Raw genomic sequence first — 57,671 nt, 5'->3', positions numbered from 1 at the left:
TCCTTCGCGCTCCCCTCTGCCCCGCCAGCCTCCCGCAAATTGCAGCGCCTTGCCTTCACCGATGCGAGAGAATGTTGACCAGCCGGCCGAACGGATCGCGGACATAGAAGCGGCGCACGCCTCAGGGCTCGTCGGCCGGTCCGTATTCGATGGCGAAGCCCGCCGCTTTCATGGCATCGAGCGCCGCATCGACATCATCGACCTCGATCGAAAGATCCGGCACCGGCGTTTCGGAGCCGCCTTGCGCCATGAAACTGACCTGGACATCCATCTTTGCTTGCGAGCCGTAGGTGGCGATCCAGCCAAGGTCCATAAGCACATCGAGGCCGAGGACATCCTGATAGAAACGCTTGGCCGCAGTGGCATCCGATGTCTCGATATTGGCAACGATGCGCCGGACTTTCATCGTCGGTCGCGTTTCAAGCCGTGCGCCGCAGCGCCGTCACCTCGATCTCGATCTTCATTTCCGATCTGTTGAGCTGGCAGACGATCATCGTCGCCGCCGGCCTGATGTCGCCGAACGTCTCGCCGAGGATCGGGAAGACCACGTCCACGAAGGCCTGGTCAGTGATGTAGTAATGCGCCCGCACCACGTCGGCCATCTCGAAGCCGCCGTCCTGAAGCGCCTTGCCGATCGTCGCCAGGCAATTGCGCGTCTGCGCCTCCACCGTCTCCGGCATCGCCATCGTCGCATAGTCGTAGCCGGTCGTACCGGACACGAAACACCAGTCGCCCTGCACCACTGCACGCGAATAGCCGGCGATCTTTTCGAAGGGCGAACCGGTGGAGATGAGTGTGCGCATGGGGCCTCGCAGGATTTGGTGGCCATTTTGCAGGGAAGACGCCTGTCCGACCATGGGCCAACATGGTTGGATTGGCGGTGCAAACCTTCGATGCCAGCGGGGGTGTGAAGGATCGCGGCGGACAATTCTTTTCCGCAGCACGACGACGGTGCGGCTGCCGTCGCGCAAAATACTTAGTTCGCCGACCCCAGCGCCTTGTCCAACGCCGCCTTCACATCGACCGGCCATGTCGCCACATCAGGCCACGCCTGCGGCTGGCCCTTGTCGCCGCGGCGCGCAAAATAGAGCCTGTGCTGGGCCGGGTCGACCGCCATGAAGCCGTCATTGCCGCCGCAATCATGCGGCACGCAGCCGCTGGCGTAGAAGGTGCCCGAAGCGGTCTTTTCCGTGCCGCCGCCGACCAGCAGGCTGGTTGCCATGTCGGGCATGTCCTTGCCGAGAAGCTTTTTCGCTTCCTTGTAGACGGCCTCGTTGTGGAAGGCGTCGATGATGTTCTGGTACTTTTCCGGATCGATGTCTTTCCAGTCCGTGCCGGGTTCCGGCATGTAGGTCAGATTGCCCGAAATCGTCAGCCCATCGGTCGGCGACCATTGCAAAGCCGGCTTCTCATCCCCCGGCAGCAGATAGGGCACGAAATAGATGGCGTTGTCGGACACCGCCGAGGGCGGTGCGCCGCACTGGTCCTGCTCGACTGTCGTGCTCTGGATGGTGCCGCCTTCCGGTTTCCAGACGATCACCGTCGCCGGCCCGCATTGATTGCCGCCGTCGCCCACATCGAACAGCGCCACCTTGACGCCGCCGACCTCGACTATTTTGTCGAAGAAGACGTCATAATTGCTGGCCAGCTGCTGGCCGTCATAGGCAAGCACCTTCTCGCCATACTGTTCCTTCTGGGTGATGGTCAGCGTGCCGCCTTCGAAAGGGACGGGCGCCTGCTTGTCGTCATCGGCAGCGTCGGCGGCGTTCGTCCCCTGATCGGCGGACGGCTGGTCCGTCGCCGGGGCCGGCTGGGTGGCGGGTGCCTGTGTCTGCGCAAACGCGCTCACGGTCTGCCCCAGCAACAAGGCCAGCCCGCAAACGCCGGCAAGAAGCAAACGTGTCAAGACTGTCCCTCCACTCAATCGCAACGAACCCGGCGCAACGAAGGCCTGAAAGCGGCCGGGCCTCCGCCTGGAGTGTGTACCGCTCAGGCCCAGGGGCGCTGTTCGGCGTTGCGCTTCTCGAACGACGCGATGGCGCCAGCCTTCTCCATGGTCAGGCCGATGTCGTCGAGACCGTTGAGCAGGCAGTGCCGCTTGAAGTCGTCGAGGTCGAAGGTGACGACACCGCCGTCGGGACCGCGGATTTCCTTGGCTTCGAGGTCGACCGACACTGTGGCATTGGAACCGCGCGAGGCGTCATCCATCAGCTTCTCGAGATCCTCGGGGCTGACGGTGATCGGCAAAATGCCGTTCTTGAAGCAGTTGTTGTAGAAAATGTCGGCGAACGAGGTCGAGATGACGCAGCGAATGCCGAAGTCGAGCAGCGCCCATGGTGCGTGCTCGCGGCTGGAACCGCAGCCGAAATTGTCGCCGGCAACCAGGATCTGCGCCTTGCGGTAGGCCGGCTTGTTGAGCACGAAATCCGGATTTTCCGAGCCGTCATCCTTGTAGCGCATTTCGGCGAACAGGCCGGTGCCGAGCCCGGTGCGCTTGATCGTCTTGAGGTAATCCTTCGGGATGATCATGTCGGTGTCGACATTGACGATCGGCATCGGAGCGGCGACGCCGGTGAGCTTGGTGAACTTTTCCATGGCTTTTGCCCGTGTTTTCGTTGCGGGGGGATTGCTGAGGCACGGTTTACACAAAGCCGGCAGCAAATAAAAGGCAACTGTTCGTGCACGGTGGCACAAGCCAGCCCGATGGTGCAGTCTGGCGGCCATGGCAGAAAACGCACACGTCCTCTATGCGCGTGAACCCGCGCTCGACATCGCCGAATTCCGGCGTGTGCTGGTCGAATCCGGCCTCGGCGAGACACGGCCGGTCGATGATGAAGCACGCCTGCGGGCGATGCTGTCGGGCGCCAATCTGGTGCTGACCGCGCGTCTTGACGTCGAAGGCAAGCCGCTGGTCGGCGTAATCAGAGGCATCACCGACTTCTCCTGGGTCTGCTACATCTCCGAACTCGCCGTTTCCCGATCGGCACAGGGGCTCGGCATCGGCAAGGGCCTGATGGACGAGGCGCGCCGGCAGCTTGGACCGTCGGTCGCCATCAGCCTGATCTCCATGCCCGACGCCGTCGGCTTCTACGAACGTATCGGCATGAAGCGCATGGCGGATGCATTCTGGTTCGACCGCAAGGGCTGAGATCTCTCTGGTTGGGGAACGAGAGAAGCGCGCCTTGCCTTCTCCCCCTGTGGGAGAAGGTGGATCGGCGCGCAGCGCCGAGACGGATGAGGGGTGTTCCAGCGGAGTGAGGCGTTGGCGTTCCCTGGAACACCCCTCATCCGTCGCCTTCGGCGACACCTTCTCCCACAGGGGGAGAAGGAAACGCCAACGCTCAAATCACATTCAATTCCCGGAACGCCCGCCCCTCAGCCACACGACCATAGCCAAACGCCGAACAATCCACCGTGCGATAGCCGCCATGCACGATCAGTTCGGCCAGCGCTTTGCCGACCGCCGGCGCCTGCTGCAGGCCATGGCCGGAGAATCCGTTGGCGAACAGGAAATTGCCGACTTCGGGATGCGGGCCGATCACCGCGTTCTGGTCGAGCGTGTTGTAGTCGTAGTGGCCGGCCCAGGCGCGGGTCGGCTTGATTGCCTCGAAGGCGGGAATGCGGGTCGCCAGCACCGGCCAGATCACCTCTTCGAACAGCGGCCAGTTTACCTCGAAGTCACCGGGATCGGGTGCGCAGTCGCCTTCCTCCGGTTCGGCGCCGCCGGTGAGGTAGACCGAGCCTTCCGGACGGACATAGATGCCGGAGGGATCGACCAGCAGCGGCATGTCGGCATATTTCTCGCGCGCCTCGAAGACGAAGACATTGCGCTTGCGCGGCTCGACCGGCAGCTCAAGCCCGGCCATGGCAGCCACCTTGCCGGCGTTCGGGCCGGCGGCGTTGACGACGATGCCAGCCTCCAGCGTCTCGCCATTGCCGAGGCTCACGCCGGTGACGCGATTGCCGTCGCGCGCGATGGCGGTGACATCGGCGGTGATGAAATCGACTTTCTTCTGCCGCAGCGCCTTGCGGAACAGCGTCAGCATCGCATGCGCGTCGAACCAGCCTTCGCCGGTGCGGCCATAGGCGCCGGCTGAAATGCCCTCGGTCGACAGCCACGGGAACCGGCGCGTAAGCTGGTCGGCATCCTCGAGCACGATGTCGGCGCCCTCGGCCATCTGCGCCTCGTGATTGCTCTTGAGGATCGGCAAGCCGTCCTCGCCGGCAAGGATGAGGTAGCCGCCTTCGCGAAAGCCGATATCGGCGTCGGCGCCGAACTCTTCCTTCAGCCGCCGGAACAGCTTCAGCGTGAACTGCGACAGGCGGATGTTTTCCGGGATCGAGAATTGCTGGCGGATCGAGGCCATGGACAGCGTCGTTGCCGCATGCGCGAATTGCGGATCACGCTCGACCAGCGCGATCGTGCCGGAAAACCCTTGCTCGCGCAGATAGTAGGCGACCGAGGAGCCGACGATGGCTCCGCCGATGATGACGATGTCGTAGCGCATGTTCTCTCCGATCCGGCCGATGGTGTCCTTCACGCCACCGGCAGAATGATCTCGAAGCGCGTGCCGCGTTCGCTGTCAACCAGCGCGATCATACCATCATGCGCTTTCAGGAGGGCCAGCACGATGCCGAGCCCCATGCCGGTGCCGCCCTGCTCGCGCCGCGTGGTGAAGAACGGTTCGAAGATGCGCGCCCGGTTGCTCGGCGAAATGCCGGCGCCGTCGTCGCTGACCAGGATGCTCGCCTTGCCGCCGGCGCTCGTAGCCGAGACAGAAACCGCCGTCGCGCCGTGCCTGGCCGAATTGTCGATGAGATTGGCCAGCACGATAGCCGCGTTCTCGGCCGATATGCGCAAGCCGATTTCGCCGCCGGCTCCGACGCGAACCGCCAGCCTGTTGTCGACGGGCAGCAGCGCCAGCGCCGCACCGAGCGATGTGCTTTCGCCGCTCGGCGCCAGGTTTTCGGCGCGCGCCAGGTCGAGCAGGCGGCGAACCAGCAGATTGAGCCGTCCCGCATCGGTGACGATATTGTCTGAAAAGCGCCGCCGCTCCGTATCGTCCATCGCGTCACCGGAATCGCGCAGCAGTTCGGCCGCGCCCTGGATCGCCGTCAACGGCGATTTGAGCTCATGCGAGACATGGGTGGCGAACGTCTGGATGCTGTCGGAACGCGCCTGCAGTTTTTCGGCCATGTCGAGGAAGGCGGCGGAAAGCTCCGCCATCTCTCGCGTGCCGTGATGGTCGAGCGGCCTGATCGCCGCGCGGTCGCCGGCGGCGATGCGCTCGGTTCGGTCGATCAGCGCATAGATCGGCCGGCTGACGGTGCGCAGGAAAACCAGGCCGATGAGCAGCGTGCCGCCGAGAATGGCGATCGCCGCCAACGTCACCTTGCCGCGTTCGCCATAGAGATGTTTGATGATGTTGTTGGGCGTCCGCGACACATAGACGACGCCGGCGACCTTGCCGCCGACAGCGACCGGCAGGGCGACGAAGACACGCACCTTGGTGCCGCGGCTGACCGAATAGAGCGGTGGCGTCGGCTGGTCGGGAATGCGCAGCCTGAGCGCGCTGGCATAGTGACCGGCAAGTGCTGTGCGCACCTCTTCGGCCGCACTGAGCGACTGGCCGACCTCGCCGCGCCCGGCAATGACGACGCCCCGGGGATCGAGCAGCCGGAAGCCGGCCAGCGTGGTTTTCTGCGTGGCGTCGAGAATACCGGACAGGCGCACGCCGATCGCCGCGAAGGCCGGATCCGGGGTGGCCGGCATCGCCGCCGGCCGGGTCGGCAGCACATAGTCGGAGGCGAGATCGAGTTGCGGCTCGATCGGCTTGTACAGCGGGCCCGGATTGACGCTTCGGCTTGAATCCCCGCCTGGCCCCGGCATCGGCGCGCCGAGCTTGTCCGCCGCAATGCCGGCGTCGCGCACATCCTGCGCATAGATGGCGGCGATGGCCGCGCCTTGCGCGATCAGCTCCGCTTCGGTCTGGCGGATCAACTGGTTCTCGTAGAGGCGGAAGAAGAACAAGCCGACCAATGGCAGGGCCATCACCATGATCAGGATGGCGACGACGACCGTGGCAAGCCGTGGCCGCCACTTGCGGCCGATCCATTTGCCGGAAGTCGTCAGCCGCATCGGCCAAGCCGGAAGCCGACGCCATGCACGGTCTCGATGGCATCCAGGCAACCCACTGCTGCCAGCTTGGCGCGGATGTTGCGGATATGGCTGTCGACGGTGCGGCCGGCGACATGGATGTTTGCGGCATAGGCGCTGGCCATCACCGCGTCGCGGTCGAGCACATGCGCGGGCCGCGCCAGGAACCCCTTCAGGATCGAGAATTCGATCCCCGTCAGGGCAAGCGCCTTGCCGTCGAAGCTGGCGGCATGGCTGGCCGGCGCCAGAGCCAATTTGCCATGCGAAAACTGCCTGTTGTCGACCGGTTCGGCCGCCGCCGGGCGGGCGCGCCGCAGGATGACGTTGACGCGGGCGACCAGTTCGCGCGGGCTGAATGGTTTCGTCACATAGTCGTCGCCGCCCATTTCGAGCCCGAGGATGCGGTCGATCTCCTCGTCGCGCGCGGACAGGAACAGCACCGGCACATCGGATGTGTGCCGCAGCCGCCGGCAGACCTCCAGCCCGTCCATTTCCGGCATGCCTATATCGAGCACGACGAGGTCCGGCGCCCGGCGTCCGATCGCCTGCAGGGCGGCGGCACCGTCGGCCACCCCTGTCGTTTTCATGCCGGCCTTTTCCAGCGCAAAGCAGATCACCTCGCGGATGTGCGGGTCATCGTCGGCGACGAGGATGTGATGCGGCATGGATCAGCGGCCCGGCATGGAAGGTTCGATAGCGGAGGGAATCACGAACGGCCCCTTGGTGTCGAGATATCGAAGCAGCCGCCAGTCGCGAAAGCTCCAGGCCCGCCAGTTCTGCTGGATAGTTCGATACCAGATTTCATCGCTGCCGCGCACGCCAGCCAGTTCGCGGACAGTGCCGGCGGCCGCCGTCTTGCCCTGCTGCTCGAGGAAGCGATCGAGTGCGGGAAACGCGCCTGGACCGAGCGAGTGAAGATACCAGGCGTCTAGGGGAATGCCCTGGCCGGTCATTTCGAGGGAATGGTCGACATTGTAGTTGGCGATCGTCGCTGCAAAATTGATGAAACAGCCGGCATAAAGCGTCAGAGATAACGTCAGAAGATTGGCGGAGAGCAGCCATTCGTTGGATTTTCTAAGCGCGATGCGGGCAATGATCAGGGCAAGGCCTGCTGCCACCAGCCCCATCCAGACAAAGGCGGCGACGCGCCAGTAGGTCAATGCATAGATGCCGACATAGAGGTCGAGCCGCAGGATCGACGAAATGACCAGCATGATGTTCTGCGCCACCCAGGCATAGACCAGCCGGCGGATGAACGGATCGGCCGATGTCTCGCTGCCTGGCCGCAGCGCTGCCAGCACGAAGCCGGCGGCAAGCAGCGCGGTGACGATCAGGGGATAGGCGCCGCGATGCGCGTAGGCCGCGTAGCTCAGCCCGTCGGGAAGGGCGGCCCCGCCCCACAGATAGGTGGCGTCGAGCGCCGTCTGCAGCGCAAACAGGATGTTGAAGACGATCAGGGCGCGCAGGATGGCGGCCTTGCCGAACAGGATGTCTTCGATGGTGGTGGCGGTTTTGTCGGCTTGAGCGCTGACGGCCGGCGCCGCGCGCGGGATGCGGCGAACGAGGCGCGGCAGGCGCGGCCGCAGAAAAGCCCAGACAGCGGCGAGCACGAACAGCCAGAAGGCAATCCGCGCCAGCTGGATAAGATCGAGCAGCCTCACGAGGTCGATCAGCGACAGCCAGTAGTCGATCACCGGATTGGCGGCGCCGAACAGCGCCAGGAAGACCGCGCCCAGCGTCAGCGGCATCACCCAGACAGCGATCGCCGCCAGCCGGATGCGCCGCCGGCCGAACCGCCGCGCCGTCCTGCGCCAGCGGATGAAATCATTGGCGAAGCGGAACGGCGCCGCCAGCCCGAACAGCACGATCTGCCCGGCAATGCGGGCGATGCTGTGCCGCAGCCGCCCGCTCAGCGAAAGGGCAAAGACGGTCAGCGCCGCCAGCGCGATCGAAACCGACAGGGTGCTGACGTTTTCAGCCAGCGGCAGCAGCGCGACAAGCAAGGCGATGGGCTTGAGCCACACCCGACCGTCGCTGAAAGCCGCCGGATGCACGGCGACAACCGCGGCGGCAATCAGCAGGGCGAACAGGAAAACCGTGATCCCGGCGGGCTGGCCGTAGAACAGGAAATCCGCAAGTGCCGCCAGCAGGATGGCGACACCGAAGCGGCTGCAATAGCTCGGCGCGGCGGAGAGCAACGCTGTCATGATCGGGCTTTCCTGATGGCGTCCCGCCGGGTTGCCGGCGGGCTGTTGCGGACAAAGGGAATGAGGATCGCCGTGGGATTCGCGCGCGGCGGATCGGCCAACCACCAGTCTTCGCGGCGCAGCCGGTAAGGCAGGGACCATCGGGGTTTTGCTCGGTTTTGCATGCCGTCTGTTTGTCAGGCCGGTGGGGAAAGGGTGAGGCGGATCGGAGGAGGTTTTCCGCAGGCCTGTGCAGTTTTCGTGCAGGCAATTGTTGAGGTCGAATTCGCCATCTTTCTAACGTCGGCGCTGCCCCTCACCTGCCTGCCGGCATCCTCTCCCCGTAAACGGGGCGAGGGACGCTCTTGTCGCCGGTTTCGCCAATCTCCAGCGTCGCAAGAAAGGCGCCGGCGTTGCCGCCAGCTCCTCTCGCCCCGTTTACGGGGAGAGATGTCCGGCAGGACAGTGAGGGGCAGCACCAGCTTTCGCGATTGGCTCGCCTCAGGCACAGCCCTGCGCGCTTGCCTCACCCACCCACAAGCGGCATAGATCACCCATGGAAACCTATCGCCCGCGCCGCTCCGTGCTCTACATCCCGGCTTCCAACGACAAGGCGCTGGCTAAGATCGCGCAGCTTGCCTGCGATGCAGTCATCATCGACCTCGAGGATGCCGTCGCCCCGGCCGACAAGATCGGCGCTCGCGAAAAACTGGCCGGCATTTTCGCCAACCGCCCCAACGAACGCTGCGAGATGATCGTGCGCATCAATGCTCTGGCAACCGAATGGGGCGCCGACGACCTGCTGGCTGCCGCAGGCTGCGAGCCCGACGGCATTCTGTTGCCCAAGGTCGACACGCCGCGCGACCTGCTCGAGGCCGGCGATGTGCTCGACGACAATTTTGTCCCCGATAGCGTGAAACTGTGGGCGATGATCGAGACGCCCAAGGCGCTGCTCAACATCGGCGCCATCGCCGAGCTTGGCCGTGACCCGGCCTCGCGGCTCAGTTGTTTCGTTGCCGGAACGAATGATCTGGTCAAGGAGACCGGCATTCTGGCAACGCCTGACCGACGCTACCTCGTGCCATGGCTGATGCAGATGGTGCTGGCCGCGCGCGCCGGCGGCATCGACATGCTCGACGGCGTCTCCAACGATTTTCGCAGCCTCGACGCTTTCACCCATGAATGCGCGGAAGCCGCGGCCATGGGCTTCGACGGCAAGAGCCTCATCCACCCGGCCCAGATCGAAGCCGCCAACCGCACCTTCGCGCCGTCCACGGAAGCCGTGGCCGAGGCGCGCTCGGTGAAGGAAGCCTTCGCGCTCGCCGAGAATGCCGGCAAGGGCGTGATCGCGCTGAACGGCAGGATGGTCGAGCGCCTGCATCTGGCGCAGGCCGAAAAACTGCTGGCGAAGGCAGCCGCCATCGGGTCATAAATGCTCGATGGATGGGCTATGGCTACTCACGACAGGAATTGAACAATGAAACTCTACCGCTTTCTGTCCGCTCCGGACGATGCCAGCTTCTGCCACAAGGTGACGGCGGCGCTGAACAAGGGCTGGCACCTGTTCGGCTCGCCGACCTATGCCTACGACAAGAAGGCCAAAACGATGCGTTGCGGCCAGGCCGTGGTCAAGGATATCGACGGCCAGGAATACGGACCCGATACGAAGCTCAGCGACTGGTAGGGACAGCGCCTTGCATGCGGATTAGGCAGCCTCGGCAATATCAAGGCGCACTGTAAGTCCGGCCTGTGTGGCAAGGTTGATCAACGTGTCCAGGCTGAATTCGCGATCCTGCCCCGCAAGAGGTCGCTAAGGCGCGGCTGCGTGATTCCGAGCCGCTCGGCTGCTTCGGCCTGGGTAATTTTCCAGCTCCGCACCCGCTGTTCAATCGCGATCAGCAAATTGGAGCGCATGGCCATATTGGCAGCCTCGGCCGGAGTATCTTCCAGCGCATCCCAGACATTTTCAAAGCTCTGACGTTCCATTGTCACGACTCCCTTCGTCATCCTAGGGCGCAGCAGTCGCAAAGCGACTGCGGAGACCCTAGGATCCATGCCGTGACCTTCGCCGAGGGGCATAGCAGATCAGGATTAGAGCCTGTTTTCGCCGAAACCGGATGGTAAGCTTTCAGTCCTGCACCGATGGAGCACTGTACCAAGATCACGGCATGGATCCTAGGGTCTGCGCTGCGTCGCTTCGCTCCTTGCTCCGCCCTAGGATGACGAAGGTGTGGGGCTATTCCGCCGCCTCTTCGATCTTCTCCATATCATCGTCCGACAGGCCGAAATGGTGGCCGATCTCGTGGATCAGCACGTGGGTGACGATGTCGCCAAGCGTTTCCTCGTTCTCGGACCAGTAGTCGAGGATGGCGCGGCGGTAGAGCGTGATGCGGTTCGGGCCCTCGCCGGTCTGCGGATTCCAGCGTTCGGCGATGCCGCGTCCCTCGAACAGGCCGAGCAGGTCGAAGGGCGTCTCCAGCGACAGGTCGTCCATGATCTCGTCGGTCGGAAACTCGGCGATCTGGATGACGATCTCGCCGGTCAGCTTGCGAAAATCCTCCGGCAGATGCGCGTAAGCCTCCAGCGCCAGGAACTCCATTTCGTCCATCGAGGGCGAGAGTTCGTCGTGCCAGGTGCGGGTCTTGTAGATGCGGGCCATGCTTTGTCCTTTGATCCCGGCATATAGGCTTTCGCACCGGAATCGGCAAATGAACGGGCCGATGCGCCTGCGCCATCCCTGCCGAGAGGAATAAATTCCCCATGACTCTGCTTGACTCCTGGGTCACCCTCTGGAATCTATAGGGAACATAACAGGAACAATTGTGAGTGGAAGCTGACCGTCATGGCGATGACCGCCGTGGCGCGGGAGACTGTTTTTGCCCTGCGCCGCCAGATCGCGAAAATCGAGGGAACGCTGCCCGAGCGCTTGGCTGCGCCGGCCGCCGCGCCCTTTAATGCCGACGCCAACACCGATCTCACAATCGTCCGGCGTGGCATTGCCGCGGCGTTGCCGGATGCGTTTCTGCCTATCGGTGTCGAGCGCCTCGACGCCGCCCTAAGCGGCGGCCTGCCGAAGGCCGCCCTGAGTGAAATCCATGGCAGCGAAACCCGCGATGCCGGGGCCGTCGCCGGCTTCGCTTTGTCGCTCACCAGCCTGATCCTCAAGCAAACGCCGGGGCTGCCGGTGCTGTGGATCGGCACATCGGAGATTTTTCGCGAGGCCGGCTTTCCCTATGCAAGGGGGCTTCACGCCTCGTTCGGCATCGAGCCGGAGCAATTGCTGTTTTCCGAGGCGCCAAGGCTTGTCGATGCGCTGTGGGTCGCCGAGGAGGCGGCCCGGATGACAGCGCTCGCCGCGGTCATCCTGGAAATCCGCGGCAATCCGCAGCGGCTGGACCTGACCGCGACACGCCGGCTGCATGCAAGGGCGCAAGCGGCCGGCCGGCCGGTGTTCCTGCTGCGGCAGGCGGCCGAACCCGAACCGACGGCCGCCCCTGTCCGCCTCATCGTCGCCTCGGCGCCGGCGGTGCCGCGCGACACCATCGCCGGGCCGCTGGCCGGCTCGATCGGCCGCCCGGCCTTCGCCCTCACCATCGGCAAGAGCCGCACAGCCCTGCCTGGACAATTCACACTGGAGTGGAACCCCGATGAACGCGCATTCGACGAAAGATGGGGCGACGAAAAAGGGAGCGAGGGAAGAGACCGGACAAAGAATCCTGTCCCTGTGGTTTCCCTATCTGGCGGCGGAAAGGATCCTGCGCCAGCGTCTGGGGCGGTCCTGGCGTTCCCGGCCGTCGGATCACCTCTCTCACCCGCCGCTCGTGATCAGCCATCGCGACCGCAACGCGCAGCGCATCTCGGCCCTCGACGAGCGGGCTGAGGCGCTGCACCTGAAGCGCGACATGGGCATCGCCGATGCGCGCGCCATGCATCCGTCGATCGACATCGTCGAGGCGGATCCGGAAGCCGACCGCCGACTGCTCGAAGGCCTTGCCGACTGGTGCGACCGCTACACCCCGCTGGTGGCGCTGGACGGGACAGACGGCCTGTTTCTCGACGTCACCGGCTGCACCCATCTGTTCGGCGGCGAGCGCGCCATGCTGGACGACATCCTGTCGCGCTTCTTCCATCAGGGTTTCGATGTCCGCGCCGGGCTTGCCGCGACACCGGGTGCGGCCTGGGCGGCGGCACGCTTTTGCGGCGACCGCATCATTGTGTCAGGCGAGGAGGAAGCGCTGCTGGCACCCCTGCCCCTGGCCGCGCTGCGCATCGAGCCGGCGACCCGCACCAGCCTGGAAAGTGTAGGCCTGCGCACGGCGGGCGCCGTCATGGCGGCACCGCGCGCGCCGCTCGCCCGCCGCTTTGGCGCCTTGCTGCTCCTGCGCCTCGACCAGGCGCTTGGCCGTCTCGACGAAGCGGTGTCGCCGCGCCTTCCCGTCGCGCCGCTTTCGGTCGAACGCCACCTCGCCGAACCCGTCACCCTGACCGAGGACATCGAACGGCTGGTGGGCATGCTGGCGGCGACCTTGAAAACCGACCTCGAACGCCGCGGCGAGGGTGCCAGGACGCTGGCGCTGCTGCTCTTTCGCGTCGACGGCGCCGTCAGCCGCATCGCCATCGGCACCTCGCGGCCGATGCGCGAACCCATGCTGATCCAGAAACTGTTCCATGAGAGGCTGGCCGCGCTCGAGCAGGATATCGATGCCGGCTATGGTTTCGATCTGGTGCGGCTCTCGGTGTTGGCGGCAGCCACCTTCGACATGCAGCAGGCTGATCTGACTGGTGAAACGATCGACGATGGCGCCGATATCGCGCTGTTCGCCGACCGCATCCGCGCCCGGCTCGGCGAGGGCGCGGTTCTCCGGCCGGTCGCGGTCGAGAGCCATCTGCCGGAGCGTGCTGTCGCCACGATCCCCTTCACCGAAGCGCCGCGCCGGACCACGCCGCCGAAAAAGCCCGGCAGGCTGCAGGCGCCACAAACCATTTTTCCGCCGGAACGGCCAATCCGGCTGTTCCGCTCGCCCGAACCCATCGATGTGCCGGCCACTGAAATGCCGGAAGGACCACCGCTGAACTTCCGCTGGCGGCGCGCGCTCTACCGGGTCACGCGCGCCGAAGGGCCGGAACGCATCGCCGCCGAATGGTGGCGGGAAGCGCCAAGCGACGAGGCGGCATCGACGCGCGACTATTTCCGTATCGAGGACGCCGATGGCCGCCGCTATTGGCTCTACCGGCAAGGTCTTTACGGCAACACGCAGGTACCGCCGCGCTGGTTCATGCATGGTGTCTTCGCATGAACGCGCTGACCGTCATTCCCTATGCCGAGTTCGGCATCCAGTCGAATTTCTCCTTCCTGCGCGGCGCCTCCAAGCCGGAGGAGCTGGTGGTCGCGGCCAAGCTCCTGGGCTTCTCGGCGATCGGGCTTGCCGACCGCAACACAGTGGCCGGCGTGGTGCGCGCCTGGCAGCAGGCCAAGGTCGAAAAACTCTCCTATCACCCCGGCTGCCGGCTGGTTTTCGGGGACGGCACGCCGGACATTCTCGCCTATCCCCAGGATCGCAAGGGCTGGGGACACCTCTGCCGCATGCTCACCCAGGCCAATCTGCGCGACGAGAGCGAAAAGGGCGCCACCCTTCTCCAGCGCGGCGACCTCCTCGAATGGGGGGATCTGATGTCGCTGGCGATCCTGCCCGATCTGTCGGCGGGCGCGCAAGATAGTCTTCCCCTGCTTCGAGACCTCAAAGGCCGCTTCGGCAGGAACCTGCGGCTTGGCGTTTCGCCCGACTACGCCGGCAATGACCGTTTCCGCATCGAGCAGGCCGCGGCGCTTGCTGAGAGCGTCGGTATTCCGCTGATGGCGACCAACGACGTTCTCTACCACACGGCCGAACGGCGCCCGCTGCAGGACGTGCTGACCGCGATCCGCCTCAACACGCCCGTCGCCGAGGTCGGGCTGCAACTCACCGCCAATGCCGAGCGCCATCTGAAGCCGCCAATGGAGATGGCGCGCCTGTTCCGCAGGCATCCGCAGGCGCTGGCCGAGACGCTGCGGTTTGCGGAAAGCCTGGGTTTTTCCCTTGAGGAGCTGAAGCACAACTATCCAGAGGAGACGACCGAAGCAGGCGTCGACCCGCAGACGGAACTGGAGAGATTGACTTGGGAGGGCGCCAGGAAACGTTACCCCGAGGGCATCCCTGACAAAGTGGAAGGACTCATCCGGCACGAACTCGAAATTGTCGGTCAGAAGAAATACGCCCGTTATTTTCTCACCGTTCGCGACATCGTTCGGTTCGCGCGTTCGGAAGAGGTCGGCATTCTGTGTCAGGGTCGCGGCTCCGCCGCAAACTCCGTCATCTGCTATTGTCTGGAGATTACGGAGGTAGATCCTGGCCTTCTGGACGTTCTTTTCGAGCGCTTTGTTTCAACGGAGCGCGACGAACCTCCAGACATCGATGTCGACTTCGAACATGAGAGGCGTGATGAGGTCATCGCCTATATCTACAATAAATACAGCGCCAAACGCACAGCCTTGGCCGCAGCCGTCATCAGCTATCGCGGCCGTTCGGCGCTACGCGAAGTGGCTAAGGCAATGGGCCTGTCGGAAGATGTCAGAAGCGCTTTGGCGAGCACGATCTGGGGTTGGTCGACCTCCGAACTTGGCGAGAAGGAGGCTCACGCTGGCGGCATCAACCGCACCGACCCGCTGGCAAAACTGGTGATCGAACGCTCCAACGATATCATGGGCTTTCCCCGTCATCTGTCGCAACATGTCGGCGGCTTCGTCATCACCAAAGACCGGCTCGATGAGATCGTGCCCATCGTCAAGACGGCGATGGACGAACGCAAGATGGTCGAATGGGATAAGGATGACCTGGATAATGTCGGCATCCTCAAAGTCGATGTGCTGGCGCTTGGCATGCTGTCTTGCCTGAGGCGTGCTTTCGATCTGCTGGAAACCCACTACGGAGTAAGGGACAAGTATGACCGGCGGCTGACCCTTGCGACAATTCCGCAAAAGGATAGCCGCGTTTACGACATGATCTGCCGTGCCGACACATTGGGCGTCTTTCAGATTGAATCGCGTGCCCAGATGTCGATGCTGCCGCGTCTCAGGCCCCGCACATTCTATGATCTGGTCATCGAAGTGGCGATCGTGCGACCCGGTCCTATCCAGGGCGATATGGTGCACCCCTACCTTCGTCGACGGCAGGGAAAGGAGAAGGTCGAGTATCCGAGCAAGGAACTTCAAGCCATTCTGGAGCGAACCCTCGGTGTGCCGTTGTTTCAAGAGCAGGCAATGAAGATCGCGATCGATGCCGGGGGCTTCTCGCCCGGTGAGGCGGATAAGCTAAGACGCGCTATGGCCACCTTTAAGCGCAGTGGCATGATCAAAAACTATGAAACGCTGATGGTCGAAGGGATGGTCAAGAAAGGCTATCAACGAGACTTCGCCGAGCGCTGCTTCAAGCAGATTGAGGGCTTTGGCGAATATGGCTTTCCCGAAAGCCATGCCGCTTCCTTCGCCCTGCTCGTCTATGCCTCCTGCTGGTTCAAGACCTTCTATCCCGACGTGTTCTGCGCCGCGATCCTGAATTCGCAGCCGATGGGATTTTACCAGCCGGCCCAGCTGGTGCGCGACGCAAGCGACCATGGCGTCGACATCCGCGACATCGACGTCAATTTCTCGGTCTGGGACTGCACGCTGGAGAAAGCGCCTTTCGATCCGGCCCGTATCCTCCCGCGCCATGCCGACATGCGCGGCGTCATCGAGACGAAGCATGCCGTCCGGCTCGGCTTCCGCCAGATCAAGGGCCTGTCGAAGGAGCGCATGGAGGTTTTCGTCGAGCGGCGCGGCTCAGGCTATGTATCCGTCAGGGATGTCTGGCTGCGCTCCGGCCTCGATGTCGGGGAGATCGAAAAACTGGCGCAGGCCGATGCCTTCCGCTCGCTCGGCCTCGATCGTCGCGAAGCCTTGTGGGCGGTGCGCGCGCTCGACGGCAAGAGCGCCGCCGAAAGGCTGCCGCTGTTCGACCAGCCGGCGCTTCGCCTGCGCGAGCTGGAGCCCGAGACGAGGCTGCCGAAAATGCCGCTCGGCGAGCATGTCATCCATGATTACCGCGCGCTCGGCCTGTCGCTGAAGGCGCATCCGGTCGCCTTCCTGCGCGAGCGGCTCGACCGCGCCGGCGTCACCCCCAATGCGAACCTGCCTTCAGTGCGCGACGGCAGGCGCGTCTCCGTCGCCGGCCTCGTGCTGGTGCGGCAGCGCCCCGGCAAGGGCAACGCGATCTTCTTGACGCTGGAAGACGACAAGGCGGTGGCCAACGTCATCTTCTGGCAAAGAACCTTCGACCGTTACCGGCCGATCGTCATGGGCGCCCGGTTCGTCAAGGTCACCGGAAAATTGCAGTCTGAATCGGGCGTGGTCCACATCGTCGCCGAGAGGATCGAGGATCTGACGCCTTGGCTGACCGTGCTTCTGGAGAAGGTCAGCGAGGCCGCACCAGCGGTTCCTCCGAGAGACCTCGCCAAGGAGCGTTCGGATCGCTCCAGCCCCGCCAAACAAAGCGCACCGATCCGTCAGGATCTCGCAACGCTGTCGGAAGAAGCGGAAAGCGTCATGCCCAAGGGGCGGAATTTTCAGTAGGTGGCAAAAACTTCGGTGTCGGCGGGACAGCACCCCCCTCTGTCCGGACATCTCCCCCGCAAGGAGGGAGATTGGCAGCTTTGGCGCTTTCGCACATTCCAGCAACCGTGGAGATTAGCGAAAGCCGAGACAACATCCGATCTCCCTCCTTGCGGGGGAGATGTCCGGCAGGACAGAGGGGGGCGCTGTCCCGCCCACCTCGCCAGTCTGTGGTGCAAGAACTCAGCCCGGCCCACCCAAGCGCGGCGGCGGCGGGGCCAGCACATCCTCCACCGACAGCGTCCGCGCCTCGGAAGGCAGCATGATCGGGATGCCGTCACGCACTGGGTAGGCAATCTTGGCGACCCTGGAAATCAGCTCGCCGCGCTCCGGATCCCAGGCCAGCGGCCCCTTGGTCAGTGGGCAGGCCAGCAGCTCCAGCAGCTTGGGGTCAACCTTCCTCTCCTCACGTCCGTCCGCCGCCATCGCAACCTCTCATTGTAGGCTCGAGCCAAAGTCCTCATTCTCGCGCGCCAGCGCCATTTCGGTGATGGCGATCAGCGTCTCGGCCCGGGTCTTGAGATCCGCCGCCTCGAGCAGCGCCTGTTTCTCGGCCGGCCCGTAGGGCGCCATCATCGACAGCGCATTGACCAGCATGGCATTTTCGGCCCGGCTGACGCTTTCCCAGTCGGCCTCCAGATCGTTGGCCTGCAGATAGGCGCGAAATGCCTTGAGCAGCGATGGCCGGTCGATCTCGTTGTCCGCCTGATCCTCGTCGAGATCGGCAAGGAAAGGCGCGGGCTTGCACTGGCGAAACGGCGTCTTGACCGTCAATTCGTGAGCGATGCGGAACCGGCACACGCCCTGCAGCGAAATCAGGTAGCGGCCGTCGCCACTTTCGGAGAAGGCGATGATGCGCCCGGCGCAACCGACATTGCAGAGCTCCGGCTCGCCATCGCCGCGCAAGGCGCCATCGAGACTGGGCTGGATGACGCCGATGAGCCGCGAGCCGGCAATCGCCTCGTCCACCATCTGCAGATAGCGCGGCTCGAAGATGTTGAGCGGCATGCGGCCTCCCGGCAGCAAAAGCGCACCCTCGAGCGGAAAGATCGGGATCGTCGACGGCAAATCCTTGGCGAGCCGGTAATGCGCGTTTCCCGCTTGCACCATATTCCTCCGATCGCTTCACCAGAAGCGCGTCATACCAGCTAATCTGGCGCAGTCGTCGCCGACGCCAAGCCCGTGCGGCAAAACAACCGGCAGCCGGCTCAGGAAAACAGCAATGCCGACAATTTGCGGCGCGCCGCCAGCGTCGCCTCGTCGGTCATGCCCCAGGCCTCGAACAGCTGCAGCAATTGCGTCCTGGCGCCATCCTCGTTCCAGGCCCGGTCGGCCTTGATGATGGCCAGCAGATTGTCGGCCGCGGCCGTACGGTCGCCGTTGGCGTTCTGGATCATGGCCAGATCGAAGCGCGCCTGGTGATCTCCGGGATTTTCCGCCAGCCGGCGCTCGAACTCGGCTGGATTGCCGAGAGCCGCCGTCTGCGCCGCAACCGCCATCCTGGCGCGCAGGGCTGCCAGCGGCGGCGCATCCTTCTTGGCCTCCGGGGCTGTTGCCAAAAGCGCCTCGGCGCCTTCCGTGTCGCCGGCGTCGAACAACAGTTCGCCCAGTCCGGCGATCGCCTCGATCGTCTCCGGCGCCTGCGCCAGGATGGCGTCATAAATGTCGGCCGCGGTCTGCATGTCGCCGGCGGCGCGCGCCTCAATGGCCGCGGCCAGGGCTTCGGCCACTGGCGGCGCGCCGTTGCCCTTGCCGCCGACCTTGGTGATGAATTCGTTGATCTGGCTCTCCGGGATGGCGCCCATGAAGCCATCGACCGGCTGGCCGTCCTTGAAGGCGATGACCGCCGGGATAGACTGGATGCCGAGCTGGCCGGCGATCGAGGGATGGTCGTCGATGTTCATCTTGACCAGCTTGACCCTGCCGCCGGCGGCCTTGACCGCCTTCTCCAACTGCGGCGTCAACTGCTTGCAAGGCCCGCACCAGGGCGCCCAGAAATCGACCAGCACCGGCTGGCGGCGCGATTCCTGGATGACATCGGCGGCAAAGGCAGCCGTCGTCGTGTCCTTGATCACATCGGCGGGAGCGGCGGGCGCATCGCCAAGCGCGACTTTCGCCGGCGCCGGCGCGGCTCCACCATACTGCACCGAGGTGGTGTACTGGCCGCCATTGCCGCCAAAGGAGCCGCCGAACGGATTGTTGTCGCTCATCTCTCTACCCTTCCGTGGCGCCGCCGGCCGGCGGCCAGGCGCCCTATGCTTCAGACCATCTGACTCAAGCCATCCATGTGGCGATCACACGGAGACTTTCAAGATAGCAGCATCGTGCCCGGTTGCCTCGACGAATCTGATCAGGTCGCGCGCCGCGATCGATGTCGTCGCCTCATTGGTCAGCGGATGCCCATTGATGACCGCATGCTCCATCAAATCCTTGTCGAGCACGAGCTTGACCCTGTTTGCCGTGTCGTTGATGACGCCAAAGACCGTGACGGCGCCCGGTGTGACGCCGAGCAGCTCCATCAGCATCTCCGGCTTTCCGAAGGAAACCCGGCTGGCGGCGCCGATCACCTGGTGGATCTGCTTCAGGTCGACGACCGCGTCCTCGCCGACGGTGACCAGGAAGAAATTGTCCTTCTTGTCCTTCAGGAACAGGTTTTTCGTGTGCCCGCCGGCGATCTCGCCGCGCAGTGCCTGCGAATCGGCGACGGTATAGAGCGGCGGGTGGCGCTTCGTCGACGTGGCAATGCCGAGTTCGGCAAGAAAGGCCATCAAATCGGCTTCGGTCTTCGGCATCGGTTTCGTCCCGTTTCTCAAGCCAGCCGTTTACGGCCAATGGGGCAGCCGACACAAGACCGTCATGCGACATCATGGTGAGCGGCACCGGCCTTCGCGCTGGCGCCCCGCCGCCCGCCACTCACGCGCCCGCCGGCGGCTTGCCGGCCCCGCGCATCGTGTCGCAAAAAGCCTGCGATTTCCCTGTTGCAATCGCCGCGCTCTTCAGCCATATAGGCCCGGCTTGCGGCCAAGCGCCGTGCGAGCGGGTGTAGCTCAGGGGTAGAGCACAACCTTGCCAAGGTTGGGGTCGAGCGTTCGAATCGCTTCACCCGCTCCAAATCTTCTTTAGATTTGAAAAGCATAAAGGGCCCGGGTAACCGGGCCTTTTTGCTATCTGGCGCCGGGAGTGGGGGGACGACGTTTCCAGCCGAAGCCGGGAACGTAGGGCTGCCCATCCGACCTGGGTGTTGAGCCTCAACAGGTTGTCCGCGCGTAGAGCGAGGCGGCTCCGGAATTTGCGTCTAGGGCGATCGATATGCCATGGATAATCGGCCAACGGCTTTCGCTTCCATTTCGCGATCCTGACGGCCGAGACCGCGAATCGGGCGCGAGCGACCTCCAGCGGCGTTGGCGCCGAGCAGGTAAATCAGCTAGAACTAACTCAGGCGGAACAATTGTCTGCGATTTCAGGAGACGACATGTCCGAGGAGCATGTTGAGCGTCGGCTGGCGGCGATCCTGGCCGCGGATGTGGTCGGCTATAGCCGTCTTATGGAGGTCGACGAAGAGCACACGCTCAATCTCCTTCGGCAGCATCGACGGGAGTTCTTCGATCCGACCGTCACCAAGCACGGTGGGCGCATCTTCAAGGTGATGGGTGACGGCTTTCTGGTCGAGTTCGGCAGCGTAATCAATGCGGCGCGCTGCGCGGTCGAGATCCAGCGCGGCATGCCCGAGCGGAATGCCGGCATCCCCGAGGACCGGCATTTCAAGTTTCGCATGGGCATCAACCTTGGCGACATCATCGTCGACGGCGATGATTTCCAGGGCGACGGTGTCAATCTTGCGGTGCGGCTGCAGGGCCTCGCGATGCCCGGCGGCATTGCCTGCTCGGAAGCGGTGCGCCATGCGGTCGGCAACAAGCTGGGCGTCGACTTCGCCGATCAGGGCACCAGGACCGTCAAGAACATTGCCCAGCAGGTGCATGTCTACTTCGCCAACTGGGACCAGGGCGTGTCTTATGTCGAGACGCATGTTGCGGCCAGAACCGTCCAGACGCTGGTGCGGTCCGACAAGCCGTCGGTGGCGATCCTGCCATTCGCCAATCTTAGCGCTGATCCCGACCAGCAGTATTTCAGCGATGGCATCACTGAAGACATCATAACCGACCTCTCGAACGTCTCCGGCCTGTTCGTGCTCAGCCGCAATACAGTCTTCGCGTTCAAGGGCAGGACCGACAAGATGGAACGCATCGCCAGGGAGCTTGGCGTCGGCTACATTGTCGAGGGCAGCGTCCGCAAGGCGGGAAACCGGGTCAGGATCAATGCCGAGTTGATCGAGGGCGCCACGGACGGACACGTTTGGGCTGCCCGCTACGACCGCGACCTCACCGACATCTTCGCCGTGCAGGACGAAATCGCCAAAGCGGTCGTGGCGCAGCTCAGGGTCAAGCTCCTGCCTGAGGAGAGGAAAGCTATCGAGCAGGCGCCGACGGACAATGTGGAAGCCTATACGCATTACCTTCGAGGGCGCGATTACAGCCACATCGCGACCAGAGCCAACCACCTGATGGCCAGACAAAGCTATATCAGGGCCATTGAGCTCGATCCGGGATATGCCCGAGCCTATGCAGGTCTGGCGGTCTGCGACGTACGCCTTCAGTCGAACTACGGCTCACCGATCCATGTGGACGACATTCTCGCGACCGCGGACAAGGCCCTAGCCCTGGACGCGAATTTGGCCGAAGCGCATTCAGCCAGGGGCTTTGCCCTGTCCCTCGCCGATCGCCGTTCCGAGGCCGCGGCGGCGTTCGAACAGGCTCTTACGCTCGACGCCAATTGCCACGAGGCCAATCGTTACTATGCCGAGTTTTGCGTAACCGGCGGCCAGTTCGAGTTCGCCGCCACGTACTTCATGCGCGCGATGGAAATCAAACCGTCCGACTACGGCGCACCGGTCATGCTGGTGAACGTCTTTCGTACTCTCGGCCAACAGAACGATGCGGAGCTTTATGCACGAATCGCATTGGAGAGAGCTGAAGAGGAACTCCGTTTGCATCCCGAGAACGCCAATTGTGCCTGCCTAGGGGCTATCGTGCTGGCCTTCCTTGGTGAACGCGATAGGGCGGCCAAGTGGCTTGACCGGTCTCTGGCGATCGACCCTAACGATATCAACGTCCAATACAACGCAGCTTGTACCTATGCGTTGCTGGGGGAGTTAGAACGTTCGATCGACCTTTTGGAAGCGTGGCTGCCGCAGGCTGGCGCCGAGATGAGACTCTGGTTCAAGAACGATTCCGATTTCGCCTCTGTTCGCAGTCATCCTCGCTACCAGAAGTTGCTCCAGCTGCTGCAGTAGCGATACGCATTGTTCTTGAGTCAAATTGTCGCCGATAATCAAGAATCGGCCTTCAGGAAGATTTACCCGACAAACCAACGCCCTCGCCATCCCGCGGATATTATGTTATGCCACTAATATAACCGAGAGGTGGGGAATGGGTACCCGGTTCAGGTTGTTCGTTCAGCCTCCGTTCGAAGACCCTACGTCAAGTCCCGAGATCATTACGGTTTCTTCCCCGCGAGGCAGTGTCGGACCTGGCCCATCCGACGATCGTATGTATGTCGTCGAGCCGGCCGACAAGATGCGGCCCTATGGCGTCAACCACGGTCCGTTGGGCACGCCCTTCATCTCCCTGCCGCCCTGGACGCGAGCTATCCTCGATCCGGCCATTCCCGACGAGGAAGGCAACTTCGATCACTATCAGCCCTCGACGCCCGGCTTCGAAGCAGCGCACGCGTTCGGATGCGTGCGCTTCACGCTCGACGTTTGGGAGCGTTACATCGGCCAACCGCTCGTCTGGCATTTCCACGATCACCACGACCGTCTGGAAATCTCGATCCTGCCGGATTGGGACAACGCTCAATACGGCTATGGCTTCCTCGAGCTCGGCAGCCAATTCACGAAAGACGGAAGCGCGCTCCCCTTCAGCCTCGACTTCGATATTATCGCGCATGAGGTTGGCCATGCGTTCGTCTACAGCGTCCTCGGCATACCCAAGCCGGGAGCTGAGTTCCCCGAATATCTGGGCTTTCAGGAGGCCTTTTCCGACTGCGTTTCGTTGATCGCGGCCATGCATTTTCCATCCGTGATCGAAAACGTTCTGACGGTGACGCGTGGGAACCTCTACATCGCCAATCAACTCTCTCGCTTTTCGGAATTTTCACCGCACCGCCAGATACGCGAGGCCAACAACAAGCAGACGATGGCCGACTTCGCGGACGGCTGGACCGACGAGCATGCCTTGTCGCAACCTCTAACTGGCGCGGTCTTCGACATTCTGGTCGATGTCTTTCACGAGAGCTTGGTGGATCGAGGACTGATTTCGCCGGAGGCCGAAGATCTTGCCGACCTCGCCGAGATCTACCCAACCGCCGAGGCGCCGCTCCAGAAAGTCTTTGACCGCGATTTCACGCGCAATCCAGACGGTTTCGTCGAAGCGCTGCTCGACGCGCGCGATATCGTGGGTGCCTATCTCGCCGAGACACTGTGGGCTCTCACCCCGGATTTCCTGGACTATCGTGACGTGGCGAGAACGATGCTCGCGGTCGACGACCGTGTGACCGGAGGAGAACTATCAAGCATCATCTTCCGGGATTTCGACCGAAGAGGGATTTTTCGCTACCGTGCCGGGCCTCGCCTGACGAAGCCAGACCGAAAGAGCCATGTTCATGAGGGTCGAACCGCTCGTCCACGGGATCAGGTGCGTCTCCCGGATATGAGCTATTTCGAGAAATATTGGATGTCCAGAAGTGGCGCCGAGCGTTGATCGACATTGCAGAGGATGGGGTGATCCATGATAACTGAAACCATTTTAAATACCTCGGCCATACATTTGTTCGGTAGAGTTCTTGAAGATTTGAAGCTGAAGAAGAGGATCGATGGGGGACGGCCTCCAAGACCTGGCAATAACAGATTCCTGCAGAACCAGATCGACGCCTCCGGCAGCCTGCTGGCAAGGATCTATGCGTTCACCTTCGAGGCGCAGTTCTACGAGCTGGCCAGACCGACCATACTTCTTGTTCATGGGCCTGGCACCGCGGTTGATTATCCAGCTCCGGCGGACACCGATCTGAAGGTCATGAGCCGCGGTCCAAGCGACCCTGCCTATACCGGACTTTCATCGCAGATAGGCTCATTTGCCCGCGGAATGCAGGTCTGGGTGTACGACAAGAGTGACCTGACAATGCGGCTGGAGCTCGACACGGGAACGCTCGAAGATGTTCTGTTGGGTGCAGAGCTGGACCCGCATTCGTTTGGTCGGTCGGGTGGAGCAATGGGGAGATCTGGTGGTGCCATGGGGCGATCGGGCGGCGCCATGGGCAGGTCTGGCGGTGCGATGGGGCGGTCCGGTGGCGCAATGAACCGCAACGGGCGCGGCGATCTCGACTAGCGTTCCCGATTGTCATTTGAGAATGCCAAAGGGAGATGGATCATGGCAAGAGTAGATATAGTGCGCGTCGATACACCTGAAGGGAATGCTGTAAGAGCCGGAGAGCCGATTACTGTGAGCGTGACGGTCTCCCCGGACCGTGGCTGGTTTAACGACACAGAGTACTTGGTAATCGACTTTATTTATGCTGACACTTCAGACATAGCCTCATGTTTATTGATCAACGACAACGACACTAACATCGAAGACACAACAACAATTAACTTTAAGCTTAAAGCGGAATCCGGCGCTCTGACCGGAGAATACTATGTTCGGATCACAAATAATTACTTCGAGGAGACCATCGTAAGCGGCCCTGAAGACGGAACTATCACTGTGTCCTCAAGTTAATCACTTGCGCTGTTGTCACGATCAATCTAGTGCATGCCAGGGTGAAATCAGCTCGCTGGCCGCCCCGCCTTCCGCAGCGACGCCTGATGCACCAGCGACGTCCAGCTGTTGGTCGAGGCGAGGTGGCAATAGAGCAGGCCGAGCGCGCCTGATTTTCGCAGGTCGAGAAACGCCTCGTCGCTCAATTTGTTGAAGGCCGGCTCGTCAATCACCTGGAAATCGGTGAGGTTGAGCACCTCGCCGCCCTCCAGCGTCACCTTGCTCTGGCGCGGTGAAAACAGGCCGTGCGCATCGATCTTTTCGACCATCTCGCGGGTCGCTCTGAAGTCGATCTGGAACTGGTTGCAGAAGGCGAGCGCCTGTTTGGTCGCTTCGGTTGGCTCGTTGCCGATGAAGAACGGCAGGATCTTGTCATCGCGGGACGGCGCCAGCAACTGGTCGACGACCCGGTCGCTGGCCCGTTCGACGCACAGCGTCAGCCGGCCGGCCGATGTCGGGTCTTCGGCCAGGATGAAGGGATAGCGGCGGACATAGGCGGGGATGTAGTGCGGCGCGGTCCATTTGCCTTCGGCATCGACGAACAGGTTCTCGTTCTGGCGTACGCCGGTGATGATCACCGGCGCCTTGCCCGCGCCGATGAAGACGATCGGGTAGGAGCGCATCGCCGCCGGCATTTCCGACGCCACCACCGGAATGGCGTGCGCCGAGCGGGCGAAGCCGAAATCGCTGCGCGCAGTCAGGCCCAGCGAGCCGTGCCGCGCCGGGTTGAGCGCCTCGGGCCTTGAATAGAACAGCGGCATCGCGTCGCTCGTCACTTCCGTCTTTGCATCAGCCATCATCCGTCTCCCGCACGCCCATCAGGCTGCCAATGGTCCCGAAGCCGGGATCTATGCTTGTTTGCGCTGATCTTGGGTCGAAAGGAATCCCGCGCAGGAACAAAGTACTACAGCGTCTCTTGCGCGCATAAAAGGACAGGCGGTGCTGTATTTTGGGATTGCGGCGGCCGATTGCCTTGAGGAACACGACCGCCAGCCTGCCCGCCTCTGGACAGCTTGCGGCGAAGCGGCGACAGTGCCTCCGCTGGAGCAAATCCAGGAAAAGTGTGGAGCGGTTTTCCCCTGGCGATTGCGAAGAAACAAAAGCCGGATCGGATCAGCGATCCGAACGCTGAACCGCTCCAGCGGACAGATTGAGGGAAACGGGAATGGCGTCGGCGTCGGATTTCGAGCAGGGACAAACCTTCACCGTCGAAGCCGGCGGCCGGCAGATCCCGCTCGAACTGAGCGCAGTCAAGCCCATCGCCGCCAGCCCGCGCCCGGGTGGCGGTTTCTCGCTGCTGTTCAAAGGCCCGCGCGACATCGCACTGCCGCAGGCGACCTATCTTTTCACGGGGGAAAGCGGCAGCCACGAGATCTTCATCGTGCCGGTCGCCGCCGATGCGACGGGGCGGCTGTACGAGGCGGTGTTCAATTAGAGGCTCGACGCAGGGAGGGTCTGATCGCTTCGAAATTAGCTGAAGCCTCTCCTCTTCGTTCGTCATCCTAGGGCGAAGCAGTCGCGAAGCGACGTCGCGGAGACCCTAGGATCCATGCCGCGACTTTCGAGCGCGACAACGGTGCAATGCTGTTTTACTGCCGGCTCGTGCACCCAAGCTGTCCGAGGCCCTTCTTGAAGCGCAGCAATCTTGGACAAAGGTCGCGGCATGGATCCTAGGGTCTGCGCCGCGTCGCTCCGCTCCTTGCTCCGCCCTAGGATGACGAAGCTGGTGAGAGCCGCCGCTTGCGATGCTCGCCGTCACATACCAGCCCCGCCGCCCCCCGGCGGCGCACAGGCCATCAGGTCATAAACGCCCTTGTCCTCGACGACCGCGAAGCCGAGCGCGACATAAAGCCGTCTCGCCGGATTGTGCTTCTCGACATGGATCGACGCTGATTTGCCGGCTAACCATGCCTCGTCGATGAGGTCGCAGAGCAGTGCGGTGCCGTAGCCCTTGCGGCGATGATGCGGCAGGAAGGCGATGTCGATGATGCGGTGCTGGGTTGGCCAGCGCTCGATATAGAGTCGGCCGATGTCTTCGCTATCGCGTTCCACCACCAGCCAATCGGCCTCGGGATAGTGTTTTCGGTAATGCGCGTGCTGGGCCTGGAACTGCATGCCGAGGAATTCGGCCTTCTGCGCCTCGCTCCACGACGTCACCGCGAGTTCTTCGAAGCGGGTCGAGGCATAGAGCCGCGACAGGAACGGCAAGTCCGCCTCCACTGCCGCACGAAAGCGGAGCCCGGCCGTGTCAGACCGGGGCCAGACCGGACGGGCCTGCTTGCCTTCCGCCACGCTGCCGGAAATCAACCGTCAGACCGGCGGCGTCAGGTCGCGCACGACGACGATCTGCTTGAGATTATTGTCGGTCAGCGACGTCCAGTTATACTCCCATTCGGAACTGTCGACGCCCATCTGGTTGATCGTCCACAGCCCGTTGGTGCCGTCCGGCATGAGCGCCAGGCTGAACAAAGCGAGCCGGCCGTCGGCATTGTAGTTGAGCGTCAGGCGCGTCGAGCGAAGGGATGCGCCGAAATCGCGCCATCCCGACCAGTTCTGGGTATAGGCATCCCATTGCGCGTTGAATTGGAGGAAGTGCTGCTGGTCGGCCGCGACCAGCACGATATCGCCATCGCCCTGGATGCCGGCGGCAAGCGCCTGGTTGGGCGCCCTGGAGTAGCCGGGTGTCGCCCACTGCGTCCACGTATCCGATCCGGCGGGCATCTGGCGCGTGTGCAGCACCTGGCCGTTCTGGGTCAGGGCGAACAAATTGGTGGCGCCCAGCGGGCCGATGACCGGCGCCATCTCGATGAAGCCACCTGTCTGGGTCGTGTCGATCTGCACCCAACCCGTCCAGTCGGCGGCCTTCAAGGCCTGCGCCTTCGCCTGCTGGCAGCGATAGAGATGCAGGTTCGAATTGATGCCGAACAGCGCGATGCGGCCGTCACCCTGGCGTATCGCCGAAACCGTCACCAGGCCGCCGGGGATCTGGATCCAGTCGCTCCACGGTTTGGCCGGCGGCGTCAGCACGTCGACGGTGACGACGATCGGTGTCGTCGTGCCGGGCGGCGTGATGGTTTTCTGCACCTGCACGATCTGGTCCGGATTCTGGTAGATCCACCAGATGCGGCCCTGATTGTCGGTGACGAAGACCTCGATGCGGCCATCGGCATCGCGCGCCATCGAAAGCTTCTGATAGGAGGTGGCGCCGGGCGGCGTGCCGATGCTCACCGGCGCGGTCCATTTCTCGACCGGGCCGATCTGGTTGGCGTCTTCGGTGATGAAGGACAGATTGGTGGTTCCCGATGGCTGCGCGACCACGGCGACACGGCCGTCCTTGGTGAGGCCCGCCGTCATGATCACCCAGGCGCCGGGCGCGATGAACGACCAGGCCGAGGGCCATGGCCCGTTCGGCGAAAGCTGCGCCTTCTGGATCAACTGCCCCTTGGCGGAATCGATCCCCACCACCATCAGCCGCGACAGTTCGAAAAACGACGTGCCGGCCGGCTTGTGCTGGAAAATGGGTGGAGGGCTGGACGGCGCCGGGCGGGCCCTGGAAGCCGCTTTCGGCGCCGGCGTCTTCGCTGCGGGGACCTTCGACTTCGGTTCTGCGTTCTTAGCCATCGTACGGTCCTGCCCTTTCGGTTCGGAATTCAGCTTCTTGGCGGGAAGACGCCCTGCAGCGCGATGCAGAAATAGCAGGTGAGATAGGGCTGCATGTTGTTGTGCGGCTGGTCGCCGCCGGCAGGGGGGAGCGCTTGAGGGCTCATCTGCGTCAGGTTGGCCGCCGGGGTATAGATTGTTGCGTTGGTGGATTTGGCCAGGCTTCGCGTCGAGGACGGCGCATTGAGTTCGCCCAGGTCGATGTCATGGTCGCGCATTGCGTGGGTGTGGTTAGGAATCTCCGATTCGAGCAGGCTTACCGTTTCCGTACCGTCGGTCTCGCCCAGATCGTGCAGCGAAAGCCCTGGTCCTTGCCCCGGGTGCATCGGCAAGCGGCCCTGAAGGTCGGGCAAGGCAAAATTGCTTTTGCCATTGCCGCCATAGGTCGTGCCCAGCAACGAGAACAATGCCGTGTTCTGCGACAGCGGCAGCAACTGCCCGTCGCACCACGCCCAGCCCCTGGGCGCGAAATAAAAGGGGAAGATTCGGATTTCGGCGACGAACGGGTCAGCCATGATGTCCCTCTCAGGTCGGCGACGGAAAGATGCCGAAAAGTGAAATGATAAAGCTGATGCAAAGATACGGCTGGAAATTGTTGTGCGGCTGGCTGCCGCCAACGGCTGTTACAGCCTGCTGGGCCATGTCGGTATCGGTCGTGTCCTGGATGTAGGGCAAGGCGCCACCGCCAATCTGTGCAACGACCTTCCCGCTGGGACTGGTATCTTGACCAATGCTCAGGGACGCGACCATCGGATGGCTGTGTGACGGAATCTGGGAAATTGTCAGATTGACTTCCTCTATGCCTCCCGTCTCCGCAAGGATGAAGCCGCTGCCCTGATGGAGCGGAACACGGCCTCGCAGGTCGGGCAGCGCGAAGGTGCTCTGGCCATCGCCGCCATAGGTCGTGCCAATCAGCTGGAACAGTGTCTCGTTCTCCGAGATCGGCAGAAGCTGTCCCTCGCAAAACATCCAGCCGGCCGGGGCGAAATTGCCGGCAAACATGCGTATCTCACCAATATAAGGCTGTGCCATGATCGCGCCTCCTTAATTCGGCGAAGGGAAAATGCCCTGCAGGGCAATGCAGAAGCTCAGCGTCAGGAACGGCTGCATGTTGAGATGTGCCTGACTGCCGCCGACACTGGTAATTGTGCTCGGGCTCAGCGTCGTCACGTTCGCGAAATCGCTATACAGCCGCCCCGGAACCACCCCCAAAACGTTCCCCGCACCATCCTGGCTGCTACCGGTGTTTGTGCTTGCCTGCGCAAAGTGAACGTGTGTCGGTATTTCGGAAATCGACAGCGTATGGCTTTGCTCGCCACCGCGCTCGCCTAGTGTGTGACCGCTCCCAACGTGGATCGGGATACGCCCCCTATAATCGGGCAGCGCGAAATTGACTTGGCCGTCACCGCCGAAAGTGGTTCCGAGCAGTGAAAATAGCGCCTGGTTCTGGTTGATCGGCAAAAGCTGCCCGTTACAGAGCGCCCAACCCTTGGGCGGGAAGACAAAGGACATAATCCTGATTTCCGATAGAAATGGCTCGGCCATGTCTCGCGCCCTCATTAGATACCAGAAGAATACACGGAACGACATAGAAGTCTACTTGGGTTTCTAACAAACCAAGTACTATTATAAAATAATAGACAGTATTTAAATAACGAGAGGCGCAGGAAGGCAGTGTATACCCAGGGTTGTAGATCGTCGCACCAAATGGTGGCCTTTCTACCTCATCAACGTAGCCATCATGGGAACGGCGGCGTGGCAAGCCCGGTAAATCCGCTCGTTTGCGCCGTCGCGGTAGATGCAGAAACAACTGTATTGCGGCCGTTCAGATAAGCGATCACGGCAGCAGTATCCATGGCGCCCCCAGCATAGCCGCTAAGGTTGATCGTCCCGTTGTTGCGCTGACGTACCCGGATGTCACCAGCCGCCATGGTGCCGCCAAGCGAATGCGTAAAGATGTTCGCGAGCGCGCCGGCGCCGCCTATGCTCAGATCGACAGATGCACCATTTCCCTCCGGGTCCGTGACGGCTGACTGGACGAGAATGCCAGCAGCCGCATCTCCGGTCCCATCCAGTTTGATGTCAATCGCGTTGCCGGTTATCTGGGCCAGGATGCTGCCGGCGCCGTCCTGTCCGGTCTGGACAAGGATGGCGCGTTGCGTGCCGGCATAGTCGATGGAGTTGTTTTTGATTCCGACCCGCATGGCGCCGCCGCCGGCATTGAATACGGATATGCCATCCGCTGTCAGCCCGTTTGCGACCGTGATGGTATTGCTTTCAAGTCGAGCGTCAAAAGTAAAGCCGTTGTCGAACGCCGACCCGAGCAGGCTCACCACGACGAAGTCGCCCGCCGCCGTGCTGCTCAGCGTGTTGCCGGTGGCGACGAGGCTCACATCGCTGTTGTCCCCGGCGCTGACGGACAGCTGATCGTTGTTGCTGCTCGAAGTGCTGTTGATGACGTTCAGGTTCATTGTGGAGTTGTCGAATGCATCGGCGACGATGCCACCGCTGAAGTTGTTGCTCGAATTGGCACCCGAGAAGTTGATCGTGGCGTTCGACGTTCCACGGATGCCGAACAGATACCCGCTGCCAAGCACGGCGCCAGTCGAGCTGCCGCCTGAAATCGTCAGCGCGAGCGTGCCGGACTGGGTCTGCAGCTGGAAGTTGTCGTCGCCGCTGCCTGTGATCGTGGTGTTGGTGACCGCGCTGGTGCCGGACATGTTGTAGAAATGGATGCCATCTTCGTCCGCTCCATTGCCCGCATTCGATATGCTGCTGTTGCTGAGCGTGAAGTTCGAAACCGTATTGCCGTTGATGCCTTGCTCGGCGCCGCCCGAAATGGCGATCCGGTCCAGCGTCGCCGTAGAGACGTTTTGAAGATGGATGGCCGCGTTGGTCGTGAGGTTGTCACCAGTCGAAAGCCCCGAATTGTCGGCATCGAGATCGTCGGTGCCGGCATTGGTGAAATTCATGTTCTTCAGCGTGATGTTGCTCGCGCTGATGAAACTGGCGCCGCGCCCGGTTGTGTTCTGAATTGTGCCGCCCGAGCCGGCGGTGGTGCCGACACCTGTAACGGTCAATCCACCCGAGCCCGTATTGTTGAGCACGATGCCGTTGATGCCGCCATTCGCCGAAATGCTCTGGAAATTCAGCCCGCTGGCGCCGATATTCGTGTTGACGACGTTGAGCGCCGTGCCTGTGCCGGAGGTGATCGTGTTGCCGGTGGCCTGCACCGTCACCGTGCCGCCGCCCGTGGCGCTGAAGCCGTCGCCGCTCGTTGTGTTGATAACCAGCCCGCCATTGGTGAAGTTGATGGCGGCGCCGGGGTTGCTGGTCAGGATGACGGCGGCGTTGACGCCGGTCGAGAGCGTCTTGACCGCGCCGCCGAAGTTGATCGTGCCGCCGGCGTTGCTGAGCACGGCAATGCCCAGCCCGCCGTCGCTGCGGGTGATCGTGCTGGCGCTGTCGAAATTGACCGAGCCGCCGGCCATGCCGCGGATGTTGGCGACATTGCCGCCAGGGTTGGTGATGTCGACATTGTTCAGGTTGACGACCGCGCTGACGTCGTCATTGCCTGGCGTGCCCTGGTCGCCATCGACGACGAAGGCATTGTTCGCAGCCCCCGCGTCGGTCTGGATGGCGACATTGTTGAAGGTGTAGGTGCCGGTCGCATTGTTGGTCGAATCGCCGAGAATGGTGATGCCGGCCGTGCCCGTCAGGCTGGCATTGTTGACGGTGACGCTGCCCGCCGCGCCGTCGATCACAATGCCGGTGCCGCCGGTGTCGTTGAGCCCGTTCGCCACGGCAGTGGTGAAATTCACCGAACCGCCGGCGGTGTCGGCGACGACGATCATGCGCTGGCCGGCGGTGGCTTGCGTGATCGTGCCGGCATAGGTGACGGTGGCGGTGCCGCCATTGACGTTGAACGCCGTGCCGCTGGGGCTGATGATCGAGGTGCCGGTGCCGAAATTGAACGTGCCGCCCGAGCCGTTGAGGATGTCGACGCTGGCATTGCCGCCATTGAGCGTCGTCGTGCCGACGAAACTGTAGATGCCGTCCGCATTGTCGAACTGCAGGCCGGTACCGTTCGTCGCCGACAGCGTACCGGTAGCGAAGTTGAGCGAGCCGCTGTGCCCGCCCGTGACGCTGACGAGGGTGGCATTGTTCGACTGGCTGACATTGCCGGTATAGTTGAGGTTGGCGGTGCCGCCGCTGACAGCGATGGTTGCCGCGCTGCCGCCGACCAGCGTGCCGGCGCCGAGATTGATCGTCCCCAACCCGATCACGTTGGTGAGGACGACGGCGCTGTTGCCGCCGGCGCCGTTGCTGGTCGAGGAAAAATTCATGCCGGTGGCCGCGACGGTGACGCCGCTCAGGTTCATCGCCACACCGGTGCCCGTGGCGATGGAGTTGCCCACGCCGGTGACGCTGATCGTGCCGGAGCCCGTGGCATTGAAGCCGGCGCCTGCCGAGGTCACGATCGCCAGCCCGCCGCCGTTGAAATTGACCGTCACCGGGGCGCTGTTGCCGGCAATATCGACGCCAAGCCCGCCGCTGCTCATGCCGATGGCGTAGCTGGCGCCGCTGATGTTGTAGGTGCCGCCGGTGTTGGCGGTGATCGATATGCCGGTGCCCCCGCCGGTAAAGCTGTTCGAGGCGCCGGACACCGTCACCGTACCGCCTGCATTGTTGTTCAGCGATACGCCCAGCCCGCTGGCCGTCAGATTGCCGTTCAGGGCGACGAGGCCGGCGCCGGCAAGCCGGCTCTGGACATTCAGCGCCGGACTGAATGCGCCCGAATTGTTGACCGTGCCCGAATAGCTCACGGCAGCCGTGCCGCCGACGACATTGAACGACGCGCCCGTTGCGCCGCTCAGCGCACCAGTTCCAAGTCCAACAATGCCCGTGACATCGGTCAGGCTGACATTGTTGATGCCACCGGCCGACGAGGTCGAATCGAGCGCGATGGTGGCGGCGACACCGGAGAGATTGATCGCTGTGCCGCTGGTTGCGTTCACCGTCTGGGCGGCAGCCGTAGCGGTGATGCCCATCGTGCCGCCGGTGGCGAGAATGCCGGTGCCGGCGGTGGTGTCGATGGTCAAGCCGTTGGTGAAGCTGGTTGTGCCGCCGGCCTGCGAGAGACCAACGCCGCTGGTCGTGTCGATGTTGGCGAGGCCGGTGACGTTGAGCGTGCCGGTCTGGACTCGGATGCCGCCGCCTGTGTTGGGGACGGTGGCATTGTTCACCGTCACCGTGTTGAAGTTGAAGGTGCCGGTGTTGGTGTTGACGGCATCGATGCCAAAGCCTGTCGTGTTGCCGATGGCGGTCGCGCCAGTAACGGTGAAGGTACCAGCGACGCCGTCGAAGATGATGCCGCTCGCGCCGCCACTGGCGTTTACGGTGGCAAACGTCATGTTGACGGTCAGCGGATCGAGATCGAACGCCGCGCCGTTGGTGGTGGTGACCACGCCACCGGTGTTGTTCAGCGTGAAGGTGGTGGTTTTGGTGTTGGCGATGACACCGGTGCCGCCATTGTTGGCAAGGCTGAGCGTGCCCAGATTAAGGGTACCGCTGGTGTTGGTGAAACTGAGGCCATTGCCCTGGACGCGAGCGCCTGGGTTACCGATGCCGAGCGTGCCGGCGCTGACGGTGCCGCCGGCGCCGTCGGAATCGAAGCGGACATTGCTGAAGGCGATGCCGCCACTGCCGGCGCCCCCGGTCACCGTATTGCCGGCAAACGATCTGATCGCGATTGAATTCAGGTCGGCATCGATGTTCTGGCCGATGAACGACGCAGCCAGGCCGGACGCGGTCGAGCTGAGCGTGTTGCCGTCGATCGAAAGCAGAAGCGTATTGGCCGGAGCTCCCGTGGTGGAGAAATCGAGCGCGTTGCCGCCGGCGGCGATGGTGTTGTTCCTGACGAAGAAACTGGAGGCGCCGCTCGCGTTGACGGCAACGCCCGCACCGGAACCGAGATTGCTGACGATCAGGTTCTGGATACCGCCCGTGAAGATGCCGCTGCCTGATGTCGCCAGATTGATGACCTGCGTGGCGTTATTGCTCTGCAGGACCGGCCGCAGCGTGTCGATGCCCGCCGGCGCCGCGATGATCGGCGAATTCTGCACCGTGGTGAAGTGGAACGCCGGCGACGCGCCGGCGCTGGTGTCGACCCCGAGCTGGGAGACATCGATCGCCGCGTCGTTGCTCTTGAAGGCGAGCAGCACCTGTCCGTCATCGAGTTGGAACGACGTCGCGCCGAGGTCGATCGTCGCCTGGCCGCCGTCGACGGTCTTGTCGATCAGCACAATGACATTGGCCGAAGACGTCTGGGCGTTGGCGTAGGTGCCTGGATTGAGCAGACTGCCGTCGCCAAGGGCGGTGGCATCGGCCGTGACATAGTAGACCTTGTAGGAGGACAGGTTCGAAATGTCGCCATCGAAATTGACGTCGTTGAAATTGTAGTCGCCGTTGGTCGGCAAAGTGTCGGTGGCGTGGATGACCTGGCCGCCTGTGGTCTTGATCGACGATTCGGCCGGGCCGGCGCCGTCGCCGAACACGAGCTGGGCGTTGGTGGCGCTGGAGAACTGGACCCCATAGCCTACATTTTCGATCTTGGAGGTCTGTCCCGCCGGATTGTTGTTGACCGTGTCGCCGAGCTGGATCGTGCCGGTGCCGGTCGTGTCGGCCATGTCGATGCCGATCGTGCCGGCAAAACCGCCGCCGTCGACGTCGAAATCGCCAGCGGTGATGTTGCTCGCGCCGAGCGACGCGCCGTTGAGGTCGAGACCGATGGTGTTCGCCGCGCCAAGCCCGATGTTCAGGCTGGCGAAATTCAACGTCGAGCCGAGCGTGCCGGAAATGTCGACACCGCGCGCATTGGCACCGGTGATGCCTAGCAGGTTGACCGTGCCGAGATCGATTACGCCGCCGCTGACATTGTTGAGCGATATGCCGGTCGCCGCGCCATTGACCGAAATCGTATCGAACTTGATACCACCGGCGCCGACCGTCGCGCCTTTCGCCCCGGCGACGACCGCCGTCGCGTCGCCAAGCTTCAGCGCCGTGCCGCCGTTCGTGGTCGTGATGGTGTTGCCGGCGCCGGTGACGCTGACTGTTCCCGAACCGAAGGTGCTGGCGGTGAAGCCGGCGCCGCTGCTGGTGGTGATGACAAGGCCGCCATTGGTGAAGGCGAGAGTGCCCTTGGTCTGCGGGTCCATCACGTACGACGGTGCCTTGACGATGGCATCGTTGGCGCCGGTGTTGAATATCTTCGACGTGCCGGAGAAGGTGACTGTGCCGTTGGCCGAGCCGCCGATGGCGACACCCTCGCCACCGCTGTGATCGATGGTGCTCGAAATATCGTATATGCCTTCGGCATGGCCAAAGAAGTCGAAGGCCGTCGATGACGTGGTGGAAACGACGGAACCGCTCATGTTCAGACGGGTCGCATCGCCCGTGGCGCTTAACACCGCGCCCACACCGACCGTGATCGAACCTTTGTAGGTCAGCGTGGTGAAGGCCAGGTCATTGCCGCCGCCGAGGCTGATAGCCGAGAGGGTGGTGTTCGTGATGCTGGCGCTGCCGTTGATGCCGACGTTGACGGTCCCGCCCTGCGAGCTCTGTATGATGCCGAACTGGCCGCCATCGATGGTCAGGGTGGATCCGGCGACATTGGCGATGTTGACGGTACCAACCTCGGGACCGCCGATATTGAACCCGGCATACTGGACGTCGAGATCGATCGTCCCGGTGAAATTGACCTCTCCGGTGCCACTCAGGGCGTACAGCCAGGCGCCGGTGTATCCAGTATCCCTCAGGCCGCCGATGTTGACATCCCCGACGAGATTGGCGCCCAACAGCGTCACTCCGGCACCGCCGGGGTCGCCGGGAAGGGGGATCGTGGAGTCCGCCGAGATGCTGTCGAAGGTAATGCCGGCGCTGCCGACATTGGCACCATACACAGCAAGCCCGTCGCTGCCGGCATTGATCTTGTTGCCCGCGCCGGTGACGGTAATAATGGTGGAGGTTGCGCCAGCCGGGCCTAAATCGCCAATTGCGACGAAGCCCGCCCCGGCCATTGTCGATATATCAAGGCCGCCATGGGTGAAGTCGATCGTGCTGTTGGTATTGAGTGCCGGGGCGCCTGAGCCGTAATTGCCAATGATGCCCAAGCTCACGCCGTCCGTCGCGCCCGAGCTGATCACCTTGCTGGTGCCCGAGAACGTGATCGCGGCTGCGTCGTTACCGGCAACGACGATGTTGCCGCCGGCGGCCGCATTGGTATCGGTCAGATTACCCGACAGCGTCACCGAGCCACCGGTCATGCTCTGGATCGACGCCGCAGCGCCCGTTCCGTTGCTGGCAATCGTGCCGCCATAGGAAGTCGTCGCGTTGCCGCCGCTGGCTGCGGTCCCCGAGCCGACATTGAACGACGTGCCCGAATCGGTGTTGGTCAGCGTACCGGTGCCGAAGCTTGCCGTGCCGGCCAGGTTCTGCAGGTCGATGCCGCTGCCGGAAGCGAATGTGGCACTTGTCGAGGCGAAGTTGATACCGGCCGTGATGCCATCGAGCGCCACCGCCTGCGCGTTGGTGGCGTTGATCGTGCCGGTCGTGACATTGACCGTGCCGCCGCCGCTGGCGCTGAACGCCGTCGCGCCCGATGTGGTGATGTCCAGATCGGCGAAGGTGACCGTAGAGCCAGCGTTGTTGGTAAGCGAGGCACCATTGCCGTTGACTGTGACCTTGTCGGTGAAGTTGATCGTGCCGCCGGTGCGGTTGGCGATCGAGATGCCGCCGCCGGTCAGCGTGCCCGCCGGTCCGCTGTTGGGCAAGGTGCCGCGCGTGACCGTGATGTTGCCGGCGCCGCCATCGACGTCGAGCAGCGTGCCGGCGACGTTGACGTTGTTGTCCGTGATCGACAAATTGGTGTCGAGGCCGGCGACCTTGAACGCCGTCTGGCCGGTGGCGACATTGCTGACCGTGACGCCCTGGATGACGATGCCGCCGACATTGCTGAAGCCGCCGGCATTCTGGTCGATGGTGAAGACCGAACCGCTGCCGCCGGTGAAGTCGAACGCGGTGTCGCGCACCTGGTTGCTGCCGAGCAGCTGCAACGTATCGCCGCCCGTGCTCTTGACCACGCCCTCATTGCCGGTGACGTTGCCACCGGTGGCGCCGAGATTGCCCTGGACATTGATCGGCTGGATGGTGCCGGAGGTGATGATCGAACTGCCGTTGCCGAAGCCGGTGATCGACTGGCCCGAATCGAGCGTGAACGGCGTGGCGCTCAGATCGACCGTGCCGACAAAGGCGAAGGTCAGTGTGCCGGTCATGGCATCGGCCTGAGCGGCCGTGACCGTGGTCACCGCGGCGCTGAGCCCGTTGGTGCCGGCAGCGATCACGCCACCGTCCTGGGAAATCATGACGACCCCGCCGACCGCGCTGGCCAGATTGGCGCTGCCGGTGAAGGCGACATCATCGAAATCATAATTGCCGAGCGTCGGATCGAGCCCGATCGTGTTGACCGTGTAGCCGCCACTGGCCGCTGTGATCGAGGATTGCAGCACAGTCGCGTCGCCGTCGCCGAAGGTGAAGTTGGCGTTGGCCGACGTCGCCGTCGTGCCGCCCGACGACAGTTCGACGCCGACACCAGCATTGGAAATGCTGGAGCCCTGCAGAAAGGTGATGGTCTTGTTGCCCGTCGTCGATGACAGGTCGATGCCGCGCGAGGTGAGGTCGCCGGTGCCGGTGATCGTTGTCACGCCGAAATCGGCCGTGGTCGATGAACCGCTGAAGTCGATGCCGGTCTGGTTGGCGCCGGAGCCCATCGTCACATTGGTTGTTCCAAATGTGACATCGGCATTGGTCAGGGCGAAGTTGATGCCGGCTGGACCGACGGTCGAACCCATCGTCACGCTGGTGGTGCCGAAGGTGACGGCGCCGGCATTGTTGGTGATGTCGATGCCATTGCCCGTGGCGCCCGACACGGTCACCGCCCCGAAGGTCGCCGATGCGGTGCTGGCGACATTGGCGACGGCCAGGCCGGTGGCAGTGGCGCCGGTGATCGACAGCGGAGCTGTGACGTTCAGCGTCGCGGTTCCGGCAAGGCCGGTGACGACGGCGCCACCGCCGCCCGTCGCAGACAGCGTCGAGCCGATGAAGCTGATCGCGCCGCCGACCGGGGGCAGCGTCGAGCCGATCGCGAAAAGATTGCCGGTGCCGGTCGAGGTGATGCTGCCGCTGAAGGTCGCCGAGCCGCCGGTGGTGCCGTCGACCTTGACCGCCGTGCCTGGCACGGTTGCCGAGCTGGAGATGTTGGCCGCCACACCGATTGTCGCGCTGCCACCGGAAACGACGACACCGTCGCCAGTGCCCGAATTGGCGATGGCGCCACCGAGGATCGCGATCGAGCCGGTGTTGTTGGTCAGGCTGACATCGGTGCCCGCGACATTGGTCGTCACCAGATTGGTGATGGTGAAGGTCGATGACGAAGCGTTGATTGCAAGGCCGTTGATGCCGCCACCGGTGCCGCCGATGGTGACATTGCCACCCAGGAACGGGCCGCCCGAAACGGCATTGAAGTTGAGCGCCGTGGCTTGCGCAACACCTGTCGTGATGCTGTCGAACGCCATGCCGCCGGTGCCGATGGTGACGCCGTCGAGATTGATCGCGTGGCCGGTGCCGGTGGTGATCTGCTCCGTGCCTGCGGCCGCGACGGTGATCGTGCCGCCCCCGGTGGCGCTGAAGCCGGTGCCGGTCGTCGTGGTCAGATCCAGCCCGCCGGTGAATTTGATTGTGCCGCCGGTGTTGCCGCTCAGGTTGATCGCAAAGGCGGTGGCGGTGCTGGCGGTGATCGCTCCACCGAACGTGGCGCTGCCGCCGCTCATGCCGGAGATCCCCACCGCGCTGGTAGCAGCGGTCTGGTTGATGGTGCCGTTGTAGGTGACGTTGGGCGTCGAGTTGCTGATGGAGAAGGCGTTGCTGCTCGTGTTGGCGATGGAACTCCCGACCCCGAAGGTCAAGGTTCCGCTGGAGCTGCCGACGATGCCTATGCCTACGCCGCCGCCGGTGATGTCGAGATCGTCGAAGGTGGCGATGCCGTCGAAATTGTTGGCGGACAGCGCCGCACTGGTGGCGTTGGTGATCTTGGTGTTGCCGGTGAAATTGACGGTCGCGCTCGAACCGACAAGCACGATGCCGATTTCAGATGCGGTCTGGATGGTCAGGTCGTCGACCGAGACCGTACCGGTCACTCCATCGAGTAAGAGGCCGGTTGCGACATTGCTGACCGTCACGCCCTGGACGGTCAGGCCATTGATGCCCAGGCCGTGGATGCCGGCGGCGCCGCCCCCGGAAATATTGAAATCGAGCAATGTGTTGCCGTTGCCCAGCGTCACGACATCGCCGCCGCCGGAACTGGTCAGCGTTGCCGCGCCCGCGGAATCCGAGATGGATTCGTCATGATGGACGTTGGTGCCGGTGACATTCAACGGCACCCCGCCGAGCGAAAACTCACGGCCGTTGCCGAACGACGCAAGTTCCTGTCCGTCGCTCAGCGAGAAGCCGGTGGCGTCGTCGATCGTCCCACGGTTGACCAGGACAATGATGGCGTCGCTGGCGGTAATGCTGTCGGCATAATCGATCGAGGCGAGATCGGTGATGGACGTGCCGCCGCCCGAAGCCCCGGCCGCGACGAAGATGTAATTGCGCAGGTCGTAGAGTTGCGGGCCGGTAAACTGCGTCGTGCCGAAGGCGTAGTGGCCGCTGCCCTCATTGAGCCCGCGCGCATCGAGCGAGGCGGTGATGCCGGAGATGGAGCTGGAACCGCCGCCGAAGGTAAACTCGGCGTTGGCCGTGGCCCCCGGCGTGCCGGCTATGCCCAGCCGCACGCCGGTATCGACATTGGTGATAACGCCGCCATCGGTGATGGTGATCACCGCGCCGCCGACGCTCGGCGAGGTCAGGTCGATGCCGATCGAGCCGGCAGCACCGGTGCCGGTTATGTTGAGCGACTGGGCGGTGAAACTGGTCTTGGATCCGGAGAAGTCGAGGCCGGTGCCGACACCCAGTCCGGAGATGACTATGTTGCCGGTGACCACCGCCGCATTGACGCCGGCAAACGAGATGCCGTCGGCGCCGGGATTGGTGATGTTGATGTCGCCGAAGCGGATCGCCGCCGGCGAAGCCGAAATGGCGATCGCCGGTCCGGTCGTGTCGGAGATCGTCGTCGCACCGTTGACGGTGAAGCTGCCCGCGACATTCTCGAGCACGACACCCGACGTGCCGCCGCTCTGGCTGATCGAGTCCAGCACCACATGAGCGGTGATCGGATCGATGAAGATGGCGGTGCCGCCATTGCCCGATACGGTGCCGCCGGTGGTTGTGAACGTCCCGCCGGTCGACGTGCCCTGCACGGTGATGCCGCGGTCGGTATTGTCCTGCGCATTGACGGTGGCGAAGGTGTAGGTGCCCTTGCCGGTGATATCGAGACCGTCGTCGAGATTACCCTGCAGCAGCGTCGTGCCGGTGAAATTGTAGGTGCCGTCGCCTTCGATGTGCAGGCCGTCGAGGCCGTTGCCGGTGGCGGTGAAATTGGAGCCGGTGATGCCGGTCGAACTGCCGGTGAAGTCGGCGCCGTTGCCGCCCGCACCGGTGACCGTCACATTGGTCAGCGTCGCGCCGGTGATGTTGTTGCCGAAAATGCCGTCGGCGCCGCCGGTGATGGTGATGCCGTTGAGCGTGTTGCCGTTGCCCAGCGTGATGACCGGGTTGGCGACGTTGGTGCCCTGGATCGTGCCGTCGCTGCCGCCCAGGTTGAAGGTGCTGGTGCCGCCGCCGAAAAGCCTGGCGGTGACGCTTTCGCCGCCGCCGATGACGGTCTGTCCATTGGCAAGCGTCACGCCGCCGGTCGTCAGATTGCCGTTGCCGCCAAGCGCGACGACAAAGCCGTTCGCACCCGACTTAGTCACGGCGTCGTCCAGAGTCGTCGGGTCGGCCAGCGTGCCGGCGCCGGCGAGGCCGCCATCGGCGAAATAGAACTTGCCGAAGGCGGCATTGGTGGCGGCGTTGATCGCGACACGCGTCGTCGAGCCGCCGGTCAGCGTCTGCGACTGGACGCGCACCCCGATATCGCCACGCACGCGTTCGTTGACGCGCTTGCGCAGGCCTTCGCTGACCGGATAGACCGGCTCCGGCCCGCTGTCGGCCCCATTGGCCGCATTGTCCGAGCCGCTGCCGGGATTGAACGGGATGTTCAGCCGCACGCTGCCGGCGAACTGGGTGTCGTCGCGATTGTCGTTGCGGACCTCGCCGGCGAAGACCAGTTCCGTGTTGCTGCCGAAGACATCGCCGATCGTATACTCGAACCCGGCCTTGGCGCCGGTGACGCTGCCGTCGTCGCCGTGCGGATCCTCGAAGTGATAGCCGCCGATGTCGAGCCGCAGCGAATGCTTGTCGGGCAGGGCGACCGGCACCTGCGCACCGATCTCGCCCTCGATGCCCCACGCGGCGTAGTCGCGGTGGTCAAGGACCGAGATCTGCTCGATCAGCTGGTTGCTGACCATCGACAGGGTCGAACTGGTCGAGTGATCCGTCGAATCGCCCTTGATCGGCAGATAGACGTTCACATGCGCATCGAAATGTGGCGTGATCGCCTCGGCGCCCAGCGTGGCGGCGGTGAACTGGGTGGAGTTGTAGTTCTCGAGGTTGAGATAGGCGTAGCCGCCGATCATCAGGTCCGGGTTGACGATGCGGCGAATGCCGAGGCCGACATCCTGGCCGGAACCATCCTTGAAATCATGCTTGGCCCGGACATCCAGGAACAGCACGGATTCGGCCGTCTGCTTGAGCGGGATGAAACCTTCGAGCGCGGCGTTGCCGCCATTGTTGTCGGCGCCGATGATGGCGCGGATCTGCGGCTGCCACAGGCCGTTCGGATCGGCATGGGCCGTCAGACTGGAAAGACCGAGCGCCAGCGTCGTCAGCGCCGTCGTCTTCCAAAGATGCCTGGCGATTTGCGAACGGCGATAGCCAGCGCGAACGTGGAAATCCTCCCCACGCGCCGCTATCTCACCAACTTGCCGAGAAGTCTCGGTAGTTCCCATCCCTGGCGAGTCCTTCGGGGACTACACGCGCCCCGTGTAGATTCTTACTCGAATTCTATTGTATAGCGAGTCCTGGCCGATCCGATTTCTAGAGCTTTCCTGCAAAATTGCTCGCTGTGTCCGAAAGGCCACAGTAATTTCGCCGGCTTGCTTGCCTCCGGCTCGGCTTTCGGAACAGTCGCCAGTGTTGTATCAAGCCATGCTCGGGAGAATACCGGGGCGCGGCGAGGAAACATGCAAGGCATCCGGCAAAACAACATGGCACTTACTTTAGCTCGATCTAATTTACTTGGCGTGGCCGCGGGGCTGGCCGCCCTGTGGTTTGGTCTGGCCGCCGGCCCAGCCCTTGCCGAAGATGCCAAGCCGGCCCAGCCAAAGCCGGCTGAAACCAATGCAAAACCGGCCGATGCCAATCCGTGGGCGGTGAACTGCTCCTCCGGTTCGGCGACCACCGAGCTTCAGTGCCAGGTGTCGCAGAACCTGACCGAGGCCAAGACCGGGCAGCGCGTGCTGACCGTGACCGTGCGCCGCGACAACGGCAATGGCAGCCTCGCCATGCTGCTTGCCCTGCCGCACGGCCTGTTCCTGCCGTCCGGCGCCTCCTTCCAGATCGACCAGGGCCAGAAGACGACGATTGCCATCCAGACCAGCGACCAGAACGGCGCCTATGCCGCCACGCCGTTGTCGGCGGATCTCATCAAGGCCATGAAGTCCGGGACCAATCTGAACATCGGCATGGAATCGGTCACCCGCAAACCGGTCACCATCCCGGTGTCGCTGGCCGGCTTCACCGCCGCCGTGGCCAAGCTGGAATCGATCAAGTAGCTGCTGCCAGCGGCTTGATTGTGCGCACCCGGAATGCTCCGTTGCCGCTTCGGACAGTGGAGAAACCCATGACAGGCTTTGTCGATCGCCAGCGCGCGGCGCAACTGATGGACCGCGCCGGCATCGCGGCGCTGGTGCTGTGCGCGCCTGAGGCCTTCCACTATGCGACCGGAGCCTCGATCGGGCCGTCGGGACTGTTCCGGCGCGCCGGCGCCGGCTTCGTCGTCATCCCGGCTGGCCGAGACCTGCCGATGGGCGTCGTGGTGGCGGATTTCAATGCGGGACAGCTGCAACTGGCTCTGTCGGATGCCGTCATCCGCAGCCACCCGATCTGGATCGAAACCGCCACGCTTGACGCCTCGACCGCAGGGCAAGGGCTGGCGCAACGCGTCGAGGCCGGCCTTGCCTCGTCTGGCCGGGCGCCTGGTTTTTCCCGGCCGGCAACATTCGAACTTGCCCGTTCCGTCCGCGAACTGAAGGAGATCCTGAGCGGGTTCGGACTTGAGCGCGCAAGGATCGGCGTCGATCTCGATTTTATTCCCGCCGCCGATCTCTCGGTCATGCAGGCGCTGCTGCCGGGCTGCACGATGGTCGACGGCTCGGCCGTGCTCGACAGGTTGCGGGCCATCAAGTCGCCGCGCGAGATCGATCTGCTCCAGCAAGGCATCATCCTGTCGGAAGCCGGGCTGGAGCGGCTGCAGGTCGATGCCATGGCCGGCATGCGTCAGGGCGATCTCATTGCCCTCTATCGGCAAGGCGTCGCCACGGCCGCGTCAGGCCTGTCCGATCCGGTCGCCACAGCCGAATATGTGACGCTGGGCGCCCGGCTCAAAAGCACCGATGCGAAAGCCATGCCTGGCGATCCGCTGAAGTGCGACATGGTCTGCACGGTCGGCGGCTACGCCTCCGACATGTCGCGCAACTTCACCTTCGGATCGCCATCCGCCGAGCAGGCCGAACTGCACGCGATCACCGAGCGGGCCTTTGACGACGGGCTGGCCGCGCTTGTTCCGGGAGCCAGGCTCGCCCACGTGCATCGCGTCGCCACCGACAGCCTGGCGCGGCAAGGGCTGCGCACCTACCGCCGCGGTCATTTCGGCCATGGCGTCGGCCAGTCGGTCTTCTCGGAGCAATGGCCGTTCATCGCCGCCGACAGCGATGTCGTCATCGAAGCCGGCATGGTGCTGGCCTTCGAGATCCCGCTCTACATAGACGGCCTCGCCAGCTTCAATCTCGAGGACCAGTTCCTGATCACGCCGGACGGGCCCAAGCCGATGAACCGCCTGCCCAGGCGGCTGGAGAGGATTGGTTAGCCGGCTTTGAGTCTGCACGCTGGAGATTGGCCGAAGCCTCCCCACCTTCGTCATCCACGGGCGGAGCAGGAGCGAAGCTCCGTCGCGGAGACCCGAGGATCCATGCCGTGACCTTGGCCGAGGAATGCAGCGGAGCAGAACTCTTCATCGTAGCGACGCTTTGAAGTCGCGGCATGGATCCTCGGGTCTGCGCTGCGTCGCTGCGCTCCTTGCTCCGCCCGTGGATGACGAAGCGATGGGCGATTTGGCCAATCTCGAAGCCGCGCGCCATCCGCCAGCAATTAACCACTCACCGCCGGCCTTCTCCCCTTCCACGGCATCTCCTGCTCCAGTTGCGCCGACGCAGCCAGCACCGTTGCCTCGTCGCCGTAGCGGCCGACCAGTTGCACCCCGATCGGCACGCCGTCTTTCGACCAGCCGAGCGGCAGCGAGATCGCCGGCTGGCCGGAGATGTTGAAGGGGAAGGCAAACACCGAGTCCGTCCATTTGGCGTTGTAGCGGTCGATGTCGGTTTCCGACATGTCGTAATAGCCGAGCGGGCGCGGCAGCTGCGTCAGGGTCGGGGTGATGAAGAGATCGTAGGCGCCGAGGTCGCCGACGATGTCGCGGCCGACCTGCCTGAGCTGCTCGACATCGGAGATGTGCCTGGTGCCGCTGGTCGAGCGGCCGCGCTCGATGATTGCCCAAGTCACCGCCTCGACATCGCTTGGCGTCACCGGCCGGCCGATCACCGTTTCAAGGTAGTCGAACGTCGCCGCCGTCTGCACGCAGGTCATATTGGTGTAGGTCTTCCACACAGCGTTCGCGTCGAGCGGCATATCGTGCTCCTCGACGTCGTGGCCGAGCCGCTCGAGCGCAGCCACGGTTGCCAGCACCGCCGCCTTCACCTCCGCATCGATCGCCGTGCCGTTGGGTGGCGTGACGGAAAAGCCGATGCGCAGCTTCTTTGGCGCCCGTGCCGACAGGCTGAGCCAAGAACCATCGGGCACCGGCGGCGTATAGGGGTCGCCCGGCAGCGCGCCGGCAACCGCGTCGAGATAGGCCGCCGTGTCGCGCACGGTGCGCGAGCAGCACAGGAAGTACGCGCCGCCATACCAATAGTCGCCGAACGGCGCGAGGCTGACGCGGCCGCGCGACGGTTTCAGCCCGACGATACCGCAGCAGGAGGCCGGAATGCGGATCGAGCCTGCACCATCGCTGGCCTCGGCGATCGGCACCATGCGCGAAGCGATGGCCGCGGCAGCGCCGCCGCTCGAGCCGCCGGGCGTGATGCCTTCCTTCCACGGGTTCTTGGTCACACCGTAGAGTTTTGGTTCGGTGGTGATCGACCAACCGTTCTCCGGCGCGTTCGACTTGCCGACCAGCACCAGCCCGGCCGCCTTCATGCGGCGAACGACTTCGGTGTCGAAATCGGCAACAACATCCCTGAGGTAGAATGAGGAGTTGGTGTTCGGTGCCCCGGTCCAGGACGAGGCCAGCTCCTTGAGCAGGAACGGCACGCCGGCGAAGGGCGCTGATGTGTCGATTGTCTCGGCCTGGGCGCGCGCCATGTCGTAGAGGCGATGGATGACCGCATTGAGCGTCGGGTTGAGCCGCTCGACCAGCGTGATCGCCGCCTCCACCAGTTCCCCCGGTGAAACGTCGCCCCGCTTCACAAGTGCCGCAAGGTCGAGCGCGTCGGACTCGGCATAGGTTTTCAGCAGACTTTCGGTGACCATGTCTCTCTCCCGTCGTTCGTTGATCTTGCCAACGTTGGCGCCGCCCCTCAGCCGCCTGCCGGCACCTTCTCCCCGTATAGTGACGGGGAGAAGGGAGACGCTCCAACGCTGACGACCCCCTCTCCCCGTTCTTCACGGGGAGAGGGTAAGGGTGAGGGGCAGCGCCGGCCTGAAACGATTGCCGCCAGCAGCCGGATTGCGTCAGGCCAGGTCGATGGTCCGCCCGAGTGCGATGCTCTGTTCAGCGGCCAGCACGATGCGCAGGCTGTTGACCGCCGCATCCATCTGCTCGGTGAGGTCGAGATCCTCGCGGATGGCGCGCAGGAAGAAGGCCTGCTCGCGGTCGCAGAGCTCCTGGTGGCCGGGCTCGTCCTCCATGCTGACGATCTCGTCGGGCTTCGAGAAATTCTTGTCGCCGTCGACCTGAGCATAATGGATCTTCAGCGCATCGGTCTTGGTGTGGCGGTCGATGTCGGCGGAACTCGAAACCTCTGCAAGTTCGGCAGCATTGCTTGCCTGCTGGCCGGCGACGATCGACACCGCGCCCTTGGGGCCGACCACGTCCTTCACGAAATAGGCCGTCTCGCTCATCATCGGGCCCCAGCCCGCTTCGTACCAGCCGACCGATCCGTCATCGAAGGTGACGTGCAGGTGGCCGTAATTCTGCTTGTCGGCCTCCGCCCAGAGTTTGGCGCCGATGCCATGCACGCGCACTGGCTTGGCGCCGGTCAGCTGGCACATGACGTCGACATAGTGGACGCCGCAATCGACGATCGGGATCAGCGAATCGATCAGGTTCTTGTGCCAGTGCCAGGCGCTGCCGCTGCTCTGCTGGTTGAGGTTGAGCCGCATCACCAGCGGCTTGCCGAGCGTCTTCCCGACCTCGATGAACTTGATCCATGACGGGTGGACGCGCAGGATATAGCCGAGCACCAGCTTGCGGTTCTTCGCCCGCGCCGCCGCGACAACCTTCTCGGCATCCTCATTGTTGGTGGCGAGCGGCTTTTCCATGAACACATGGCAGTTGGCGGCGATTGCCTTCAGCGCATATTCGGCGTGGGTGTTCGGCCAGCTGTTGATCGACACCGCGTCCGGTTTTGTTTCCTTCAGCGCCTGGTCGAAATCCTCGTAGAGTGGGTAGCCGGCTAACTCTCCCGGAATCTTCGTGTTGCTCTTGATCGAGCGGCTCATAATGCCGACGATCTCGAAACCGTCGAGCCGGTGATACGCGCTGGCATGCGACGCACCCATATTGCCGAGACCCACCACCAGCACTTTTACTCTGTCGGACACCGCTGCCTCCCAAATTCTTGATTAAATCACAGGCGGCGCTGTTGCCGTCGCCCGCATGTTTATCCAGGACAATCACCTTAGGTTGGCGCCGCCCCTCATTGCCCTGCCGGGCATTTCTCCCCGTATAGTGACGGGGAGAAAGGGCTGGCCGCAATGTTGGCGATTGGCGAAATCATCAACGACAGCGTCCCCTCGCCCCGTTTACGGGGAGAGGATGCCGGCAGGCAGGTGAGGGGCGGCGCTGACCTGGACAATTGCCAGCCCTACTTCACCGCCGAATCGAACAGATGCGCCTTGATCTTCTCGACATCGAGCGCGGCAAAACCTTCCGACAGCTTGACGCCGTCGGCATCGGCCTTGACCTTGGCCTTGTCGAAATCATTGGCCGGGCCGATCAAATCGTTGGTGCAGACATCCTCGGCCTTCACCGGAGCGGTGATCTGGCCGATCTTGTGGATCTCGTCGAAGAAGCCCTGCCAGCTCGCCATGTCGTGCGAGCCCCAGCCGCCGCGTTTGTCCATGTCGCCGCGGAAGACGTTGATCTGCTGCAGGATCGAGGTGGTGCCAAGCTCCGGCCCGAGATTCTTGGCCAGCGTCGGGAACTGCTCGAACACCGCTTCGACCGCCGCGCGGGGATTCTGGTAGCCGAATTCGAGGCCCATCGCCCAGCCGCGCAGGTACTTTTCCAGCAACGCCTTCTTGTCGGCGTCCTCCAGATCGGCGGCGCGCACGACGAAAGTATTGGCCGGCAGCTTTGAGTTCTGCACGCCGAGCCAGTATTCGAAGTCGAGCCCCTTGGCGATCCATTCGGCGCGTAGGCCTTCCCACGACAGGGCAGCGTCGCCCTGGCCGCCGGCAAGAGCCGTGCCCCATGTCGGCCAGCCGGCTTCGACATATTTGACCTTCTTGATGTCGACGCCCTGCGCCGCCAGCAGCGGGTCGGTGATCGACTGCCAGGCGGCGGAGCCGAGCAGGATGGTCTTGCCTTCCAGCTTCTTCAGATCGTTCGATCCCTCGCCCTTGCGGAAGGCGATGCTGAACGTGTCGCGGGCGCCCATATGGAACACCGACTTCAGCTTCATGCCGTTCTGGATGGCGAAAGAGAACACGCCGGGCGACGGGAAGCCCATATCGGCCTGGCCGACATCGACGAACTTCACCGTCGCGGTGCCGTCCGACGGCCCCGGCTGCATGTCGGTGTCCAGCCCATCGAAATAGCCGGCCTTCTTGGCTGCCCAGTAGGGATAGTCGTCGAGCACTTCGAGCGTGCCGCGCGGCGAGATCCAGGTGAATTTTCCGTAGGGTTCGGCCCTGGCCTTGAGGCCGGTGGCGCCAAGCGCCGTCGCGGTCACCAGCCCGGCGCCGGTCACCTGCAGGAAGTAGCGGCGGCTGATGCCCGCCGGGCTGATGGAGTTTTCTTTGGTCATAGCATTCCCCTTTTTTGTTTGATGTCAGTCTCTTGCCGCCGCCTCCCGGGCGCCGTCATATCCCTGTGTTCAAGCCTCCCAGCTCGCCCATTTCTTGCCGATCAGGAAGAACAGCACGTAGATCAGGATGCCGAGCGTCGACAGGATCAGCACCACGGCGAAGAACTGCGGCATCTGGATCATCGACGAATAGGTGGTCAGCCGGTTGCCGAGGCCGAAGCCGCCGCCGACCATTTCGGCGCCGACCGCGGTCAGCAGACCGAAGATGGCGCCGATCATCAGCCCGACCAGGATCATCGGCAGCGCCATCGGCGCTCGGATTTTCCAGAAGATCTGCAGGGTGCTGGCGCCATAGGAGCGTGCCAGCGCGATCTTGGCGCTGTCGACGCGGCGAAAGCCGGTGGCGGCATTGATCATCACCATCGGCCCGGCGGCCAGCGCCACCGCGATGATGCGCGGCGTGTAGCCGAAGCCGAAGCGCAGGATCAGAAGCGGCACCAGTGCCAGCATCGGCGTGGTGACCAGAAGCAGGATGTAGGGCGCGACGATCTTCTCGGCGAACGGAAACTGGGTGATGACGGCGGCCAGCACCAGGCCGATGATGGCGCCGATGGTGAAGCCGGACACCAGCTCGACGAGCGTGTAGCCGAGATGCGGCGCGATCAGCGGGAACTCGTCGAACAGCGCATAGGCGATCGAGCTCGGCGGCGGCATGATGTAGAGCGGCACGTGGAACAGCCGCAGCGCCAGTTCGATGCCGCCGATGATGATCACCGCCACGGCAAGAATGGCCGCCACCTCCTTGCCCGACTTGATGCCGGGGCCGCTGGCGAAGGCCGACAGATTGGTCAGGCTGACCTCGTCGCCGTCGGCAGACTTGGATTTGGAGAATTCCGGAATGGCGTCGCCTCCGCTCACGGCCTGATCCTCACGATCTCGGCGCTCGCGCGCTCCGGCGCTTTTGGCCGCGTGCGTTCGCCGACAATGTCCATCTTGATACGGTTGGTGAGGTCGAAGACCTCCTTCGTCGCCATGATCTCCAGCGAGCGTGGCCGCGCAAACGGCACGCGATATTCCTTGGCGACGCGGCCCGGCCGGGCGCTCAGCACCACGACCCGGTCGGAGAGGAAGATCGCCTCCTCGATCGAGTGGGTGATGAAGACGATCGTTGTCTTGGTGTCGAGCCAGATCTCCTCGACCAGCCGGTTCATCTCCTCGCGGGTGAAGCTGTCGAGCGCGCCGAACGGCTCGTCCATCAAAAGCACCGAGGGCTTCAGCGCCAGCGCCCGCACGATCGCCGCACGCTGCTGCATGCCGCCCGACAGCTCACGCGGAAACTTGCCGCCGAAGCCGTCGAGCCCGACCCGGTTGAGCAGATGCGCGATCCACGCCCGGTCCGGCTTCTCGCCCTTGATCTCGAAAGGGAAGCGGATGTTGGCGTCGAGATTGCGCCACGGCAGGAGGTTCGCCTCCTGGAAGACGATGCCGATATCGGGATGCGGACCGGTGATGGCCTTGCCATCGAGCCGGATCTCGCCGCTGGTCAGGCTGTGCAGGCCCGACATCGACCACAAGAGCGTGGTCTTGCCGCAGCCGGAAGGGCCGACGATCGAGACGATTTCATTGGCGCTGACATCTAGGCTGCAGCGGTCCAGCGCCAGCAGGTCGCCGGAGGCCGTGTGATAGATCTTGGTCGCTGCCTGCACGCCAAGCTTCGGCTTTTTTGCATCGCCCGTATTCATCTGCCCCCCGGGAAGATTGCGCGATGATCCATTGGCTCATCCCCAGCGAAAATCAGTCTGTAACTATCCTACTTTCCTGTCAAGCACCGACGATGGCCACCGTATCAGGAAAATCGATTAGTATGCCTATCTGCTTGTTTTAATATCGGTTTTGCGGCCTTGAAATGCATGTTGCTTTCCTACATACTTCGGAACTGACACGGATCGGAGAGGACCGGAGGAAGGTGATCTTTACCCTACGACACGCTGCGGTTGCGATGCGGTCGGGCGCGTGGAGCCAGGGCGTGCAAACATGCTAAGACGGCAGCCTCGCAACCCAGGGAAAGACCAGGACCCCATGAACGAAGCTGGCAGCCAGGACGAGCCTGTTCCAGGCCAGGATACCGAGGGGCGCGATCCTGTCCGGCGCATTCCCGACATCATCTCGCTGGTCAAGGATTCCTACAGCGAATTGCGCCCGGCCGAACGGCGTGTCGCCGATGTCGTGCTCGACGACGTCAAATATGCCGTCGACGCCTCCAACGCCGCCCTTGCCCAGCGCGCCGGGGTCAGCGAACCGACGGTGACCCGGTTCTGCCGCGCCATCGGCTGCGAGGGCGTGCGCGACTTCAAGCTGAAGCTGGCGCAGAGCCTCGTCGTCGGTGCGCTCTATCTGGCCAAGTCGCCCTCCGTCAGCAATGACAATGGCATGCCGTTCTGGAACGCCGTATTCGGCGAGGCGCGCCGGGCGCTGCAGGAGGCCGAGCGGCAGCTCGACCCGGCGCAGCTGCAGAAAGCCGCCGATCTGATCGCCAAGGCGCGCCAGGTCACCGTGTTCGGCCTCGGCGGCAGCTCCTCGGCGCTGGCGCAGGAAACCCAATACCGGCTGTTCCGCTACGGCATCACCGTCAGCGCCCAGTGCGACCCCTATCTGATGCGCATGACCGCCTCGACGCTCAAGCCGGGCGATCTGGTGATCGCCATTTCGGCGACCGGACGCACCCGCGAGGTGATCGAGGCCGTCGAGCTCGCCAAGCACTACCGCGCCAACGCCATCGCCGTAACCGCGCCCGACACCGAACTCGCCCGCGCCTGCGACGTCAGGCTGACGGTGGCGGTGCCGGAATATCCCGACACGCTGAAGCCGACGGCCTCGCGCTTCGCCTTCCTGGCGGCGATCGACCTTCTGGCGGTGGCCTCGGCCTACAAGCTCGACGGTTCGGCCCGCGAGACGGTGCGCCGCATCAAATACAACGCCCAGATCCACCGCACCGGCAAGGAGATGGAGCCGCTCGGAGACTAGCTCCCTTCTCCCCGTTCACGGGAGAAGGTGCCGGCAGGCGGATGAGGGGCGGCGCCGAGTTCAACAATTGATGATCCCAACTTGGATTGGGCGCATGCACAAAGAGGAAAGAAATGCTCGAAATAGCACCGACGAAACAGGCAGCCGCATGGCTCGAATCCCTGGCGCAGGCACTCGCAGCCGGCGACGTGGCCGCTGCGAGCAACCTGTTCGTCGACGATTGCTACTGGCGCGATCTCCTGACCTTCACCTGGAACATCACCACCATGGAAGGCCGCGAAGCGATCGCCGACATGCTGGCGGCGACGCTGGCGACGGCCAAGCCGAGCGCGTGGCAACTGACCGGCGAGGCGATCTCGGACGATGGCACCATCGAGGCGTGGTTCAGCTTCGAAACCGCGGTGGCCAGGGGAGAGGGCATCATGCGGCTGCGCGACGGCCGCTGCCGCACGCTGTTCACGGCAATGACGGACCTGAAAGGCTTCGAGGAGCGCAAGGGGGCGAAGCGGCCGCTTGGCGTGCGCCACAAGGCCGATCCCAGGCGCGAGACCTGGTCGGAGGCGCGGGCGCGCGAGACGCGCGAGCTCGGCACCGAGGAACAGCCCTACTGCCTGGTCATCGGCGGCGGCCAGGGCGGCATCATGCTGGGGGCGCGGCTGCGCCAGCTCGGCGTGCCCACCATCGTCATCGAGAAGAATGCGCGGCCGGGCGATTCCTGGCGCAACCGCTATCGCACGCTCGTGTTGCACGATCCGGTCTGGTACGACCATCTGCCCTACATTCCCTTCCCCGAAAACTGGCCGGTGTTCACGCCCAAGGACAAGATGGGCGACTGGCTGGAAATGTACACGCGCGTCATGGAACTCAATTACTGGGTCGCCACGAAATGCCTGAGCGCGTCCTATGATGAGGCCGAAAAAGTCTGGACCGTGGTCGTCGACCGCGTCGGCCGCCAGATCACGCTGAAGCCGAAGCACATCGTCTTTGCCACCGGCGCCTACGGTCCGCCACGGCGGATCGATCTGCCGGGCGCCGACCGGTTCAAGGGCGAGTTGCTGCACTCCAGCCAGTATGCCAGCGGCGACAGATTCCGCGGCAGGAAGGTGGCCGTCATCGGCGCGGCCAGTTCCGGCCATGACGTCTGCGTCGACCTCTGGGAAAGCGGCGCCGAGGTCACCATGATCCAGCGCTCACCGACGACGGTGGTCAAATCGGACACGCTGATGGAAGTCGGTTTCGAGATCTTCTCGGAAGACGCATTGGCGCGCGGCATCACCACCGAGAAGGCCGACATGATCGTCGCCTCGACGCCGTTCGCGCTGGTGCCCAAGGGCCAGCGGGCGCTCTACGAGGTGATCAAGGCGCGCGACGCGGCCTTTTACGACCGCTTGCGCGCCGCCGGCTTCGCCCTCGATTTCGGCGACGACGAGACCGGCCTTCTGATGAAGGCCTACCGCACCGGCTCCGGCTACTATATCGATGTCGGCGCTTCCGACCTGATCATCGACGGCAAGATCGGCATCCGCAGCGGCGTCGCCATCAAGTCGCTGACCCCGAGCGGCATCCTGTTCGAAGACGGCAGTGAACTCGCCGCCGACGCCATCATCGCCTGCACCGGCTATCAGTCGATGAACGAGACGGTGGCTTCGATCGTCTCGCGCGAAGTCGCCGACAAGGTCGGCCCCTGCTGGGGGCTTGGCTCGGGCGTAAAGGGCGACCCCGGACCCTGGCAAGGCGAGCTGCGCAACATGTGGAAGCCGACCGCGCAGGAAGCGCTGTGGTTCCACGGCGGCAATCTGGCGCTGTCGCGCTTCTATTCGAAATATGTGGCGCTGCAGATCAAGGCGCGGATGGAGGGCATTGAGACGCCGGTTTATGGGAAGCCGAGCAATTCGGGGCGGTAGCCATCTACCGCAAGAGCTAATCGTGCCGATGCCCAAAATGCCTCGCGGCCACCTCAACATGCGTATGCGACGCCTGCGCCACGAAACGCTCGGTCTCGTTGTGATCAGCCGCCTCGTTCGGCCACCAGGTGCCGCCGATAACGATGCCATCCGACACCAGCCTCTGGTCGGCGACCAATGACGCGCCGACCGCATCGACGAAGGTGAAGCGGCCCGGGCGCTGCCGGAGCACAGCGACATCGCCGACAGTGCCCACCGCCAGCGTGCCCAGATCAGGCCGCGCGATCGCCCGCGCCGGCGCTTGCGTGGCGGCGCGCAGGACCTCGACCAGCGGCATGCCGAGCGCCAGCAGCTTCGACATGCAGACCAGTATGTCGAAGGCCGGCCCGTCGACGCAGTAGAGATGCACGTCGCTCGAGATCACGTCCGGCGCCAGTCCTTCCTCGAGCATGGCGCGGGCAACGGCGAAATCGAACGAGCCCATGCCATGGCCGATGTCGAAGATGACGCCGCGCTCGCGCGCCAGCCGCATGTCCGGCCGCACCGCGCCGGAAGCAAATACCGGCGCATTGGGAAACGGCCGGAAGCAGTGGGTGAGAATGTCGCCCTTGCGCAGCCGCGGCAGCACTTCCGAGCGGCCGGGCGGCGGCTCGTCGATATGCGCCATCAGCGGCAGGCCGGCCTGGTCGGCGGCCTCCAGCGCCAGATCCACCGGCGCGATGCCGCTGGTGCCGCCGGCATGCTTGCCGGAGCGGACTTTTACGCCAACCACGACATCGCGGTGTTCACGCACCGCTGCCACAACCTCGCGCGGCTCGCACAGCCTGAGGTCGCTGCACTCGCCGACCGACACTGTCTGCGAGAAGCCGAAAATGCCGGCAAAGGAAATGTTGACATAGGCCAGGATGCGGACCTTCGACCGCTCCATGACATGGCGGCGGAAGCCGAGGAAATTGCCGGCGCCGGCACTGCCCGCATCGATGAAGGTGGTGGTGCCGCTCTTGGCGGCCAGCCGGTCGGCATCGACGCCAAGCGACGTGCCGCCCCAATAGACGTGGCTGTGCAGGTCGACCAGGCCCGGCGTGACGATGCAGCCGCCGGCATCGACGATCTGCGCTGCGCTGTCCGCCGGGATATCGGCATCGACTGCGGCAACGCGGCCATTGGCGATGGCGACATCGCGCGGCGCGTCGAGGCCAGCGGCCGGATCGATCAGCCGTCCGCCCTTCAGCAGGAGGTCGAATTGCATTGCGGTCACCTCCGCTTCGTTGCTTTGCCTACAGAGGCCGGTAGGCGACCGCCTCGACCTCGATCTTGATGTCGATCATCAGCCGCGATTCGACCGTGGTGCGGGCCGGCGGGTTTTTGGGGAAATGCCGGGCATAGACCGCGTTGAAGGCGCCGAAATCGCGCGCATCTTCCAGCCAGACCGTGGTCTTCACCACATCGTCCATGGTGCAGCCGGCCAGCGCCAGCGCGGCCTTGATATTGGCGAGCACCTGCTCGGTCTGTTCCGATATGCCGCCCTTGACCACGATGCCGTCGCTGCCGACGGGAACCTGGCCCGAGACATAGACGAGATCGCCGGCCCGCACGGCGGGCGACAACGGCACATGCGATGTTCCAAAACACTGTTTCGGCAAGGGACAGCCTCCTCTGATGACAGGACGGGGTGCCATGGCAGCGCCCGCTTCGATCGACATTTACGCCGATCGGGGCGATCCTCATAGGGGGCCTTGTTGGAAAGCAACATTCTTCGAAATCCGTGTTGCTTTATTACAAGAGCGCTTGCATCGTACGCGCTTACGGGCGGCTTGGAAGCCGCAACGTACAGACGCATTTGCCAGAGCGGAGACACCCAGCGATGACTTACGACAAGAACCCGTTTCCATCAGGCGATGCCGATCGCCACGCGCTCTGGGAAATGCTGGTGCGGCGCGACATCGACGCTTTCATCGGCCAGGACTGGGCCATGGTCGAGGATGATTTCGTCGCCGAGAGCTTCTTCGGCATGCACGCGCATTTCCTCAGCAATGCCGATGCCTGGCGGCTGCAGTTTCCAAGGCTGGACATCTACCGCGACGAATGGCTGCGCCAGGCCAGGGAGACGGCGGCGACCAAATTCGCCGAGCCGCTGCGCGAGGCGCTGTTTCGCGTCACCAACATGCGCGACATCGATGTCGACGGCGACCGCGCCGTGCTGCACAAGAAATTCGACGGCTCGGTTGCCAAGGCGGACGGCAGCGTCGACCGCTTGAAATGGCAGACGCTGTATTTCTGCAGCAAGGTCGGCGGCAGCTGGAAGATATCAGGCTTCGTCGGCTACATGCCGCATCCGCTCGGCAGCTAGAACCACCGATCACCAGAGCGCAGGATGGGTCGGGCCGAACGTGCGGCCCGGCACCGCGGCCGCCATCAGCGAGCCGTTGAACAGCGATGGCGGATGCAAGGCGCCGCATTCCATCAAACGCATCGCCAGACATTGGCAATGCCTTTTGCGCCCATTCTTACGAATTTGTATGCCGCCGGACAGGCCGGTGTGAACTCGTTTGCTTACGATGCGTGGGGCGGATCGCCATCGCCCCGCCGCAACCGTCGACTTCTGGACTTCAGCCATGCTCGCGCCCAACAGGCAACAACCCGCCGCACCGAGCCACAACAGGGTTCCCGACGTCACCCTCGACTTCTGGCTGGTCAAGCTGATGGCGGTCACCACGGGCGAGACCGCGGCGGATTATCTTGCCGACACAATCGGGCTCGGGCTGACCGCCACCTCGCTGATCATGACCGGCATCCTGATCGCGGCCCTTGTCCTGCAGTTTACCCGGAAATGCTATGTGCCGTGGGCTTATTGGCCGGCGGTGGTGCTGATCAGCATCGTCGGCACGCTGGTGACGGACAGCCTCGTCGACAGTTTCGGCGTGCGCCTGCAGACGGCAACCATCGCCTTCTCGGTCGCGCTCGCCGCGACATTCGCGGTCTGGTACGCCAGCGAAAGGACGCTGTCGATCCACACCATCTTCACCATCAGGCGCGAGATCTTCTACTGGCTGGCGATCCTCTTGACCTTCGCGCTCGGCACCGCCGCCGGCGACCTCGTCGCCGAAAGCTTCGACATGGGCTACCTCACGACGGGGCTGCTGTTCGGCGGTGCCATCGCGCTGATAGCGCTCGCCTACTGGCTGCTGCATCTCGACGGCATCCTGGCCTTCTGGCTCGCCTATATCCTGACGCGGCCGCTTGGCGCTTCGTTCGGCGACCTGCTGTCGCGGTCGGCCAGGCACGGCGGCCTGGGTCTCGGCACCATCTTCACCAGCCTGCTCTTCCTTGGCTGTATCATTGCCCTCGTCCTGCACATGACCCTGAAGGAGGCAACCGACGAGGCCGATGAACTGTTGCTGGACCTGGACTAGGTGCAGGGCGGATGCGCTAGCGTTGACAATTGCCGAAAACCCCACCGCTTCGGCCAATCTTGAACGTTCTAGCGCCACCATACCTGCGCCTTCGT

44 protein-coding genes, 1 tRNA gene and 2 pseudogenes are annotated in these 57,671 nt (G+C 63.6%); 18 read left to right on the top strand and 29 right to left on the bottom strand.

The features are described from left to right. Nucleotides 1-55 precede the first annotated feature (55 nt). From NP945_RS24365 to leuD, 4 genes and pseudogenes are all read right to left on the bottom strand, one after another. Nucleotides 56-406, bottom strand: a pseudogene (locus NP945_RS24365) (VOC family protein). A 13-nt stretch (nucleotides 407-419) separates the two neighbouring features. Beyond that, the gene (locus NP945_RS24360; protein ID WP_256747755.1) at nucleotides 420-803 is read right to left on the bottom strand and encodes a RidA family protein; all 384 of its coding nucleotides are present in this window, start codon (nucleotides 801-803) and stop codon (nucleotides 420-422) included. Nucleotides 804-976: 173 nt separating this feature from the next. Then, nucleotides 977-1,906, bottom strand: coding sequence for a hypothetical protein (locus NP945_RS24355; protein WP_127271323.1), 930 nt, complete (start codon nucleotides 1,904-1,906; stop codon nucleotides 977-979). An 83-nt stretch (nucleotides 1,907-1,989) separates the two neighbouring features. Next, the gene (gene leuD / locus NP945_RS24350) at nucleotides 1,990-2,595 is read right to left on the bottom strand and encodes a 3-isopropylmalate dehydratase small subunit (RefSeq protein WP_023810900.1); all 606 of its coding nucleotides are present in this window, start codon (nucleotides 2,593-2,595) and stop codon (nucleotides 1,990-1,992) included. Between the two features lie 127 nt (nucleotides 2,596-2,722). Here leuD and NP945_RS24345 point away from each other — a divergent pair, with 127 nt between their 5' ends. Beyond that, a complete protein-coding gene (locus NP945_RS24345; protein ID WP_127271072.1) occupies nucleotides 2,723-3,148 on the top strand; it encodes a GNAT family N-acetyltransferase in 426 nt (141 codons plus the stop codon). 193 nt (nucleotides 3,149-3,341) lie between these two features. Here NP945_RS24345 and NP945_RS24340 read toward each other — a convergent pair whose 3' ends face one another. The 4 genes from NP945_RS24340 to NP945_RS24325 are packed head-to-tail and all read right to left on the bottom strand — an operon-like array spanning nucleotide 3,342 to nucleotide 8,364. Continuing rightward, a complete protein-coding gene (locus NP945_RS24340) occupies nucleotides 3,342-4,508 on the bottom strand; it encodes an FAD-binding oxidoreductase (protein WP_256747754.1) in 1,167 nt (388 codons plus the stop codon). Between the two features lie 29 nt (nucleotides 4,509-4,537). After that, nucleotides 4,538-6,139, bottom strand: coding sequence for an ATP-binding protein (locus tag NP945_RS24335; RefSeq protein ID WP_256747753.1), 1,602 nt, complete (start codon nucleotides 6,137-6,139; stop codon nucleotides 4,538-4,540). Further along, complete coding sequence (locus NP945_RS24330; protein ID WP_127271328.1) at nucleotides 6,130-6,822, bottom strand: response regulator transcription factor; 693 nt, start codon at nucleotides 6,820-6,822, stop codon at nucleotides 6,130-6,132. Before NP945_RS24330 ends, NP945_RS24335 begins: the two co-directional genes overlap by 10 nt. 3 nt (nucleotides 6,823-6,825) lie before the next feature. Beyond that, a complete protein-coding gene (locus NP945_RS24325) occupies nucleotides 6,826-8,364 on the bottom strand; it encodes a DUF4173 domain-containing protein (protein ID WP_256747752.1) in 1,539 nt (512 codons plus the stop codon). A gap of 535 nt (nucleotides 8,365-8,899) precedes the next feature. On the opposite strand from NP945_RS24325, the gene NP945_RS24320 reads away from it, so the two are divergent. Both NP945_RS24320 and NP945_RS24315 read left to right on the top strand, forming a co-directional pair. Next, on the top strand, nucleotides 8,900-9,775 hold the full coding sequence (locus NP945_RS24320) for a CoA ester lyase (RefSeq protein WP_256747751.1): 876 nt from the start codon (nucleotides 8,900-8,902) through the stop codon (nucleotides 9,773-9,775). Between the two features lie 45 nt (nucleotides 9,776-9,820). Next, on the top strand, nucleotides 9,821-10,027 hold the full coding sequence (locus NP945_RS24315) for a DUF1737 domain-containing protein (protein ID WP_127261267.1): 207 nt from the start codon (nucleotides 9,821-9,823) through the stop codon (nucleotides 10,025-10,027). 21 nt (nucleotides 10,028-10,048) lie between these two features. Here NP945_RS24315 and NP945_RS24310 read toward each other — a convergent pair. Together NP945_RS24310 and NP945_RS24305 are read right to left on the bottom strand one after the other, a co-directional pair. After that, a pseudogene (locus tag NP945_RS24310) lies at nucleotides 10,049-10,329 on the bottom strand (helix-turn-helix domain-containing protein). A gap of 250 nt (nucleotides 10,330-10,579) precedes the next feature. Next, nucleotides 10,580-11,002 carry a metallopeptidase family protein gene (locus tag NP945_RS24305; RefSeq protein WP_023763026.1) on the bottom strand — a complete coding sequence of 141 codons (423 nt, stop codon included), beginning with the start codon at nucleotides 11,000-11,002 and terminating at the stop codon, nucleotides 10,580-10,582. A 183-nt stretch (nucleotides 11,003-11,185) separates the two neighbouring features. Between NP945_RS24305 and NP945_RS24300 the strand changes: the two genes are divergently transcribed. Genes NP945_RS24300 through NP945_RS24290 form a run of 3 tightly spaced genes read left to right on the top strand, consistent with a single transcriptional unit; the run spans nucleotide 11,186 to nucleotide 16,987 of the window. Continuing rightward, nucleotides 11,186-12,223 (top strand): hypothetical protein, encoded by a 1,038-nt coding sequence (locus tag NP945_RS24300; protein ID WP_256747750.1) that lies wholly within the window; start codon nucleotides 11,186-11,188, stop codon nucleotides 12,221-12,223. Beyond that, entirely contained in the window at nucleotides 12,165-13,640 is a 1,476-nt protein-coding gene (locus NP945_RS24295; protein WP_256747749.1) for a DNA polymerase Y family protein, read from the top strand. The genes NP945_RS24300 and NP945_RS24295 overlap by 59 nt, the downstream gene beginning before the upstream one ends. Beyond that, on the top strand, nucleotides 13,637-16,987 hold the full coding sequence (locus NP945_RS24290; RefSeq protein ID WP_256747748.1) for an error-prone DNA polymerase: 3,351 nt from the start codon (nucleotides 13,637-13,639) through the stop codon (nucleotides 16,985-16,987). The genes NP945_RS24295 and NP945_RS24290 overlap by 4 nt, the downstream gene beginning before the upstream one ends. Nucleotides 16,988-17,209: 222 nt before the next feature. Here the strand turns inward: NP945_RS24290 and NP945_RS24285 are convergent, their stop codons facing one another. The 4 genes from NP945_RS24285 to NP945_RS24270 form a co-directional block, all read right to left on the bottom strand. Continuing rightward, nucleotides 17,210-17,452 carry a Trm112 family protein gene (locus NP945_RS24285; protein ID WP_256747747.1) on the bottom strand — a complete coding sequence of 81 codons (243 nt, stop codon included), beginning with the start codon at nucleotides 17,450-17,452 and terminating at the stop codon, nucleotides 17,210-17,212. Nucleotides 17,453-17,461: 9 nt separating this feature from the next. After that, the gene (locus NP945_RS24280) at nucleotides 17,462-18,133 is read right to left on the bottom strand and encodes an LON peptidase substrate-binding domain-containing protein (protein ID WP_023810888.1); all 672 of its coding nucleotides are present in this window, start codon (nucleotides 18,131-18,133) and stop codon (nucleotides 17,462-17,464) included. A 101-nt stretch (nucleotides 18,134-18,234) separates the two neighbouring features. Then, the gene (gene trxA / locus NP945_RS24275) at nucleotides 18,235-19,236 is read right to left on the bottom strand and encodes a thioredoxin (RefSeq protein ID WP_256747746.1); all 1,002 of its coding nucleotides are present in this window, start codon (nucleotides 19,234-19,236) and stop codon (nucleotides 18,235-18,237) included. A gap of 84 nt (nucleotides 19,237-19,320) precedes the next feature. Next, nucleotides 19,321-19,818 (bottom strand): prolyl-tRNA synthetase associated domain-containing protein, encoded by a 498-nt coding sequence (locus tag NP945_RS24270; protein WP_127271756.1) that lies wholly within the window; start codon nucleotides 19,816-19,818, stop codon nucleotides 19,321-19,323. Between the two features lie 244 nt (nucleotides 19,819-20,062). On the opposite strand from NP945_RS24270, the gene NP945_RS24265 reads away from it, so the two are divergent. The 5 genes from NP945_RS24265 (at nucleotide 20,063) to NP945_RS24245 (ending at nucleotide 24,858) form a co-directional block, all read left to right on the top strand. After that, nucleotides 20,063-20,137: transfer RNA gene (locus tag NP945_RS24265), tRNA-Gly, on the top strand. A 361-nt stretch (nucleotides 20,138-20,498) separates the two neighbouring features. Next, the gene (locus NP945_RS24260; RefSeq protein WP_256747745.1) at nucleotides 20,499-22,376 is read left to right on the top strand and encodes an adenylate/guanylate cyclase domain-containing protein; all 1,878 of its coding nucleotides are present in this window, start codon (nucleotides 20,499-20,501) and stop codon (nucleotides 22,374-22,376) included. A gap of 136 nt (nucleotides 22,377-22,512) precedes the next feature. Continuing rightward, complete coding sequence (locus NP945_RS24255; protein ID WP_256747744.1) at nucleotides 22,513-23,844, top strand: hypothetical protein; 1,332 nt, start codon at nucleotides 22,513-22,515, stop codon at nucleotides 23,842-23,844. A gap of 27 nt (nucleotides 23,845-23,871) precedes the next feature. Then, nucleotides 23,872-24,468: a hypothetical protein gene (locus NP945_RS24250; RefSeq protein ID WP_127267587.1), complete on the top strand. Its 597-nt coding sequence runs from the start codon at nucleotides 23,872-23,874 to the stop codon at nucleotides 24,466-24,468. Nucleotides 24,469-24,510: 42 nt separating this feature from the next. Then, complete coding sequence (locus tag NP945_RS24245) at nucleotides 24,511-24,858, top strand: hypothetical protein (protein ID WP_127267586.1); 348 nt, start codon at nucleotides 24,511-24,513, stop codon at nucleotides 24,856-24,858. A gap of 47 nt (nucleotides 24,859-24,905) precedes the next feature. On the opposite strand, the gene NP945_RS24240 is transcribed toward NP945_RS24245, so the two are convergent. Next, nucleotides 24,906-25,694: a SapC family protein gene (locus NP945_RS24240; protein ID WP_256747743.1), complete on the bottom strand. Its 789-nt coding sequence runs from the start codon at nucleotides 25,692-25,694 to the stop codon at nucleotides 24,906-24,908. Nucleotides 25,695-26,062: 368 nt separating this feature from the next. Between NP945_RS24240 and NP945_RS24235 the strand changes: the two genes are divergently transcribed. Beyond that, the gene (locus tag NP945_RS24235) at nucleotides 26,063-26,332 is read left to right on the top strand and encodes a hypothetical protein (protein WP_256747742.1); all 270 of its coding nucleotides are present in this window, start codon (nucleotides 26,063-26,065) and stop codon (nucleotides 26,330-26,332) included. A gap of 320 nt (nucleotides 26,333-26,652) precedes the next feature. Here NP945_RS24235 and NP945_RS24230 read toward each other — a convergent pair whose 3' ends face one another. The 6 genes from NP945_RS24230 to NP945_RS24205 all read right to left on the bottom strand — a co-directional run bounded on the left by NP945_RS24230 (nucleotide 26,653) and on the right by NP945_RS24205 (nucleotide 42,659). Continuing rightward, nucleotides 26,653-27,189 carry a GNAT family N-acetyltransferase gene (locus NP945_RS24230; RefSeq protein ID WP_256747847.1) on the bottom strand — a complete coding sequence of 179 codons (537 nt, stop codon included), beginning with the start codon at nucleotides 27,187-27,189 and terminating at the stop codon, nucleotides 26,653-26,655. 18 nt (nucleotides 27,190-27,207) lie between these two features. Next, nucleotides 27,208-28,518, bottom strand: a complete 1,311-nt coding sequence (locus tag NP945_RS24225; protein ID WP_256747741.1) for a hypothetical protein — start codon at nucleotides 28,516-28,518, stop codon at nucleotides 27,208-27,210. 29 nt (nucleotides 28,519-28,547) lie between these two features. Further along, nucleotides 28,548-29,072 carry a phage tail protein gene (locus NP945_RS24220; protein ID WP_127267582.1) on the bottom strand — a complete coding sequence of 175 codons (525 nt, stop codon included), beginning with the start codon at nucleotides 29,070-29,072 and terminating at the stop codon, nucleotides 28,548-28,550. 10 nt (nucleotides 29,073-29,082) lie between these two features. Beyond that, the gene (locus tag NP945_RS24215; protein WP_256747740.1) at nucleotides 29,083-29,589 is read right to left on the bottom strand and encodes a phage tail protein; all 507 of its coding nucleotides are present in this window, start codon (nucleotides 29,587-29,589) and stop codon (nucleotides 29,083-29,085) included. A 12-nt stretch (nucleotides 29,590-29,601) separates the two neighbouring features. Beyond that, entirely contained in the window at nucleotides 29,602-30,102 is a 501-nt protein-coding gene (locus NP945_RS24210; protein WP_127267580.1) for a phage tail protein, read from the bottom strand. A 194-nt stretch (nucleotides 30,103-30,296) separates the two neighbouring features. After that, entirely contained in the window at nucleotides 30,297-42,659 is a 12,363-nt protein-coding gene (locus NP945_RS24205; protein WP_256747739.1) for a hypothetical protein, read from the bottom strand. Between the two features lie 258 nt (nucleotides 42,660-42,917). Between NP945_RS24205 and NP945_RS24200 the strand changes: the two genes are divergently transcribed. Continuing rightward, a complete protein-coding gene (locus NP945_RS24200; protein WP_256747738.1) occupies nucleotides 42,918-43,484 on the top strand; it encodes an invasion associated locus B family protein in 567 nt (188 codons plus the stop codon). Nucleotides 43,485-43,552: 68 nt separating this feature from the next. After that, nucleotides 43,553-44,797 carry a Xaa-Pro peptidase family protein gene (locus NP945_RS24195; protein ID WP_256747737.1) on the top strand — a complete coding sequence of 415 codons (1,245 nt, stop codon included), beginning with the start codon at nucleotides 43,553-43,555 and terminating at the stop codon, nucleotides 44,795-44,797. Between the two features lie 281 nt (nucleotides 44,798-45,078). Here the strand turns inward: NP945_RS24195 and NP945_RS24190 are convergent, their stop codons facing one another. The 5 genes from NP945_RS24190 to NP945_RS24170 form a co-directional block, all read right to left on the bottom strand. Further along, on the bottom strand, nucleotides 45,079-46,515 hold the full coding sequence (locus tag NP945_RS24190) for an amidase (RefSeq protein ID WP_256747736.1): 1,437 nt from the start codon (nucleotides 46,513-46,515) through the stop codon (nucleotides 45,079-45,081). A gap of 201 nt (nucleotides 46,516-46,716) precedes the next feature. Further along, nucleotides 46,717-47,808 (bottom strand): Gfo/Idh/MocA family protein, encoded by a 1,092-nt coding sequence (locus NP945_RS24185; RefSeq protein ID WP_127267337.1) that lies wholly within the window; start codon nucleotides 47,806-47,808, stop codon nucleotides 46,717-46,719. 263 nt (nucleotides 47,809-48,071) lie between these two features. Beyond that, nucleotides 48,072-49,235, bottom strand: a complete 1,164-nt coding sequence (locus NP945_RS24180) for an ABC transporter substrate-binding protein (protein ID WP_256747735.1) — start codon at nucleotides 49,233-49,235, stop codon at nucleotides 48,072-48,074. Between the two features lie 69 nt (nucleotides 49,236-49,304). Further along, nucleotides 49,305-50,153 (bottom strand): ABC transporter permease, encoded by an 849-nt coding sequence (locus NP945_RS24175; protein ID WP_256747734.1) that lies wholly within the window; start codon nucleotides 50,151-50,153, stop codon nucleotides 49,305-49,307. Next, nucleotides 50,150-50,977 carry an ABC transporter ATP-binding protein gene (locus NP945_RS24170; protein WP_127267334.1) on the bottom strand — a complete coding sequence of 276 codons (828 nt, stop codon included), beginning with the start codon at nucleotides 50,975-50,977 and terminating at the stop codon, nucleotides 50,150-50,152. The genes NP945_RS24175 and NP945_RS24170 overlap by 4 nt, the downstream gene beginning before the upstream one ends. A gap of 337 nt (nucleotides 50,978-51,314) precedes the next feature. Here NP945_RS24170 and NP945_RS24165 point away from each other — a divergent pair, with 337 nt between their 5' ends. Together NP945_RS24165 and NP945_RS24160 are read left to right on the top strand one after the other, a co-directional pair. Next, a complete protein-coding gene (locus NP945_RS24165) occupies nucleotides 51,315-52,259 on the top strand; it encodes a MurR/RpiR family transcriptional regulator (RefSeq protein WP_127273418.1) in 945 nt (314 codons plus the stop codon). Nucleotides 52,260-52,372: 113 nt separating this feature from the next. After that, nucleotides 52,373-54,163 carry an NAD(P)/FAD-dependent oxidoreductase gene (locus NP945_RS24160; RefSeq protein WP_256747733.1) on the top strand — a complete coding sequence of 597 codons (1,791 nt, stop codon included), beginning with the start codon at nucleotides 52,373-52,375 and terminating at the stop codon, nucleotides 54,161-54,163. A 16-nt stretch (nucleotides 54,164-54,179) separates the two neighbouring features. Here the strand turns inward: NP945_RS24160 and NP945_RS24155 are convergent, their stop codons facing one another. Then, nucleotides 54,180-55,412 carry an amidohydrolase/deacetylase family metallohydrolase gene (locus NP945_RS24155; RefSeq protein ID WP_256747732.1) on the bottom strand — a complete coding sequence of 411 codons (1,233 nt, stop codon included), beginning with the start codon at nucleotides 55,410-55,412 and terminating at the stop codon, nucleotides 54,180-54,182. A gap of 28 nt (nucleotides 55,413-55,440) precedes the next feature. Then, nucleotides 55,441-55,842, bottom strand: a complete 402-nt coding sequence (locus NP945_RS24150) for a RidA family protein (protein WP_256747731.1) — start codon at nucleotides 55,840-55,842, stop codon at nucleotides 55,441-55,443. Between the two features lie 185 nt (nucleotides 55,843-56,027). Here NP945_RS24150 and NP945_RS24145 point away from each other — a divergent pair, with 185 nt between their 5' ends. Continuing rightward, nucleotides 56,028-56,513, top strand: a complete 486-nt coding sequence (locus NP945_RS24145) for a hypothetical protein (RefSeq protein WP_127408814.1) — start codon at nucleotides 56,028-56,030, stop codon at nucleotides 56,511-56,513. A gap of 9 nt (nucleotides 56,514-56,522) precedes the next feature. On the opposite strand, the gene NP945_RS24140 is transcribed toward NP945_RS24145, so the two are convergent. Beyond that, nucleotides 56,523-56,780: a hypothetical protein gene (locus tag NP945_RS24140; RefSeq protein WP_256747730.1), complete on the bottom strand. Its 258-nt coding sequence runs from the start codon at nucleotides 56,778-56,780 to the stop codon at nucleotides 56,523-56,525. On the opposite strand from NP945_RS24140, the gene NP945_RS24135 reads away from it, so the two are divergent. Beyond that, complete coding sequence (locus NP945_RS24135) at nucleotides 56,779-57,576, top strand: hypothetical protein (protein WP_256747729.1); 798 nt, start codon at nucleotides 56,779-56,781, stop codon at nucleotides 57,574-57,576. The two genes, NP945_RS24140 and NP945_RS24135, sit on opposite strands and share 2 nt — an antisense overlap. Nucleotides 57,577-57,671: the final 95 nt, after the last annotated feature.

It is taken from the genome of Mesorhizobium sp. LMG17149, from assembly GCF_024518695.1.
GTDB lineage: Bacteria > Pseudomonadota > Alphaproteobacteria > Rhizobiales > Rhizobiaceae > Mesorhizobium.
The sequence above is the reverse complement of the archived record's forward strand: the minus strand, read 5'-3'. Positions and strand labels throughout refer to the sequence as shown.

Bases quoted from the DNA above. Each gene is read 5' to 3' on its own strand.
- NP945_RS24235 (WP_256747742.1), top strand. From the start codon at position 26,063: ATGGCGTCGGCGTCGGATTTCGAGCAGGGACAAACCTTCACCGTCGAA.
- NP945_RS24135 (WP_256747729.1), top strand. From the start codon at position 56,779: ATGCTCGCGCCCAACAGGCAACAACCCGCCGCACCGAGCCACAACAGG.
- NP945_RS24340 (WP_256747754.1), bottom strand. From the start codon at position 4,508: ATGCGCTACGACATCGTCATCATCGGCGGAGCCATCGTCGGCTCCTCG.
- NP945_RS24285 (WP_256747747.1), bottom strand. From the start codon at position 17,452: ATGGCGGCGGACGGACGTGAGGAGAGGAAGGTTGACCCCAAGCTGCTG.
- NP945_RS24220 (WP_127267582.1), bottom strand. From the start codon at position 29,072: ATGGCTGACCCGTTCGTCGCCGAAATCCGAATCTTCCCCTTTTATTTC.
- NP945_RS24300 (WP_256747750.1), top strand. From the start codon at position 11,186: ATGGCGATGACCGCCGTGGCGCGGGAGACTGTTTTTGCCCTGCGCCGC.
- NP945_RS24165 (WP_127273418.1), top strand. From the start codon at position 51,315: ATGAACGAAGCTGGCAGCCAGGACGAGCCTGTTCCAGGCCAGGATACC.
- NP945_RS24260 (WP_256747745.1), top strand. From the start codon at position 20,499: ATGTCCGAGGAGCATGTTGAGCGTCGGCTGGCGGCGATCCTGGCCGCG.
- NP945_RS24205 (WP_256747739.1), bottom strand. From the start codon at position 42,659: ATGGGAACTACCGAGACTTCTCGGCAAGTTGGTGAGATAGCGGCGCGT.
- NP945_RS24225 (WP_256747741.1), bottom strand. From the start codon at position 28,518: ATGGCTAAGAACGCAGAACCGAAGTCGAAGGTCCCCGCAGCGAAGACG.
- NP945_RS24305 (WP_023763026.1), bottom strand. From the start codon at position 11,002: ATGGCCCGCATCTACAAGACCCGCACCTGGCACGACGAACTCTCGCCC.
- NP945_RS24335 (WP_256747753.1), bottom strand. From the start codon at position 6,139: ATGCGGCTGACGACTTCCGGCAAATGGATCGGCCGCAAGTGGCGGCCA.
- NP945_RS24245 (WP_127267586.1), top strand. From the start codon at position 24,511: ATGGCAAGAGTAGATATAGTGCGCGTCGATACACCTGAAGGGAATGCT.
- NP945_RS24315 (WP_127261267.1), top strand. From the start codon at position 9,821: ATGAAACTCTACCGCTTTCTGTCCGCTCCGGACGATGCCAGCTTCTGC.
- NP945_RS24170 (WP_127267334.1), bottom strand. From the start codon at position 50,977: ATGAATACGGGCGATGCAAAAAAGCCGAAGCTTGGCGTGCAGGCAGCG.
- NP945_RS24150 (WP_256747731.1), bottom strand. From the start codon at position 55,842: ATGGCACCCCGTCCTGTCATCAGAGGAGGCTGTCCCTTGCCGAAACAG.
- NP945_RS24290 (WP_256747748.1), top strand. From the start codon at position 13,637: ATGAACGCGCTGACCGTCATTCCCTATGCCGAGTTCGGCATCCAGTCG.
- NP945_RS24320 (WP_256747751.1), top strand. From the start codon at position 8,900: ATGGAAACCTATCGCCCGCGCCGCTCCGTGCTCTACATCCCGGCTTCC.
- NP945_RS24250 (WP_127267587.1), top strand. From the start codon at position 23,872: ATGATAACTGAAACCATTTTAAATACCTCGGCCATACATTTGTTCGGT.
- NP945_RS24145 (WP_127408814.1), top strand. From the start codon at position 56,028: ATGACTTACGACAAGAACCCGTTTCCATCAGGCGATGCCGATCGCCAC.
- NP945_RS24240 (WP_256747743.1), bottom strand. From the start codon at position 25,694: ATGGCTGATGCAAAGACGGAAGTGACGAGCGACGCGATGCCGCTGTTC.
- NP945_RS24210 (WP_127267580.1), bottom strand. From the start codon at position 30,102: ATGGCCGAGCCATTTCTATCGGAAATCAGGATTATGTCCTTTGTCTTC.
- NP945_RS24360 (WP_256747755.1), bottom strand. From the start codon at position 803: ATGCGCACACTCATCTCCACCGGTTCGCCCTTCGAAAAGATCGCCGGC.
- NP945_RS24190 (WP_256747736.1), bottom strand. From the start codon at position 46,515: ATGGTCACCGAAAGTCTGCTGAAAACCTATGCCGAGTCCGACGCGCTC.
- NP945_RS24140 (WP_256747730.1), bottom strand. From the start codon at position 56,780: ATGGCTGAAGTCCAGAAGTCGACGGTTGCGGCGGGGCGATGGCGATCC.
- NP945_RS24180 (WP_256747735.1), bottom strand. From the start codon at position 49,235: ATGACCAAAGAAAACTCCATCAGCCCGGCGGGCATCAGCCGCCGCTAC.
- NP945_RS24195 (WP_256747737.1), top strand. From the start codon at position 43,553: ATGACAGGCTTTGTCGATCGCCAGCGCGCGGCGCAACTGATGGACCGC.
- NP945_RS24160 (WP_256747733.1), top strand. From the start codon at position 52,373: ATGCTCGAAATAGCACCGACGAAACAGGCAGCCGCATGGCTCGAATCC.
- NP945_RS24215 (WP_256747740.1), bottom strand. From the start codon at position 29,589: ATGGCACAGCCTTATATTGGTGAGATACGCATGTTTGCCGGCAATTTC.
- NP945_RS24330 (WP_127271328.1), bottom strand. From the start codon at position 6,822: ATGCCGCATCACATCCTCGTCGCCGACGATGACCCGCACATCCGCGAG.
- NP945_RS24200 (WP_256747738.1), top strand. From the start codon at position 42,918: ATGGCACTTACTTTAGCTCGATCTAATTTACTTGGCGTGGCCGCGGGG.
- NP945_RS24325 (WP_256747752.1), bottom strand. From the start codon at position 8,364: ATGACAGCGTTGCTCTCCGCCGCGCCGAGCTATTGCAGCCGCTTCGGT.
- NP945_RS24255 (WP_256747744.1), top strand. From the start codon at position 22,513: ATGGGTACCCGGTTCAGGTTGTTCGTTCAGCCTCCGTTCGAAGACCCT.
- NP945_RS24345 (WP_127271072.1), top strand. From the start codon at position 2,723: ATGGCAGAAAACGCACACGTCCTCTATGCGCGTGAACCCGCGCTCGAC.
- trxA (WP_256747746.1), bottom strand. From the start codon at position 19,236: ATGAGCGACAACAATCCGTTCGGCGGCTCCTTTGGCGGCAATGGCGGC.
- leuD (WP_023810900.1), bottom strand. From the start codon at position 2,595: ATGGAAAAGTTCACCAAGCTCACCGGCGTCGCCGCTCCGATGCCGATC.
- NP945_RS24155 (WP_256747732.1), bottom strand. From the start codon at position 55,412: ATGCAATTCGACCTCCTGCTGAAGGGCGGACGGCTGATCGATCCGGCC.
- NP945_RS24270 (WP_127271756.1), bottom strand. From the start codon at position 19,818: ATGCCGAAGACCGAAGCCGATTTGATGGCCTTTCTTGCCGAACTCGGC.